This is a genomic window from Sorangiineae bacterium MSr11367, assembly GCA_037157805.1.
Lineage (GTDB): Bacteria > Myxococcota_A > Polyangia > Polyangiales > Polyangiaceae > Pendulispora > Pendulispora rubella.
In genome coordinates this window covers 7,032,248-7,089,918 of record CP089983.1, presented here as the reverse complement: position 1 = coordinate 7,089,918, position 57,671 = coordinate 7,032,248, and the positions used below count along the sequence as shown (strand labels likewise).

Genomic DNA, 57,671 nt, shown 5'->3' with positions numbered 1-57,671 from the left:
CGTCTTTCGATGTGTCGTTTCCGCTTGTTTTGCCGTCATCGGCTCCCGAGGCACAACCGGCGGCGACCGACAGCCCAAGGATGATTGCCAATATGCTCCGCGTCGGAGAAGTCTTCTTCATGAGTTTAACTCCCTTGATTGGGCGGCACATATCGTGGGCAAGCAGTCGAATACTGCTCTTGTAAATATCGGTTACCATTGCCGCATCGACCTCGATGTTGGCAGCACGCCGAACAACCAGGACCCGATGTGTGATGATTCCGCACGGCGTAGCATTGCGTCAGCCATACGACATTGAGGCCCGCTTGGCGCGTAATTTTACGGCGCGGCGTCGTGGGGGATATCGCTGCAGAAGCGCCGACGAACGAAGAGGTATCCATCCGGAAACATTACGCGGATGAATCACCTATCCATGAGGTGAGGCCGCGCAAACCCGCGATGTGGTAGCTCCAGAATGCCTCGACGGCGTCGCGCATGGCGACGGGATCCGCGTGCTGTTCGAGGATGGCGGCGAGGAGCCGGCGCGTGTTCTCGAAAATGCGCGACAGCACGAAGCGATCGCCCGGGCGGATCTTCACGCCGGGGTGGAGTCCGCGGATCTCCGTGAGGGTGTAGGTCGTCAGCTGCTCGACGAAACGCTCGCCGAATCCGGCGTAGGGTGTGCCGGCGGCGCGATCGAGCAGGATGACCACCGCCAGGCGGTTTTCCAGCCAAAATTTCAGCATGTCACCGCCCAAGTCGTCGGTGGGGATGCGCGTGCCGCGGGCCAGCGCGCGTACGCGCCGCTCCATGAGTTGCTCGAACCGCCGTGCCAGCTCGGGGGTGATCACCGCGTCGAAGAGTTCTTCCTTGGAGGCGTAATAGCGATAGAGGCTGGCCGTGCCCAGGCCTGCGCGTTCGGCGATGGCGCTCATGGTCGCCCGCTCGTAGCCATGGGCCGCCATGACCTCGCGTGCCGACTCGAGAATGCGCGCGCGGATCTCGTTTTTGAGGACTTGCGGCATCAGCTCGCGAGGAGTTTCGCACACGAGAAGGGCGCATGGCGAGCGGCCCACGGGCGTGCTTCCTCGAGCTCGTAGGCGAGTGCCATCAGCGTTGCATCTTCGCCCCGTGCGGCGGCGAAGTGTGCGCCGACCGGAATGTCGCCGTCGGTGAAATGCAGGGGCACCGACATCGCGGGGCATCCGACGACGTTGTGAATCGGCGTGTAGCCAATGGCCTCGCGCATGCGGCGCATGAGTTCCTCGCCGGGGACGAACGACGAGAAGTGTCCGAGGCGCCACGGGAGCACGGCCAAGGTGGGCGTGAGCACCACGTCGTAGCGCGCGGTGGCCTCGACGTAGGTGCGCTCCGCCGCCGCCACGGTCGCCCGAGCCTTCGCAAGTGCCTCGGGGCCGCCGCGAAGAGCGTTCTCCGCGACCCACCAGGCGAAGGGCTCCAGCTCGTCGCGTCGAACCGGCTGCCCGCGCAACCGTTCCACGGTCTGCACGACGTCCGCGATCATGGCGCCCCCGATCAGGAAAAAGGCGTCCCCGAGTGCGGCGCCATCGATAGCCGGCGGCGTGGCTTCCTCCACATGGTGTCCAAGCTCGTCCACGAGCGCCACTGCGCGATCGTGGGCGTGACGCACGTCCGGATCGGGCTCGCCGTGGCAGAGCGTGCGTGTCCACGCACCGATGCGAAGCCGCCGCCGTGAAGGCCCTCGCACGAAGCCCACTGCGCCGGCGTTCTCCTCGACGAGGGATAGGAAGAGCGCACTATCCCGCACCGAGCGGGTCACGCAATGGTTCAGAACGAAATCCGTGAAGTCCGACGACGCATACCCCGACGCGACTGGCCGACCGCGGCTCGGCATGAAGCCAAAGAGCCCGCACATGGAGGCGGGGCCGCGAATGGAACCGCCGCCATCGCTGGCGTGTGCAATCGGGACGAGGCCCGCTGCCACGGCTGCGACGGCGCCGCCCGACGATCCGCCGGCCGAACGCGCGAGATCCCACGGATTGTGGGTCACGCCTTCGAGCATGGTCTCGGTGCTGCCGAGGAGCCCGAACTCCGACGTGGCGCTCTTGCCAATGGTGACCAGCCCGGCGGCATCGAGACGCGCCGAAAACGGTGTGGAGAACGGCGCGGTGTTTTGCGCCATGAGCCGCGAACCCAGCGACCAGCGCAAACCAGGGTAGGGGATGACGTCTTTCACCAGGAAGGGCACGCCACGAAACGGTCCCGCCCCGGGCGATTGCGCGCGGGCGCGATCCTTATCGAGGATGGGGATCGCGTTCAGAAGCGGCTCGAGCGCGGAAATGCGCGCCTCGCACGCGTCGAGCAGTTCCACGGCGGTCAGCTCGTCGCGCGCCACCAGCTCCGCTTGGGCCGTGGCGTCGAGCTGCGCGAGAAATGCCAAATCCTGAACGGTGCTCATACGCGAATCATTTATTCGCGTTTCGAAAATCGTCAAGTGTTGCCGTTCGGATTTATCCTACCGACGGCGGGCGCTGCGACGGAGGGAGCGAACGATGGACATTCCGCTGATCGAACAAATCAAGATCCAAGCCCGGGTGTTGGTGCCCCTCGTCAAAGCGCTGCAAGCCGAGCTGGGGGAGGAGCGTGCGAATGCCCTCGTCCGCGGGGCGTTGGGCGCGCACTATCGCAAACTGGGTGAGCGATGGTGGCGCGCGCAGGCGGGCCATGACCTCGGCGAGAAAGTGGCGTCGTGCTTCGAGGCCTTCGCGGCCGGGGACGCCTTGGACTACGAGGTACTTCAGCAAAGTCCCGACGCCTTCGACGTGAATGTCACGAAATGCCGCTACGCCCGATTTTACGAAGAAATCGGCGTTCCGGAGCTGGGCTTCCTCCTGGTGTGCAGCGCCGACTTTCCCATGGCCGAAGGCTTCGGCGCCGACGTCCGATTGACGCGCACGCAGACCATCATGCAGGGGGCCAGCCACTGCGACTTTCGCTATTCGTCGAAGAAGACGTGATACGTTCAGTCGACCGCTACCCTAGCGCGCGTGCGAGGGTGATCACCGCGTTCTGGAGCTGGTGCTCGGTGAATGCGGCGAATCCCAGGACGAGGCCGCGCAGATCGCGGCGGCGAAGGGCGTAGCGATCGAGGGCCCACACGTCGAGCCCGTGCTCGAGGGCGAGCGCCTCGGCCTGTTGCGACGTTCGGCCGTCGAGCAGGTACGCGGGCGTGCTGAGTCCCGCGTGGATTTCCGGCACGCGCAGCAGTCCGTCGAGATGCCGGGCGATGGCGGCTTCGATCGCGCCGCGCCGCGCGGCGTAGAGCTCGCGCATCCGGCGCAGATGCCGCGCGAAGTGGCCCTCGTCGAGAAAGGCCCGGAGGGTCGCCTGCAACAACGACGGGGGGTACAAATCGGTTTGATAGCGCAGCGCGAGAATGCGATCGTGCCACCGATCGGGCACGACCATGTAGCCGCAACGCAGCGAGGGAAAGAGGACCTTGTTGAACGTGCCAATTAGAAAAACCGTGTCGGCCCCCGCAAGACCGGCGAGCGCCGGTAGCGGCCGGCCGCGGTAGCGAAACTCGCTGTCGTAGTCATCTTCGACGAGTGCGATATGGTGTTGCCGCGCCCACGCGATCAACTCGAGGCGTCGCTCCAGCGAGAGTGCGACGCCGAGGTAGAATTGGTGAGCGGGTGTGAGGTAGACGGCCCGCGGTTGCGGGCACCGCCGGCGTCCGTCGGCCGGATCGAGTCCGCGATCGTCGACGCGCACGGGGACGATGCGCGCGCCCGCATTGCGGAAAGCATCGACCCCCGCCCGATAGCCGGGGTCCTCCATCCAGACTCCATCGCCGGGGCGGATCACGGTGCGCGCTACGAGATCGAGCGCCTGCTGCGCGCCCGACACGATGACGATCTGCTCGGCGCGGCAGGTGACGCCGCGCGCCGTGCCGAGGTAGGCCGCGATGGACTCACGCAGTGCGCGCGAGCCCGCGGGATCCCCGCGCGACAGCTCTCGGGCCGGTAGATTGCGCGCGCTCCGGGCGCTGAGGCGCGCCCATACCGCCATGGGAAATTCCGACACCGCGGGTTCGATCGGGCAGAAGGGCCGCGCCCGCAAGCGTTTCGGCGGCGGCGGGCGCGCCGGCTCCTCGGCACCGTGCCGAGGCACGACTTGGTAGTCCTCGAAGACGCGCTCATTGACGACGGTGCCCGAGCCGCGGCGGCTGACCAGGTATCCCTCGTCGTGCAGTCGGTCGTACGCGGCGACGACGACACCGCGCGAGAGCTCGTAGCGCGCGGCGAGATCGCGCGTGGCGGGCACCCGGCCGCCCCGGCGCAATCGTCCGTCGAGGATCGCGTCACGGAGGCCGCCGTAGACCCATTCCGCGAGCGTCTCCGAGCGGGCGCGTGGCGGTAAGGCGAGCAAGATCTCCGGTGCGCGGCGCGGCATGTAAGTGGACCTGTCGATGTTGCCATAACTGGCGCTATTCACTGTACCGGAAAAAGAAGGACCATCCGGGCATGTGGGAACGACCGACGGATCGATGGCTTCGCGTGGCACCGCCACTCGCCGCGCTGGCATACCCCGCGCTGGTGTGGACCGGACCGGCGCTTTGGCCGCCGCTCCTTTTTCTGGCGTTGATCTCCCCGGCCATTGCGCTACGGAGCTCGATGCAGCTCGGGTCCCACGCGCCGAGCACCGCCCGCGCGATTGCGCTGTTCGCCGTCGCCGGGCCGGCGCTCTTCAGTTTTCTCGGCGGGCTGCTCGATTTTCAGCGTGCGCTCCCATTGTCGAGCGTCGGCGTCTGGATCCCGTTGTGGCTCGTCCTCGCCGCCCTCGCGTGGCGTGCGCCCCGGCCCACGGCCGAGCCCCCGTCATCGTGCCCGCCACCGGGCCGTCTGGCGAAGGCACATGGCGTCGTCGCACTGCCCATCGTCGCGTTTGCCCTCGCGCATCTCGTGAACCACGTGAGCGGCATCGCGGGCGGTGAGGTTCACCTCGCGCTCATGCACGCCCTACGCAGCGTCTACCGGCATCGCCTCCTCGAGCCCGTGCTCCTCGGCTGCGTACTCACGCAGTCGCTCACGGGCCTCGTGCTCGTGGCCCGTCGCCTGTCTCGGTGCGCCTCGCCGCTCGAGACGCTGCAGAGTGCCGCGGGCGTCTACCTGGCCATATTCTTCGCGTCGCACCTCCGCGCCGTGCTGCGCGCCCGCGGCCGTGGCGTCGACACCAATTGGCACTGGCTCATCGACAGCGACGTATTCCACGACCCCTGGGGCGCGCGTTTGGCTCCCTATTATGTGCTCGCCATTCTTGCGCTGGCGGTCCATCTCGCGTGCGCCGTGCGGGTGGTCGCGATGGGCCACGGCGCCCGTCCGCGCAGCTGGACCTGGCTGATTGCTGCGTCCATCGGCCTCGCCGCGATGGCGGCGGCCCTCGTCATGATTGGGCTCGCCCGCGGAGGCTGATGGCCAACATGGCATACCAGCCGAGGACGGGGCCCGCTCCCGCGCCCATGATGGGGACCGGGAAATTCCCTGCGAAGGTCATCGCAATCTCACCGAACCCATAGATCCCGAAGGCCAAGCCGAGCCATCGATTTTCGGCATCGGCATGCCCCAGAGCGCGCACGATGGGCAGAAAGAGCAACCCAAGGGCAACGACCGCCGCGCCCGCGATCAGCGGCCCATCCGAGACGGCAAGCACGAGGATCCGCTCCACGTGATCGACCGGCAGCAGCGGATCGGCCCGCATCCAAGCGCCCCACACCAGGGCCGCTGCGGCGATCGCGGAAAGGGGAGATCGTCGAACCGTGAGCGCGACGATGGCCGCGCCCAATGCGGTTGCCTGCCCGGCATCGGGCTGCACGACATGCAGGCCCAAAAATGCCAATAGCATGCCCGAGCCCCATGCCGGCGACCGGTCACGTGCCGCTCCGAGAACCCATGGCGACAAGGCCATGGACGCGTTGAGCCATAGGGGGCCCACTCGGATCCACCGATGCACGCCCTCGAGCCCGCTCGAGACGAGCGTCGACCCTACGAGCAAGCATGCGGCGATGGAGGCCCATACGAGGATTCGTCGCTGACGCCGTGCCGTCTGCCCGGCGAAGGCGACGCTCGCGATCGCGCCGAGAACCATCGCGAAAACATTCGGCACGAAGGCCGTCAGCGACGCTCCGTGGTGCACGGCTACCGCAGCACCAAGCGCCACCGCGGGAGCCGGCACCCATAGATATGCATATCGAAGTGCGTGTGTGGCTGTCTTGTCTGCCGCGCCTCGAAGGTTTACCGATTCATGCAAGGGGAGCTCCTCTCATTGCAAGTATCGGCCGGCGTTGATGGCCATTGCGCGAAAAAGTGCCGGGCAGGTTCACCCGCCGGGCCGTCACATCGGCGGGGGTTTGCTCCCGCGCCAGCCCGGTTGTTCGTCGAGGGAGGCCATCCATCGGCGAACGTTGGTGAACTCCCCGATGGGGAACCGCGCGTGTTCGGCGAAGGTGAGGGTCGAGCCGAGGCAGAAGTCGGCGAGGGTCAGCTGGTCGCCGCAGACGAAGCGCTTGCCTTTGAGCGCGTTGTCCAGCACCGCGGCGTGGCGTTTCAGGTTGGCCTCCTCTTCGGCGCAGCGAACCTCGTCCGAGGCGCCGATGTTGAGGAGCTGTTTGACGATGCGCTGAAAGATGAGCACCCGCCCGGCCGCGCCGAAGTGCGCAAGCTCCCAGGCCTGCCACTTCATGATCTCGTAGCGCAGATTCGACTTGGGCCAGAGATCGTTGTCCTTCTTGCTGGCGAGGTAGCACTGGATGGCATTGCTCTCCCAGAGCGTTAGATCTCCGTCGACGAGCGCAGGAATTTTCCCGTTCGGGTTGATCGCCAGAAAGCCAGGCTCGCGGTTTTCACCCTTGCGGATGTCGACCAGTTTCACATTGAGGTCGATCCCGAGCTGTTTGGCCACGGCGTCGACCTTGCGACAGTTTGGAGACAGGGGGTTCGTGTAGAAGTCCATGCTTCGAAGCTAAGGTTCGGCCCTTCATTCATCAAACGGATTTGTCTTATAATCATTATTCAGATGGCCAATGTCAGCCTCGCCGGCGTGGACCTGAACCTGCTCGTGGCCCTGGACGCGCTTCTGTCCGAGCGAAGCGTGACGCGTGCCGCACAGCGGATGGGCCTCAGCCAACCCGCGATGAGCAACGCGCTCGCGCGCCTTCGCGATCTCCTCGAGGATCCCGTGCTTGTCCGGACCGGCCACGGAATGGAGCCCACCGCACGCGCCCTGGACCTGGCCGCGCCCGTGCATCGTCTCCTGATGGACGCGCGCCAAGTGCTCGCGCAGACGCAGGCGTTCGACCCGGCGACCACCCGCCACCGATTTCGCATCGAGAGCACCGCCGATTTCGAGCTCTCGCTCCTGCCCGACCTCGCGCCCCGCGTGGCGACGATCGCGCCAAACGTCGAGCTGCTGGTCACGCGTGCGAGCCGTGACACGGAAGAGGAGCTTCGCACCGGTCGCATTGACCTGTTCGTCGGTCTCTGGTCGAAGATTCCGTCCCACCTCCACTCGTATCTCCTGCGGCACGACGGCTTTGCCTGCATTGCGCGTCGCGGTCATCCAAGAACGCGGCGCCGACTGACCTTGCGCGCATTCGGCGAGCTGGCTCACGTGGTGGTCACGCCGGACGCGTGGCCGGGCGGCATCGCGGATACGGTGCACGCCGACCGCGGCCTCGGGCAGCACGTGCTAGTTCGAACACCGGATTACCTCGTTGCGGCGAAGATCGTGGCCCGCTCGAACGCCATCGCGACCCTTCCGCGCGGCATCGCCCACGCGCTCGCCGAGCTCTTGCCGCTCGACGTCTTCCGCGCGCCGCTCGACGTTGCCGACGTGTCCATCTCGATGGTCTGGCACCCGCGCACGCACCAGCAAGACGGACACCGATGGTTGCGCAGCCTCATCATGGATGCATGCGCCGCCAGCGAATGGTGATCCCTCAGGTCTCCTTCTTCTTCCTCGTGCGCTTCGCGATCCTGGCCGCGCGCTCGGCCTCGATGCGGTCGTAGAAGGAACGCTGCTCGAGCGCGTCCGCCGCTCCTTCCAGGGCGCGAAACAACGAACCATCGAGCTCCGCATCCAGCGCATCGGCCGCGGCCGCGATGGCCTCCCAATAAGGCTGGAGCTCGGCCATCACCAGTTTTCCCTTCGGGCTCAATTCGACATTTCGCTCCCGCGCATCTTCTCCCGGCGTCACCGTCACCAGCCCCGCCTTGCGCATCTCGGTGATGGTCTGACTCAACGCCGAATGCGTCAGCCCCGATTGCAGCGCGATCGCGCGAATCGTGCACGCCTCCTCGCGCGAGAGCGCCTGAAACACGGGATAGTAACGGGCTCGGAAATCGAGCCCCGCATTCCCATAAACGCGCTCCACGTCTCCATCGAGTAGCGCCACGAGCCGTCGCAGCATCGTTCCGAGTCCAGATCGCATGTCGGATGTATTCCGACAGATGTATTAGCCCTGTTGTATTGCGTCAAGGCCGCGATTTTTGAAAATGCGCAACCTGCACGGGGATCGGGCCGATGGAAAGCGAGCACTCGAATCTAGCCATGCGTTTCCAGGAGAATCCTTCATGAAGAAAATGAGCATCGTCGTTCTCGCGGCCGCGATCAGCACCATCGCCTTTGGCATGCAGACGGTCGCCCGAGCAGGCGCCAAGGCGACGGATGGGAACGTGACCATCGTCGCGGTCGAAGGGGGGCATCACGAGGCGAGCGGTGTATTCAGCCGCACCCGCAGTTCGGCGGACACGCGCAGCCGCATGATTCTCACCGTCCGCGACTACGTCGGGGAAGGCGCGAGCATGCAGTTCGATGCCTACGATGCGAATGGCAACCATGCCTTCTGCACCGCAACCGATGCGCGATTCGTCGAGATGGCGAAGACGATCCATACGGACGACTTCATTCGTGTGCGTTGGTTCGATAGCGGCAACGTCTGCGATGGAATCACGGTCACCTCCGACTCGGCGTATCCGTCCATGCAGCCATAGTCGAATCGGCGACCGCCGCTCGAAAGCCCGGCCGTGCGATGGCGTACGGCCGGGGATTGCTGCCGGTCGCGAGCGCCGCGTGCCGTTTTCTCCCAAGCTTTCGCGGTGGTGCTAGCGTGGGTGCATGCACGCGGATCCCGATGGCACGGCGGCCAATCTCGATGAGGCGGCTTCCATCTTTGCCGGGGTCCGGCGTCGGCTGTTCGGGCTCGCCTACCGCATGTTGGGCAGCAAGGCCGAAGCCGAAGATGTCGTGCAGGAGGTCTGGCTCCGATGGCAGACGTACGACGATCGCGGCTCCGTGCTCGATCCCGCGGCGTTTCTCGTGACCACGGCCGTGCGATTGGCCATCAACGCCGTGCAGTCGGCGCGCGCCCGGCGTGAAACGTATATTGGCCCATGGCTTCCCGAGCCCGTGGATACGCGTGCGGATCCCGAGCTGGGCGCGGTGCGCGGGGAAGCGTTGGAGCTTGCGGTGTTGTTTCTGCTGGAGAAGCTCTCGGCCACGGAACGTGCCGCGTACGTGCTGCGGGAAGCGTTCGACTACGCGTACGCACAGATTGCCGACATTCTCGAAATCAACGAAGCCAACGCGCGCCAACTCGTCACCCGTGCGCGAACCCATTTGGCCTCGGAGCGGCGCACGCCGGCGAGCCCGTCCGAGCAACGACGCTTCTTGGACGCGTTCATCCGGGCGGCCCAAGCCGGGGACCGCTCGGCCTTGGAAGCGCTCTTCGTGGCCGACGTCGCGAACTACTCCGACGGCGGAGGCGTGCTGGGGGTTGCCCGCGTTCCCGTGGTGGGCCGAGCACGTGTTGCGAAGTTCATCGCGTCCTTCGCGCACAAGTTCTGGATCGGCGTCTCGTTCACGTGGACCGAGGCGAACGGTAGGCCCTCGATTCTGCTCTCGCGCGACGGCCTTGTCTTCGGGCTCGTGACGGTCGAGGCCTCGGAGCAGGGAATCGAGCAGCTGATGTGGGTGATGAACCCGGTGAAGCTCGAGGATGTGGGATCGGCCTTGGTTTCTCCGAACGCTGACCCCGCCTGAGACTTTTTTTTCCAACGACCTGTCACGAAACGGTGGGCTGCCCGGTCCTCGTTGCAACACCGGGTGGCGGCGACGCCACGCGAACCACGGAAGGTCGTTCCCATGAAAATCGTAGTCATTGGCGGTACGGGGCTCATCGGCTCGAAGCTCGTACGTAACCTCACCGCGGCGGGGCACGAGGCGCTTGCCGCGTCGCCCAATACAGGGGTCAACACGGTCACCGGCGTGGGCGTGCGGGAGGCTCTTGCGGGCGCGTCGGTTCTCGTCGACGTTTCCAATTCGCCGTCCTTCGAGGACGCCGCGGTTCTGGACTTCTTCTCCAAGGCGACGCGAAACCTGGTCAGTGCAGCGGCGGCCACGGGCATCAAGCACTACGTGGCCTTGTCGGTGGTCGGCTCCGAACGCATGCCGGACAGCGGCTATCTCCGCGCGAAGGTCGCCCAGGAGCTGCTCATCAAAGCCAGCTCCATCCCGTACACGATCGTCCGGGCCACCCAATTCTTCGAATTCGTGAAGGCCATTGCGGACTCCGCAACGGTAGATGGCAAAGTTCGTTTGCCGAAGGCCCTCATTCAGCCCCTCTCGTCCGACAACGTCGCCTACGCGCTGACCGAAGCCACGCTCGATAAGCCCGCGAACGGCATCATCGAGATAGCCGGCCCCGAGACATTCCCCATGGTCGAACTCATTCGCCAAGGTTTGAGCGCGTCCAAGGATCCGCGCCCGGTGATTTCGGACGACGACGCGCGCTATTACGGCGCCCTTCTCAGCGAGCGCTCGCTCTTGCCCGGAGGCGCGGCGCACCTGGGGACCACCCGTTACGCAGACTGGCTTCGACAATCGACGCTTTAGTAAATCTGATGAGGAGATACGCCGTGATCAAAAGAGTTCTCTTCGCGATGGCCCTCGCCGTCGCGCTCATTCCCGATGCACCGGCCGGTGCCGCCGAAGGCAAAGACAAAGTAACCTTGGTCTTCGACCACGTGCTTCCCAACGTCCCTGGCAAAAGCATGAAGAGCTTTCTCGTCGAGTACCCGCCGGGCGGCTCTTCCCCCGGGCACTCGCACGCCAGCTCCGCGTTCATCTACGCAACGGTGTTGCAGGGCGCGATTCGAAGCCAGGTCAATAACGGTCCGGTGAAGACCTACCGTGCCGGCGAAAGCTTCGCGGAAATGCCGGGCGATCACCATGGCGTCAGCGAAAACGCGAGCGCGACCGAGCCCGCGCGCTTGCTGGCCGTGTTCGTCGTGGACACCGCCGAGAAGAATTTGACGACGAACGACAAGAAGTAGCGCTCGATACCATGCTGGGGTGCGCGGCGTGGTCGCGGTCGCATCCCAGCGAAGTTCGACCCACTACGAAATGGAAGGCATTGCCTCGCGGAGGCCCTATAACCGGGCGCAGGAGGCCTCCATGTCATCGAGTCGTGTGACCCGACGCCATTTCGTGCAGTTTGCATCCGGAATCGCGCTTTCCGGATGCGCAGGGCAGGGGAGCGATGCACGCGCCGCGGACCGAGCGCCCGGTTCGAAGGCGGGTGGCAGCTTGGACGACGGAATCATCTTCGATGGAAGTGGTGGCATCGGTCGATACGAATGGAACCCGCCGCTGACGGCCTCCGAGATTCAAGATGGACTGCGCTCGGGTCTGACGTGCGTGAGCATTACCGTCGACGATGTGACGAATAGCGAGCACGCCTTCGATCACACCATGGAAATGATCTCGGTGCGCCTTCGAGAGATTGCCGCCCATCCGGAGTCGCTCATGTTGGTGCGCAACGCGGCCGATTTGCGGGCGGCCAAGGCGACGAAGCGCGTCGGCTTCATTTTCGCATTCCAGGGCGCCACCGCGTTGGGGCCTGCGCTGGAGCACTTCGATACGATGCACGGCCTCGGCGTTCGCGTGATGCAGCTCACGTACAATACGCGCAATCTCCTCGGAGACGGCTGCCTCGAACCCGGCAATGCGGGGCTCAGCACGCTCGGGCGACGCGCCGTCGAGCGAATGAACGCGAGCCGAGTCCTCGTCGACGTGAGCCACTGCGGCCAGCGCACGACCGCCGAGGCCATCGAGCTCTCGAAGCAGCCGGTGGCCATCACCCATACGGGCTGCTCCGCCGTGGTCAATCATCCACGCAACAAGCGGGACGAAGAGCTCAAACGATGCGCCGACAAAGGCGGTGTCGCGGGAATCTATTTCATGCCGTTTCTGCGTGCGCAGGGACAACAAATGGCCGCCGACGTCATCGCGCACCTCGAGCACGCCATCAACGTATGCGGCGAAGAGCACGTCGGCATCGGCTCCGACGGCACGGTCTCCACGGTGGACATCAAAGATCCCGCCTACGTGGCGGAGTTTCGCAAAGAGGTCGAGGAGCGGCGAAAAAAGGGAATCTCGGCGCCCGGCGAAGCCCCCGACGTCTTTCCGCTGTGCCCTGATTTGAATACGCCGCAAAAGTTCCAAATCCTGCGCGACAAACTTCGCGCGCGCGGTCATAGCCAGGCGCGTCTGAACAAGATCATGGGCGGCAACTTCGCCCGCCTCTTTGCCGACGTGTGTGGGTAAAGCAACGACTCTCAATCCGCCCCATCGATGATCCTTTGGATCTGGGCTGCCACGCGGCCCTTGGTGCTCGCGTCCGAGCGTCCCGAAAGTGGTCGTAGCGGTAGCATGAACCGGTAGAACCACACCCCGGTGACCAGGGACAAAATCAATGCGGCGCGCTGTTCGGCGTTCTTTCCGCCGATCAACTTCATCATCGGGTGAAGCATGCGGGCGTGCGCGAGGCGACGGGCTACGGGATTGGCCGAAGGGTCCACCGACGCGAGCAGCATCATGGCCGTCAGGTCGACGACTTGCTGCTCCGAGAACAAGTGCGCGACGATCGCCTCGCCGAGCTCCCGTCGCTCCGTGCTCGCAAAGGCCTGCCCGAGGTCGAAGGCATCTGCAAGCGCCTCCTCGAACAACTTCTCCTTGGACCCGAAGTAGCGCACCACCAGCGCACCGGTGATACCCGCCTCCGCGGCGATGTCACGAATGTTGGCCCCGCCATATCCATATTTGGAGAACGCGACCTTTGCGGCCTCCATGATTTTCGCACGCGTACGCGCGCGATCGCGCGATCGCTCGTCCGTTGGTTTGAGGGATCGCGACGCCATGCAAGTAAACGCACGTTGACATCTGGTCCGCCGTGCGTCAAGTAAGCGTCTGTTTACTAACTGGAGCCACGCATGAAAATCTCTCGACCGATCGCTGGATGGGTGATCGCGGCCCTGGGGGCGTTTGCGCTCGTCATGGGCATCTATGGCCTCATCGACCAGGAAGGCCAAGCTCGCATGATGGGTTTCGCGCCGGTCGCGGCCCGCTTGCCCGGCGATTACACGGCGACGCTGCTCGCCATCACGTCTCTTGCAACCATCAATACGGCAGTACTCTACCTACTCGGCGCAGCCAGGAAATGGTCGGGGTTCTTCCATTGGACCGTCGGGGCTCGCTCGTTCATGGGGCTCGGTCTCCTCGCTCTCGCCTTGAGCGGCAAAGCCCCAAGCTCGTTCATCGGCGCTGCGTCTTGGGAATGGGCCGGCGCGGTGATCATCGGCGCGACCAGCTGGTGGGATCGCCGATCCCTCGCGCATGCCGCAGCGTAAGGCCGCCATCGTTCCGACGGCGGCCACCAGCCCGAGCATCACCGGCGCCATCTTCGAGCGTTGCGACATGCTCGACCCATAACGCTCGGCTCACGCGACTACTTCACCAGATTGCGGGGCCAGCCGGCGGGGACGCCCACCGCACCGCCGTCGACGAAGAGCTCCGTGCCTTGGACGAACGAGGAGTCCGAGGAGGCGAGAAAGAGCACGGCTTTTGCGAGTTCCTCCGCCTCTCCCATGCGCCCGAGGGGCACCATGCTCGCGAGGAACGGCTCGAGAGCGCGCGCTCCCTCTTCCCCGCGTCCCCGCGCCCAAATGGGTGTGCGGATCGGGCCCGGGACCACCACGTTCACGCGGATGTTGCGCGGGCTCAATTCGGCGGCCATGGATCGCGCCATCGAAACCACGGCTCCTTTGCTGGCGGCATAGGCTGCATACCCTGGGCTGCCCAGCGACGCGATGACCGAACCATTGAGGATGATGGACGCGCCGTCGCGCAAAAGCGGCAATGCCGATTGAACGGTGAAAAAGACCGCGGTCACGTTGATCGCGAGGACGGACTCGAACAGCTTCTGATCCGTCGAACCCACCGGGGTGTTGCCGCTGATGCCGGCGTTGGCGAAGACGATGTCGAGCTGTCCGAATCGATCGCGCAGGCTGGCCACCAGCTGCTCGCGGGCGGCCGGATCGGCGACGTCGGCCCTGAACGCGACCGCATTGGGCCCGAGTTCCTTGACGGCCGCGTCGAGCGATGCTTGGTCGCGCCCGGTGATGGCCACCTTGGCGCCCTCTTGAATGAACAGGCGTGCCGTGGCCAGCCCGATTCCGCTGTTTCCGCCCGTGATGAGCGCCGTCTTTCCTTCGAGCTTTCGCTGAGTCGACATGGTGTCTCTCCCTGCTGAACTGGTTTAATGTTGAAACCACGGTTACTATGGGGTCGAGGTTTCATGATGCAACCAGATTTCGTGCATGAGGTCGGCTTGCACGGTGCAAGTGGCTCTAAAGATCGAGCCATGGGAGCTGTACACCCGGAGCGAGGTCATGAAGCGCCGTAGCCTGCAGGACAACGACTGCCCCATCGCCCGATCGCTGGACACGATTGGCGACTGGTGGTCCCTGCTCATCGTGCGCGACGCGTTGATCGGCAAACGCCGCTTCAGTGATTTTCAAAAGAGCCTAGGCCTCGCGAAGAACATCCTCGCCGCGCGACTGCGCAAGCTCGTGGCCGACGGGGTCTTGGAGCTCGCGCCCGCGTCGGATGGAAGCGCCTACCAGGAATACGTGCTCACCGACAAAGGGCGCGATTTGATGATCGTCCTCGTGGCCTTGCGCCAGTGGGGCGAGCATCACCTGTTCCCCCCGGGCGAGTGCGACAACATCCTGGTCGACATCGACCGCGGCGAAAAGGTCGCGCCACTTCGCGTCCTCGCGAAAGACGGCCGTGCGCTCACCCCATCCGATGTCCGGGTCTCCACCCGCAGTGACGCATCCCGCGGCCGCCGCACCCGCTCCTGAACGCGTTTTCCTTGCCCGCCGCCTCCCTTGTGAATTCTTGGGCCGCGCGATAAGGGAACGCGCAGCATGTCCTCTGCCATTCGCCGCCCGCCTTTCATCATTTCGGCCGCCGACGTTCCCGAAGAGACCCATCGCTATCCCCGGAGCGACGAGCCCATGGCACCGTCGCGCGCCATGGGACGTGCGGCAGGGCTGCTCAAGATCGGGCTGCACCTTCAACGGGTTCCGCCGGGCTATCGCATCTCGTGGCCTCATGCGGAGTCGCAAGAAGAAGAATTCGTCTACGTGCTCCAGGGCGAGGTCGACGCCTGGATCGATGGCGATCTTCATCGCATGCGCGCAGGCGATCTCGCGGCCTTTCCGTCGGGGACGGGAATTTGCCACACGTTCCTCAACGACGGCCCCGCCGAAGCGACGCTCCTCGTCGGCGGCGAGGCGAGCAAATCCGACAATCGCATCCTCTATCCGCTGCATCCGCAGCGGAGGGACGACATGCCGTGGAGCCACTGGTGGGATGCTGCTCCGGCGCGAGCGCAGGGGCCCCACGATGGAAAGCCGAACGCGCTGCGTGCGAAGGAGAATTCGTCCGAATAGTGGCGAAAGAACGGTGGATGGCGCGCCCCGTCCGTTGGGCCACGCAACGGTGTTTTTCGCCGTCGACACCACGAGTCCGCGGCGCGGTAGCTGGACGCGCCGCCCGATGTCATTGCTCGAAGCAGTAAATGCGCACGTTGGTGCGATCGCAATATTGCGTATACCGGGAAGTCCAGTTTGCGAGCAGTGAGGTAAGCCCCACGGTTGCAGGGTCGCCCACCCTGCTCGCGGTGGTGAATCCACTGCAATGGTCGCCGGAGGCGGCGCCCGATACCGTCGTACCGGTCCATACTTCGGCCTCGTTCACGAAAATGCCTTTTTCGTCGCGATCGATTCCGTGGTCCAACGCGCCATCGGTGAGATCGTTCCAATTGTTCGCAATGAGCGTTCCGTCGAGTAGCCGATAGGGAACGGTTGCCCGTGTGAAACGAACGGCCGGTGAGTTGGCCTGGTCGGAGAGCCATGCCCGCCAGATACCGCCTAGTTTCATCGCGTCTGCAAGATTCTGGCACGTCGTGTCGGCGCCGTTCGGTCCTCCGAGGGCTGCATTCGACTGGGTGCTCGAGAGGAAAACGCGGCGTGTGGCATCGCACGCATTGGCCACGCATACCGTTTGCGGTGGGCAGGCGGCGCACGATCCTGCGTCACGGCTGCTCGATGCGTCTTCGCGCGCATCGCCGCCGCTGTCGGCGATGGGATTCGTCGTACCGGTGTCGGCGAGCGGCTCGGCGGTCGATCCATCCGGTGCCATGAAAAATCCGGCTTCGTCGAGCCCGCACCCTGCTGCAATGCAGCAGCCGGCGGCGAACGAAAGCGTGGCCATGACGATGCGTTTCCGCATTCCAATACCTTCGCACACTCCCAGGTAGTGTCCAGTCTGGTATTCGGAATACGAGCGCGCAATACTTTCCGAGGCGGGGGCAGGGCATCCGCCCACATGGCCCCAGGAGCGAAGGGGAACGGCCGCCTCGAACTCGAAACGGTTTGTACCAATCGGTAAAGTGTGTAACGATTGGTACATGTCCGTTCTTCGCCCGCCGGTTCCTCCGTTTTCCCTCGAGACCGCCGTCCAGAAAGTCCGCCTGGCCGAAGACGCGTGGAACTCGAGAGATCCCGAGCGTGTCGCGCTCGCGTACACCGAAGATAGCCGCTGGCGGAATCGGTCCGAGTTCTTCACCGGCCGCCGCGCGATCGTGGAGTTCCTCGGCCGCAAATGGGCCAAGGAGCAGGAGTATCGCCTGGTGAAAGAGCTCTGGGCCTTCCACGGCGACCGCATTTCCGTACGCTTTCAGTACGAGTGGCGAGACGATTCGGAAAACTGGTTTCGAGCCCACGGCAACGAACAATGGGAGTTCGACTCGAACGGTTTGATGCGCCGCCGCGAGGCGAGCATCAACGACGTTCCCCTTCGCGCGGCCGACCGCAAATTCACCTGGCCCCTCGGCCCGCGCCCGGTGGATTTTCCGGGCCTTACCGAACTAGGCCTCTGAGCATCGATCGGCCTGCGATATGCCGAGAATGGTCCGAGAGCGCCACGACGTCATTCCGGCATTGGCCGAGGTGTTTCGCGAGCACGGCTTCGAGGGCGCGAGCCTCTCGCTCATCAGCGAGCGGACGGGGCTCGGAAAAGGGAGCCTGTATCATTTCTTTCCGGGGGGAAAAGACGAGATGGCCGCCGCCGTTCTCGCCGACGTCGGCGCATGGTTCGAAAGCAACGTGTTCGAACCGTTGTGTCGCGAAGACGATCCGCGAAAGGGCATGGGGCACATGCTCACGGCCGTGGAAGCGTATTTCCAATCGGGAATGCGCATTTGCCTCGTCGGGGCGTTTGCTCTGGGCGATGCGCGGGATCGCTTCGTCGAGAGCATCCACGGTTACTTCGCCGCCTGGCGCGACGCGCTCGGGCAGGCCCTGGTCCGAGCGGGCCTCGAGCGAAAGGAGGCGAGGGAGCGCGCCGAGGAAATCGTCGGCGCCATTCAAGGGGCCATCGTCCTGGCCCGCGCGCTCGACGATCCGGCGTCGTTTCGCCGGACCCTGCGTCGAATCCGGGCGATGGTGATGCGTTAGGGTCTGGCGATTTCGCGCAACTTCACCGAATCGCTGTCGAAAAGGCCTGTTTGCGGGGCTCGCGGAACGGTAAAATTCGTACCGGGGTTGAAGATCTTTCCAAGGGGTTCGTCCGAAGAAAGAGGAGAGGCGGGAACACGACCCTCTCGGCTTTCAATCAACGCTTCAAATGCGACTGGACGACGAAACCATCATGTCTTGGAATGGATTCTCTCGGAAAAATAGCAAGCTGATCTGTGTGGCCACCCTGGTGGCCCTGGCGAACCTCACGGGGTGCAGCGACGATTCCAACCCCAGCGATGGCCATGCCGCGACGGATGCGGTCGCGACGCCAGAATTCGACGTGGCCGGCGGCACCTTCTCGTCGGCGCAGAAAGTGGCCATTCGAACCGCGACAGCGGGCGCGAGCATTCACTATACGCTGGACGGCAGCACACCGAATTCGACGTCTCCTGTTTACGATTCACCGATTGCCATTGCGAAGAGCACGACCCTCAAAGCGGTGGCTCGAAGGGTAGGCGCGGAGGATTCTCGAGTTCAATCGGCGACGTACGTCATCGAAGTACCCTCCGACACCGCGCTGCCGGTGCAGTTCGAGCCCAACGCGGGCCAGTACGCGAACGACGTTTCCGTTTCGCTGACCAGCGGCACCGCCGGGGCAGCGGTTTGCTACTCCCTCGATTCGTCTGGGCCTGCATGCGATGCATCGGCCCGATGCGCCGCCGGATCGCTGGAATATACGCCCGGAACGACCGTGCATGTCACGGAGACGGGCAAACGGATTCGCGCCGTCGCGTGCAAGGGCGGCCTGCTCCCGTCTTCGGAGACGTATGCGGATTACACCCTCCGGGCGGCCGTGCCCGAGTTCCACCCCCTTTCGGAAACGTATGACGCTTCCCGTCCCATCGAGGTGACGACCGCCACGGCGGGGGCGAGCATTCGCTACGCCGTCGATGGCGCCACCCCGAATTGCACCGATTCCACCGTGGTACCCGATTCGGGCTGGATCCACGCCCACGCGGCAACGCATACGATGAGCGCCATTGCGTGCAAAGACAAATATGCCGCCAGCGAGGTGGTGACCGTTCGTGACACCGCGGCGTGCAAAGGTAACTTCACCGCCTCCACCTCGTCTCAGCTCGACGCGCTGTCCGGCTGCCGCGAAATCACCGGCAACCTCACCATCGAAGGTCGCGGGATCTGGAACCTCGCGGCGCTCGGATCCCTCGAGCGTGTCGGCGGATCGCTGACGGTGAGCTACACCCGCGAACTGGAGTCACTCGCCGGTCTGCAAAAGCTGGCCTCCGTCGGCGGCGATTTGGCGATCCAAGGCAACTACCGTCTCGGCAGCGTTGCCGCGCTCGAGTCCTTGTACGCGGTGGGTGGCGCGTTGAGGGTCGAATACAATGCCGTCACCAACTTGGTGGGCCCGAACAAGCTGATGAGGGTCGGCGCCTTACTGATCGAGGAACCTTTTCTGACGAGCGTCACGGGGTTCTCGGCGCTGGAGGAGATCCAGGGGTACTTCGTCCTATCGCGAACCGCGTTGACGGCGTTCGATGGATTCCCCGCGCTGACCAGCATTCGCGGGAATGCCATCTTCCGTGGCAATCCCGTTCTGCAGAGTGTGACCGGCTTCGCCCATGTGCACGAGCTGTCCGGACTCGATATCGCCAATAGCCCATCGCTTTCGCGATTCGCGGCGTTCCCGAACGCCAAGGCCGTCCGCGGCGATGTGTACATCTCGGACAGCCCCAAACTCGCCCAGCTCGATCTCAAGGGGATCGAGGTCGTCGACGGTCGCGTCTCCATTGGCGCCGTCGATGGGGACGGTCTTCCCGCATTGGCCTCGCTCGACGGGTTCAGCGGGTTGACCGCGATTGGAAGACTGGACCTTCGCGGCAAGCTTGGATTCGCCGACTTGAAGGGCCTGGGCCGACTGACCCGGATCAACGGCGGTCTTTGGGTCGACCGCACCTCGGCGGAGTTCGTGAGCTTGGTGGGCCTCGACACGCTCAGCTCCGTGGGAGGCATCAGTCTCTACGGGAGCGAAGGTCTTCGAAATCTGCGCGGTCTCGAGAAGGTCGAAACGCTCAACGGCGGTTCCATCGACGTCTACAAATGCCATGCGATGACCGAGATTGGCGGTTTGAACGGAATTCGCGAGGTCGATTTCCTGCTCATCGCCCGCAATGAAAAGTTGACCCACCTGGATGGGTTCCATGGCCTGCAATCGGCGGACGACATTCGCTTCATCGAGAATGTCGCGATGACCAAGCTCGATGGGCTCGACGCGCTCGTGCACGCAGGGCAAGAGCTGCACTTCGAAGGCAATTCCCTCACGTCGCTCGCCGGGCTCGACGCGCTCACCACCATCGATGGTACGCTTCGATTCGATGGGGAACGCGCCCTCGAAGACATCGTAGGATTCGACGCGCTGAACAAACTCGGGAAGCTCGTCATCCGGAACAACCTTGCGCTTTCGCCGTGCCGTGCGGAACGGTTCGCCGCAAAATTGGCCGCCCAAGGCTACACCAATCTCCCCGTGGTCTACGAAAACCACGGCACGGGGACCTGCAACTAACGCCCCTCTCGGATCGCCGTCGAAACGGACGCCGTCGCCTGGTCGATGAGATCGGTGACGGCGTCTTCGTCGTCCATGGATATCGAGAGGTGCGGGGCCAAGGGGCCGTCGAGGAGGAGCATCGCTGCGCCGTGCACGACGGAGCAGGCCAGGAAGCACGCTTCGCGGACGCGCTGCGCCACGCGCGCGCGGGTCGGCGGCATCGTCGCCTGGACGGCTTGCTGCAAAATCGAGAATGCGCGCTCGCCGACGTCGGCGAGCCGCGTCCGCGACTCCTTCGAGAAGCCGCGGCCGAACATGACGCGGTAGTGCCCGGGCCGCCGCAGGGCGAAGCGCACGTACGCTCGACCGAGATCGCGAAGCCAAAGCTCGGCGGAGCGGACCTGAGCAACGCTGGCGAGATCGTGCGCGAGCTCCTCGAAGCCCTGCGCGGCGAGTCCTGCGAGCAGCGCATCCTTGTCGGGAAAGTGGTTCGTGGGCGCCGCATGCGAGACGCCGAGCCGCCGGGATAGCTCGCGCAACGTGAGGGCGGCGACGCCGTCCGTTTCGACGAGCTTGGCCGCTTCGGCCAGAAGCGCATTCCGGAGATCGCCATGATGGTACGGGCGTGCAACGCGAGCCACGGGCGCAAGCTATCGAGAGGTGTGTATGTAGTCAATGACAAGATTGTTGAAACGATTCGCGAAGAGCACAAGCATGTGACCACGACAACGTTTCCGAAGAGCCGCGTGCTCGGTCGACGTCGGCATTGGGGTCGTTCTATCGTGGATCGCCAAAAGGAGAATCGATCGCGATGGAGAACAAGAACCTATCGGGGCCGGAGGCGCTTTTTCAGATGCTTCAGGCGCATCACGTCACCGCCGTCCTCACGACGGCGATCGAGCTGGGCCTGTTCGCGGCCATTCACGAGGGCGCGCGCGATGCGGCCGCCATCGCCGCCAAGATCCGGTGTCCGGAAAGGACGACGCGGGTCGTTGCCGAGGCTCTCGCGGTGCTCGGCCTCCTGAGCAAGGAGGGGGGAACGTATTCCCTCGCGCCCGTCGCCGCCGAGCACCTCGTTCCCAGCAAGCCGCAATACCTCGGCGGCATCGCCAGCGTCATGGGCAGCGACCACCTATGGCGTGCCATGGCGCAGCTCAAAGACTCCGTGAAGGCGGGGGGCAGCGTTCTTTTGGAGCACGCGGAGACCCCGCAGCTTCCGTTCTGGGAGATCTTCGCCAAGAGCACCGTCGGCATGTCGGTTCCCGTCGCCATGGCAATTCAGGGGCTCATCGGCCCTTGGCTCGCATCTCGCTCCGCGCCGACGGCCCTCGATGTCGCCGCGGGCAGCGGCACCTACGCCTTTACCCTGGTGAAAGAGAATCCGACCCTGCGGGCGACGTTGCTCGATTGGCCCAATGTCTTGGTCGAGACGCGCCAGATGGCAGGCCGCCTCGGGGTCGACACGTCGCGCGTCCAGTACATCGAGGGGAACCTTTTCGAGGCTGCCTTCGGCGGACCGTACGACGTGATCGTCATGAGCCACATCTTCCATCACTTCGAACCTGTGGTCTGTCAGTCCTTGTTGAAGAAGGCTGCCGCGGCCCTCAAGCCCGATGGAAAAATCGTCATCAATGACTTCTTGATCGACGGCGACAACCCGGCTGCACGGATGTTCTCCATCACGATGCTGGGGACTACGAAAAAGGGCGAAGCATTTGCCAGCTCGGATTATGCGACATGGGCCAAAGGGGCAGGGCTCGGCGTGTTCAACGTGCACCCGGCGGGCGGCCTCCCGAGTTCCATCATGGTGCTCGCGCGAGGATGAACCGATGACTGTCGCCCGAGCACCGCTCGGGCGACAGCCGGCATGGGAACGGGTCAGCGGTCTTGGTGCAAACGCGACTCGACGAGTGGCTTCGCTCGAGCCTTTGGCGTGGTCACGAGATCCGATTCCGTGTAGTGCACGCGGTCGTAGCCGGCCGCCCAATAGTACCCATTGGCCGCGATCCGCTTCGGGCTGAAGCCGACGATGCCGCTCGGGAGGCCCAATTGCTCGGAGGTGCCCTGGGCCCACCCGTTTTCATCGGTGGGAATATCGAGGTACAAGCCGCCGCGTTTGGTGAAGTTGCCATGCACCTGGGCCACCGGCACCGGTGCACCGGTGGCCTTGTCGACCACCCGCACCCGCACCGCCGCGGTGCCGGGGGTCGAACCCGGGGTCAATTCGATCGCATCGACGATCATCGGACGGAGCTGCACCTCGGCCGCCGTCGTCTTGGCGGATACCGGCGGCGATGCGGGGCCTTCTTTGCCCGCGACGTCCACGGCCGACACTCGATAATAGTAACGGGTGGAGGGCAACAATCCGAAATCGGTCGCCCACGGATCCTTCGTCGCCCCGACGAGGTTGTCCTCGCACGGACGGAAGTTCGGGTCCTCGGAGCGATAGATGTTGTAAAAATTGACGTGGGTGTCGTCGTAGGCGCGACCCCAGGTCAAATCGACGGATTGGTAGTCGAACGGGCTAGCCTTTACGCGATCGCTCAAGGCCGACGGCGCCCGATAATCCTTCGGATACGGCGGGTAGCTGGGATCTTTGCTCCAATCCGAAGGCAGCTCGAGCAATGAGTCGAAATGGTGCATGACCACGCCCCCGAATCCGGGTTTGGGATTCGCGGTGGCATAAAGCTTCGTCAGCTCGCTTTCCATGTAGGCGCGGCCCATGTGGCTGTAGCTGATCCACCATGGGTCGGCGTCCGAGGATGAGATCGCGATCGTCTCGAGTGCGAGCGAGACCGATTTGGGTTTCCCGATCTTCTCGGCATATGCGATCTCTTCCTGACCGGTGATGTACATGCCCTCCGCCGAATCGCGGTACGCCATGACCGTCACGTAGTCGTTGAGGTCTTGCATATGCTGATCGAGCGTCTTCTCTTGCCCTTTCCAGGTCAGCGATGCACCGTCGAGCCAGAATGGAATGGCTGGCCCGAACGCATGCCCGGATCCCGCGGCGTCACGCCGCTGGATCAAGCGCGAGAGCACCGTGAGCCACTGCAATTGCGTGGGCGTGTCGTAGACGTTGCAGGTGTAGGGTTCGAGGTCGATGTTCAATCCGTCGAATCGCTCGCGTGGATTGGACGAAAGGTCGTAATTGAGCACCTTTTCGTATTCGCTCAGGGCATACCCCTGGTAGGGCGTGAACGCACCGAGGCAAAAGGGGCGGGCGGCGCTGATGATGAGGGCATACACGTCGAGGCCGGCGGTATGTGCCCAGGACACGAATTCGCGCACGCGAGGTCGGAAGTCCTCCAGCATATCTTCGCCGCTGTAACGATCGACGCTGAAGTAGATGGTCTTCACCTTGCCGCTCGCGGCGAGACTTTCCAGCGCCCGGCGTGAGCCAGGGTTGTGGATCATCGAATACGCAGCGCCCTCCCACACCCACATCGCGCGGTCCTGGGGCAGCGCGTGGCGCGGCTCGATGCTGCCGCTTCCGACTTGGACATAGGTGGTGAAGCTCTTACCGAGGTTGCCGCGCGCATCGACGGCGCGGGCTTCGATGCTGGCCGTCGCATCGCCGAGCGGGGTGGGATCCCATGGGTATTCGTAGCCCCCCGACACGCGCGATGCCGGACGCCAGGGGCCGCCGTTGATGCGCACGGATACCGACGCGATATCGTTTTTGGCGTTCACCTCGAGGCGGATGGGCGTGCGCGCTGTCACGGTCCCGCCATCCGCGGGGCTGGCTACGGTGACCTTGGGAACATTGGCTGCGGGATTGTCGACGCTCACCGTTCGCCATGGCTGCCAGCCAAGGGCGTCGATCGACAACTGGAACTCGCCATCGAGCTTGCTGGTATCGAGATCGTAGTACCACGTGCCGGACTCTTCGCCGTTGGTGACCGTATGAACGCGCTCGATGACCTTTCCAGCGATGCTAATTCCCAAGTTGTACGCATTGCTGTAGTGCCCGGAGACGCGGACAATGCCAACCGGGAGCTTCTCCCCCTCGACGGGCGAATCGATGGTGGCCGACGGCGCGAGCTTGGACGACACCGCCGCCTGCGGCTCCTCGTGGCCGGCGGGCCCGGCGTCGCTGCAGCCGGACACACAGGCGAGGAGCAGGGGGGCGCCAAGGGAAGAAAGAATGCTTCGTCGATTCATGCATGGACCCTTCGGTTGGGTGAAAAACGACACGAACGTGGCGGATCCCCAGGGACTCATACGAAAACGGAAGCCCTTCCATTTGCTCCCGCGACGTGAAAATCGCACAGCAGCCGAGCACGCCAGCACGTCGAAGGGCGCGTTCGTCGGGCACCGTGGGATCGCCGACTTCCCATTGCGTCGATCGTCGGATCGATGACCAAGTTGCCATATCGCTCCGGCGCACGATTGGCGTCGAGCATCCAATTGGACATGGACGTGGCGAGGGTCAGGACGAAATGTGGGATCTCGAAAGTGGTATTCGACGCTCAAATGAATTCCCGATTCCTGCGTAAGGAGAACTTCAGAGCGCACGGTGCGCTCGGGGGCCTCTTCGAGGGGCAGGAGACACTTATGACAATGGGTAGGAAAATTTTCGCTCTCATCATCGGGACGGTGTGCGCGGCCACGGTTGGTTGCGCGGCCGATCAAGGCGAAGAAGGTACGGAGAACGCCGTTTCCGAAGAATCCGCCATCGAAGGTGCCGTTGCCGAACAGGATAATGGTACCGCGCGGGAAGACGTCTCCTCGGCGGCTCCCGCGGTCGAGTCCGAGGACGCGACTGTGTCGACGTTGGGGGCAGCTCCCTCGTGCATCAAGAAGACCTTTTTGAGCAGCAACCAAATTCACCTCAGTAGCAATTGCAACTTCGATACAGGTGTGCGCGTCATCATCAACTGGGGACGTGACTCGGGCTGCATTCGAATCCCCGCGTACCGTACGGGCTATACCTACTCGTGGTGGCCCGGCTCGTTCGACAGACTGGACAGCTGCTGATCGCGGCGAACCTCGGAGGCGTCCCTCGCTTTTCGAGGAGTGGATGGCTCCGTGCGTTCGGATATCTCATCCGTATTCCGCGGTGGTGATGGTCGGTCTCGAAAATGGCCGAGAACGAGACTAGGATTCGTCACCACAAAGCGGTCCAACGGGAGAGAACACGTGACCACGAGCGAAGCCTTGAAATCAATTGCGGGTGGCGCCTCGGAGGTGCTCCGTGCGGTGGAAGCCTTGGTGCCGATGACGCGGGCCGAGTGCGCCGATATCGACGTGACGCGGGCCATCCCCGTCGCGGTGGTTCGAGCGCTCCAGGCGGCGGGGGTCCACCGGATGCTGGTCCCCAAGGACTTTGGCGGCGCCGAGATCGACCCCGTGACGTTTCTGCGCGTCGTGGAAGCCACCGCGTATGCCGATGGATCGGTGGGATGGTGCGTGGCCATCGGTGGCTGCTACGGCACCTTCGGTGGCATGCTGCCCGCGGAGGGCGCGCGCCGCATCTTCGGCGAGCCCGAGGCGATCGTGGCCGGCGCCTTCAGGCCCACGGGCGCTGCAATCCCGGTCGACGGCGGATTTCGCGTGACCGGTCGCTGGCCCCTTGCCAGCGGTTCCACACACGCGACGTGGTACCTCGGTGGCTGCACGATCGTACGCGACGGCAAGCCGGTGGTGGGCCCGACCGGAATTCCCCTCATGCGGGAAATGTTCTTTCCAGCCTCCGCCGTCAACGTGATCGACACATGGGAGTCTACCGGACTACGCGGGACCGCCAGTCACGACTACGCCGTGTCCGAGGTGTTCGTTCCGGCCTCGCTGACGGCGTGGTTCAGCGAGCCGCCGATCTGCGGCCGCCCGCTCTTCCGCATGCCCCCCATTGCGACCTTCGCCACGTTCCTCGGCGCGGTTCCCTTGGGCATTGCCCGCCATGCCCTGGAGGAATTCATCACGCTGGCCACCGGCAAGACATCCATGATGTCCACGTCGTCGTTGGCGGACAAGCCGGTAGCCCAGGACCGGCTCGGACGCGCCAAGGCCCTCATTCTTTCGGGGCGCCACTACCTCGTCGAGACCCTGCGCGAGCTGTGGGACAAGGTGCAGGCAGGGCACGCCCCGAGCATGTCCGAGCGGGGAGCCCTGTGGTTGGCGGCCACGCACGCCGCGCACACCGCCCTCGAGGCCATCGAGCTGCTCTACACCGCGGCGGGGGCGAGCAGCGTTTATCGAAGTTGTCCGCTGGATCGTTGCCTGCGCGATGCGCGTACCGCCGTGCAGCACCTCACGCTCCAAGAGATGAATTTCGAATTGGCCGGCCGCGATCTCCTCGGCCGCGCGCTCATCCCCAGCCCGTGGGCCACCGATTACCGCGGCGAGCCCTGAGCGCATGCGTCGAAGAGCGATATCCCATTCAGGGAATGGCGGCGAGTACACCGGAAAGAAACGCCGACGCGGCCTTACCGTGGCCCGGGACGTTGTAATTGCCCGCGGTCATGACCACCACCAGATCGCGTGACGGGATCACCCAGATGCGCTGGCCGCCATTGCCGCTGGCCAGGAACCAGGGGGTCGTCGGCGTTACGGTGCATCCTGGCGAGAGCCACCAGAAATAGCCATAGCGCTGGCCGCATTTCGGGTCCGCTTCCACTTGCGCGTGGGTGGCGACGGCGTCGGTGGCCCATGCAGCAGGGACCACTTGATGGTCGTTCCAACGGCCGCCATTCAGCATCATCTGGCCAATCTTGGCCATGTCGCGCGGGGTGAGCCTCAGGCCCGAGGCGGCATAGGGCACGCCCCGATCGTCTTTCAACCAGACCTGTTGGGTAACGCCCAGCGGCTCCCACAGTTTCTGCTGGGCATAGACCTCCATGGGCGTTTTGGTGGCCCGCTTCAGGATCTCGGCGGCGACCGCGACGTCGCCCCCGCTGTAGCGAAACTGCTCGCCCGGCGGGGTGACGATGGCTTGCTCCAAGACGTAGCGGTAGCGGTCCGGGGCCAGGTCCATCGCGATCTCGCTGTTGCGGGGATCGGTATAGGGCAGCGTGTCTTCGTCCCAGGCAAGGCCGGAGGTCATGGACAGCACGTCGCGCACGCGGATCTTCATCCGATCGGCGGTGCGCAAGTCGGTATACTCGGGAAAATAGTCGAGCACCGGGGCATCGAGGCTCTTGATGGCCCCTTCGGAAACGGCGATTCCGAACAGCAGCGAGACCACGCTCTTGCTCACCGAGCGCACGTCGTGCAGCGTCGTCGCATTGAAATTCACGGTCCCCAGCGGGCGGCCGCGCTCTTCGTCATTGCCGGTAAAATACCATTCAGCCAGAGTCTGGCCGTGTTGCATCACCAGCACGGAATGGACATTGGGAAACTCGCCGGCGCGAGTCCGCTGCTCCAGCGAGGATAAGGGCGACGGCGCCGCATTGTCGTGGGCGCACGCCACCCCTTGGGTCAAGAAAGCGAGCATCGTGGCAGCCTTGTACAAATGCTCGTACCGCGATGAGCGTCGAGTCGAATGGGCCATCGTCGAACATTGGAGCACACAAGATGGTCCACCGGGAGGGCCACTGCGCGCCAGGAATGCGCAAAAGGCGACTTCCCTTACGTCGAGCTGCTGACGGCCGTGGAACTCGCAGGCTCATCGAGTGAGCGACTCCGGATCAAGACGTGGAGAATGGGCGTGGTGGCGAACGTGGTCACCAGCGCCATGAGGATCATCATCGCGAAGAGCGTCGGCGAGATGACCCGCAGGTCGAGGCCCATGTTGAGCACGATGAGCTCCATGAGTCCGCGCGTGTTCATGAGGATTCCGAGGCTCGCGGCATCGCGCCATTCGAGCCCCGCGAGCCTTGCTGCGCCTGCGCTTCCACCGAATTTGCCCAGGCAGGCAACCACGATGATGACGCCGCAGAAGATCCAGTGGTCCATTCCGCTCAGCAGACCGATCTGGGTGCGCATACCCGTGAATGCGAAGTATGCCGGGAGCAGGAGCACGACGACCAGATCTTCGAGCTTCTGTTTCATGCTCTTGGCCAGCAACGACTCGTGCGGAATGATCGCGCCGAGCAAGAAGGCGCCGAACACCGGGTGGATGCCGATGAAATCCGTGGTGAGCGCGGAGAGCAGCAAGCCCCCGAAGACGAGCGCCGAGGTATTCTGGCCGAGTTCCTTGGTGAGCTCCATCCGGCGCACGGCGCGCTGCACGAAGGGGCGGATGGCGCCGAGCATGAATGCGATGTAGCCGATCGAAAGTCCGATGGTGAGCGCCGCCCCCGAAGGCTTGGCTTGCGCGACGCTCACGACGAAGGCCAGCAGGCACCACGCAGTGACGTCGTCGACGGCGGCGCAGCTGATTGCAATGACGCCGAGCCGTGTCTTGTGGATGCCTCGATCGGTCAGGATGCGCGCGAGCACCGGAAAGGCGGTGACCGACATCGACACGCCCATGAAGAGCGCGAAGACGCTGAAGGGCACGTCGGAGCTGGAGAGCTTCGGATAGAGCCAGAGCGCCAGGCCCGAGCCGAGGACGAAAGGTGCGATGATGGATGCGTGGGAAATCGCCAGTGTGGCATGCGACTTCTTGCGCAGGAGCGAGGTGTCGAGCTCGAGGCCGACGAGGAACATGAACAGGATCGCACCGACCTGCGCGATGACGCCGAGGTAGGGCGCGACCGTGGATGGCAGCAGGAACGCCGACGCAGAAGGTGCGATGCGGCCGAGCAGCGACGGCCCGAGCAGGATTCCAGCGAGGACTTCACCGATGACCGGCGGCTGGTGGAGATAGCGAAAGAGTGCACCGAGCCCCCGCGAGGCGATGATCACGACCAGCATCGCGAGGAGCACGTGGAGGATCGCATGCGAGCCCGCGCCGGCACCGCCTCCTCCGAAGATGGGGCCCTTGGGATCGGGCGCCGTGAGATCGGATCCGAACGAGCGAATTCCGAGGAACAATCCGATGGACGCGACGATCATCACCGCATAGACGATGATGGTCACGAGGCGTCCGGCGCGCAGTTGAGATCCGGGTGCGAGCTCCATGTTGTCATGTTGCATCGAACCTGATGCGTCGTCCAGCACGCCTCGACACGAAGATGGAGAGAGACACCATCCGTGCAACGCGCCGGATGTCGCGGGGACGGCGTCCGCGCCCCACTCTCGTCATAGCATCATAGCGCGCTGTCGCGATTAGCTCGGATGGGGCGCGCTTTGATTGGCATTCGGGCCTCGCCCCAGAATGGCGTGAAGGGCGAGAAGCAGGATACCGCCGACAATGAGGATGTCCGCGACATTGAAGACGGGCCAATGTTTCAGATGAATGAAGTCGACGACGAAGCCGCGGGCGAAACGATCGGCAATGTTGCCGACTGCGCCCGCCGCGACGAGGGCATAGCCCAAGCCCTCCGACGCGGCCGCGTGACGTCTTCGCCACCAAGACGCCAATGTTCCGAGCAGGACGACGCTGGCCACGACGCTCAGAACCGTGGCCTTGTGCGGAATGGAAACATCGCGCAAGAGTGAAAACGCCGTGTCGTGATTCTCGGTGTAACGCAGGTCGAGGACCCCGGAAATGAGCTCGATGATGCGACCCTCCTGAAGCTCGCGCTGCGCGAGCGACTTCGTGGCGTGGTCGCACCCGACGAGGGCGCCCGCAAAGAGCAACGATAGGGCGCAGCGAACGAACAGGAGCAACCGGGACCGCATGGTGGATGAACCCGCAACGCCCCCCGTTTGTTCCCGGGGACGTTGCGCCAGCTCAGCGTGGAATGAGCGCGGAGGTCATGCTGGATCGCAGGATCGCCATCGCGCGCATCCCGGAGCTGCGTCGAGGCATCCGTTGCGCGGTGACACCCGTGGCACGGCCTCTGCTGAAAGGCATTGGCCTCGATTGCCATTCATCATGGAGGTTCAAATGTCTCGACACCGAAAAGGGTCGCTCTTAATCATGGCTGCGTTTGCCATTACCGCGAGCGCTGTGCCTACTCCGGCGCGCGCGGATCACTATACCCGGAGCAGTTGCAACGCAGGCTACAAGGACCCCATCAACTTCTACTGGGACGATCGGTTCGATATCCGAAACGTTACCCGAGTTCATGCAGGGACCGACCGTTGTGGAGGCCATCTTGCGAGTGGCACCAACAATTGCGGTTCATCGCAGACGTACGACTATTTGCGATGCGGCAACAGCTGGGCAAAACTCTGCACCAGCCGTTCGAACCATCGACGGTACCACTCTCGTCTTTTCGATCAGCAATTCAAGTTCGTTCCCTCGCACCAAGACCAGGGCTGCAGCTGCATCAATCCGCGAACATGCCTCAAGGATGGCGCGCGCTTCAATCCTGGTCGTGACTTCGAACACTATTGGGTAATCATCAATTGTCGCAGCGGGAGCAAGTACTATTGGGGCAATACGCTATCCATTTCTCAGGGTTGTGGGGTAGGCCGTCAGGCTAGCGACGGTTGGGTATGGATCGTCAATTGAGAGGGGACCAGCGATGAAACGAACAGTCTATGCGACGACACTGGCAGCATTGGCCGCTTTGATCGCGTGCGGGGTTCAGTCGAGCGGTCCCTCGGAGGCCACCCACGCCGCGTCGACGGCGCAGGCGTGGACGCACTATTCGGCCCCGGTCACCGAGGACGGTCACCAGGCCATGATCGAATACTGGGTACGCGGTACCGACGTGGTGCGACGGTACTGGGAAGAGGGGACCTTGCGCTACGACGAACGTTGCGAAGGAAGACGGCTGACCGTGCACGAGATTCTGCCATCCGGATACGATGACAAGCCTCCGTTTACGTACAGGGAAGTTTCCGATAGGGAGGACGCGGAGTCGTGTTTCGCCGCGGCGACCTACGACGAGCTGAAGTTCCTACATGCGCCCAGCACTCTCCCGCAAGCTGAAAGCACGACCACGAGCGATGGGCGGGCCGCACTACGATGGGTCGGGCCGACCGGCCATGAGTTCATCGTGGACGCCCAGACCTCCCTTCCGATTCGAAGCGACTACGGTACGGAAGACGACACCGTGATTACGGTCGCCTTCGGCGCATTCAGCATGACGACCGAGGCAACGAATCCCCCGGCACCTCGAGTCGAATGGGCCGGATTCCAGGAGACACTCGATGTGCCGGTGGACGAAGCAGGGCAACGGCAAGGGCTCACCGAGGTTCCTTCTTCCATCGAGGGGCTCCCACTGAGCCACTCGTCGTCGTTTCGGACGCAGAACCTCGAGCAGCCAACGTATTATCTCATCTGGGGCGACGACAGCCGAAACGTCCAAATGGTGACCACCGTGGCCACGCTCCCGGAGGAGTTCCTGGGGTACTCGGCCGACGGCACGGAGTACAACGCGCAGGATGGCGCGAAACATGTCAAAATCGGGACCGTTGGCGGTGACGCGGCGCTGCTTCGCGCAGCCTTGAAAGCGCTCCGTCCATCGGCGTTGGACGACCAGAGGGTGCACTAACGAAAAAGGGCCGTCGCGCATCGCGCGGCGGCCCATCGCTCGAATTCGACGTCCGCTAAAATCTAGTCTCGGTCTTGCGGCAGATTGTTTTGAACTCCCGCCGCGGCAGGACGCGACGAGCTACCGGCACGGTAGAGCAGATCTTGCCACACGATGGGCGAACGCGTGGAGAATGCGCTCTTGAACGAGGTCACGACCGCACCGTCGCGTGTGAGCTGAAAGCTCGGGCGATCGTTGGCGGCCAGCGGTGCGTCGAAGAACTGCGGGCCGGCGGCGACATCGGCCTTCTTGTCGGCGCCCCCCGAGGTGATCTGAATGGTTCCGGGGGACTTGAGCATGCCGAGCACGAACACCCGATCCACCAGCGCAACGTCATTCTTCGATTTGGTGGCCACGGGTTGCTTGGCCGTGTCCCGAGCCGCCGTGCTCTTGTGCATACGGTGCGCGTAATAGAGCACGTCGCGTAGGATGGTCGGCTTCTTGCGCGTCTTGAACCACGTCGCATAGTACGCCGTCAAATCGTAAAACGCATATTGCGTGGCGGAATTGGGGCGCAGTGCGTGCCCTTCGGCGTGGTCGTTCCAGGTGAGCACCTGGACCATTTTCACACCGGAGTTGATGGCCGCCGTCCACGTGTTGGCTTGCGTCTTGAAGCCGGCCGTCTCGGTGGTGATGGACAGGTAGGGCCGATTGTCGGTATGGCTCACCGGCGGTGAATAGGGAACGCCATTCGCATCGCCCCAGTCTTTCAGCGTCTTGATCCCCGAGGCCGGATCGTTGGTGTAGGGAACGTTGTCCCAGCGCGAGTACATCGCCCCCTTCATGAACGGCTTCATCGCATTGCGGTTGGCTTCCGTGGGGGAAAGCAAGGAGCCCCAAAGGACCGCCTTGATGCCATGGACCTTTTCGAGCTGGTCGAAGAACTCGTCGTAGAAGGAAGCCGGCAGTGCCTCCGGTCGGAAGCTGCCAACGACGTATTTGCCACCGATCTTGCGCCACGACGCTCGGTTCTTGAACTTCGCGATATGGTCCGCCCGGCCCCGAGGATCCCGATCGGCGGTGCTCTTGCCCGAGAGAATATGGCTATCGATGTTGGGAATGACGTAGAACGGTGCGTTCGGGTTCGCCGCGGTGAACTCGTCGGCGGCATCGAAGAGATCGACCAGCTTTTGCCAGCGCCGGTCGCTGGGCGGGAACCAAAAGTTGAACAAGAATCCGTCGATGCCGACGGCGGCGGCCGTGGTGATGTCCGCTCGCATATCGGCCTTGCCGTAGCCATCCGGCCCGGGCACCGCCAAAATGGGGATCGGCTGATCGCGGAGGCGCCCGCCGAACTCCGCATAGGTTCCCGTCGGCGTCAGCCACTCTTTGTAGTGATTCTTGTAATTGCCGCTTCCCAGATTGTCGTAATAACGCAACGGGTAATCGTGCCAGTGGGCGAATACTTTGTATTCGCTTTTGGCCAATTCGGTCCGCGCGGGCATGTCGAAGGGCAAAACGCTGGCGGCAAACTCCGCCGTGTCCGCGGCGACCGTCGCGCCGGGCTCCGAGGCTTCCGAGTCCGAATCCGTGTCCTGTGCGTTCCCGGTAGGCGATCCGCGGTCGGTGTCGCCAGGCGTGGGTCCTGGCTCCGATGGCGACTCCTCCTCCGATTGAGCGCACGCCGCCACGGTCAATGCACTTGCGAGAACGAGACCTACGAGACCGAATGTCGGTCGAATGATCCAGAATGATTTCAAAGTAGTGGTGCTCCCTTCGATACGGCCCACGTGCGAGCCGCGTGCCGCGCAAAGGCCTAAGGTAAGCGGTGTCACCATTCGAGAAATCGCGCAACGTGCGCGCGCTACCCTTCGAATGGGATTATCCAGATCCCGGACAATCGACCGTGAAAGGCGAATTCCTGCACCACCCCGTCCTTTTCAAGGGTGGTGACGCCATATTCATTCATACCGTGTTGCGCGATAAAAGCAACCATACGTCTACGAGGCTGCTTCTAATGGAAGCATTACCATACTCTATTGGATTTGCACGGGGGTTCTCTTCGCGGCCGTCGTGAAGGAGCCCTTATGGCAGTCGAACCGCGGCTATTGGCGGAAGTTCGCACACGAACTCCGGCGGGTTCATTTCGCGCACCTCGGCGAGATTGAGCTTGCTCCGGTCGAATTTGTCCAAATGCAAATTGGAGAACGCCGACGCGGCGCTCCCCAGGTTGTTTTCGATGCAGATCCGCTGCGGATTGGGCCCCGCGGCACCTTGCGGCAGGATGCCATCGTACAGCATGTCGGGGACGCGGTTGTTCTCGGGGAATTTCCCGAGGGTCAGAAGGGCGCCAAGATCCTTGCTGATGTCGGGCGCGGTGCCGCCCTCGGTGAAGGTGTTGTCGTGGACGTGAATTTTGCTCGGCCACTGGTACGGCGCATAATTCGGATCGGTGGTTTGCTCGACGACCAGAAAACTAAGGATCGACATGTGCGCAGTGTTATTCTTGTCGAAGGTATTCTGAAAGACCTCGACGTTGGTGCTGGCCAGTACGGCCACCCCGGTCCCTCCCGGCACGTGCCGCACGAGCGCGGAGGGCGCGAAATTGGTCTCGTTGTTTTGGCGAACGACGTTCTTGAAAACGCGGATGTCGTGCCCGCCGACTTGCTCCAGATGCGGGACATCGAAAACGAGGATTCCGGCGGCATTGTCGTGTGCATCGTTGTCGTGAACGTCGGCGTTGAAGCAGTTTTCGAGCTCGATTCCTGCGACGTTGCCGTGCGCTTCGTTGCCTTGCACGACGATGTTCTTCGATTGCCCTACGTAAATGCCGGCGTCCGAGGCACCGATGACCAGGCTCTTCTCGATCAGCACATGTGTCGACTGAACCGGATAAAGGCCATAGCCACCATGCTTGGCCTTGTCCTCCGAGGACCAGTACGTCTTCAAATCGCGAAAGGTCACGTTGGTGCCCTGCAGCACCTTGATGCCGTTACCCGGCGGGTCCTTCACGGCAAAGCCCTCGATGCGCAGGTTTTGAACGTATTGGGCATAGACGCTGTCGTTGCTCGCCACCGTCAGCCCGGCGAAATCGAGCACGGTGGTTTCGCGGCCCGAGCCGAGCAGGGCGATGTCGCTCACGTTGGACGGCAGCGCGATTTGGTTCGAAAACGTGAAATGGCCAGGTCCGAATTTGACACTTTCGCCCGAGCGGACGGTCGCAATTCGATTTTGAATCTCCAGTTCGCTGGTTCCGCTCGAAAAGAACGTGCACTTGGTGGCGGCGGTGCATGAGGGGTCTGCCGGCGGAGCTTGCGAATCGTCGCTGCTGCAGCTGGGCAAGGAGACGCCAATGGCGAGGAGCGCGAGCGTCGTGCTGCGGAAGAGCCCTAGTCTCATTGCGGCGGAGTATACCCTCGTGGGATGACCCGTGCGAGTGTCACGGTTGCAAACGGCACACACCACAAGGCATACCAGCCGAATTGCACCACGGCGTCGATGCCCAGTTCAAAGGAGCAAAGGAGGACCGTCAGCAAGACCGGTGTCAGGAGCACATAGGTGGCTTGCGCGAAGAGGCGCTCGGCATCGCCGCGGAGAATACGCCACGATGCGAGGACCGAATGAGCGCAGGAGATGCCCGCGATGAGCCACGATGCACGAGGTACCTCGGAGATGAGATTCACCTTCTCGAAGATGTGCGAGGGGCCGAACGTGCCCGAGGCCCATGGAAGGAAAGGCGCCGTCACCGCAATGAATCCAATGGCCATGCCCGCGGAAACGAGCCACGCGGTGCGCATCCCGCGAATTCGCACCAACGTTGCGAATACGAGGGGGACAATCAATAGATAGGTGAACCGACTCGAGAGCATGACGCCGAACAGTGCGCCGAGTGCGAACACCCGGCCTAGGCTCGACGGGCGTCGAGCCTGCAGCACCAGCCACATGCACCCGGTTGCGATGGCGACGCTGCTTGCCAGCAGATCCCCCGCTGTGACGATTTCGTGCACGACCCCAGGGGCAAGCAGCAGCATGCCGAACAATCCGAGCGCCGCGGGCCACGAAGATGACAGCGTTACGGAGAGCGTCGCATAGTAAAGTCCGAGCCAGGCGATGTTCTGCAAGCCCGACGCGCCCACGAGCACGAACGGCAATGCCAGAATGAGCTCCCCGGGCAGGGGGCTGATCGGGTGTCCGGTGCTCAAGACAATCTCGTAAGGTCGTCCCGACCGGACCAAAGCAAGAGCCGCCTGCTCCAACGCTTCGTCGCGGTCGCTGCCTGCCCCATCGTGCTTGGCGGTCCATAGCTCGAGCATGGGGTGCACGACGAGGACGAGAACCGTGAGCACAAGCAGCACCGTCGCGACGCATTGGTGAACGCGCCGATCGCTCGGCCGCGGCGCCGCTGGGGACAGGAGCTTGCGTCGTGCGCACGCCAACACGCCGGCGGCGCACGCGCCGTAGAGCAAGAGTCCCCAGCTGGGGAGATAGGCCATCAACTTGGCGAAGGAGGCGAATGAAACGGTGGCGAGAGCAAGCCCGATCTCGTTTCGCGTGCTGGTCGCCGTCCGCAGCATCACCCCGTCGCCAGTCCATCATGGACGCGGCGACACGGCCAGGGGCTTACGCGACGACAGCGTAAGCACGCACCGGAAATGTACCAAATTGCGCAATGCGCGGCGGTGCTGCATGAAAGCGAAAGCCCGTGGGGGGCAGTTTCTCGAGTCCCGTGAGGTGTTCGACAATCGGAATCGCCGCGCGCAATAGCCCCGTATGGGCGGGGCGGAGGCCATCGCCCACGTCGTCGATGTTGACGGAATCGATTCCAACCAGGGCGGCTCCATGCTCGACGAGCCATTGGGTCGCTGCCTCGGTGAGAAAAGGGGCGTCGACGCCGTATGCGGGAGTTCCCCAATGCTGGCTCCATCCCGTGTGGAGGAGCACGGCGCGCCCGCGGACCTCGTACGGCAGAAGCTGAGCGATGTCGATGGCGCGTTGCCCGGATCCGGCGGTCCGCACGAGTACGCCTTCGAGATCGGCGAAGTGCTCGAGCGACGAGGTCGCGAGATCGGCGCCATCGTCGAAGCGATGGAACGGAGTATCCACGTACGTGCCGGTGTTGGCCACCATCGAGATGCGCCCAATGTGAAAGCGCACCCCCGGCGCGTATGCCTTTTCGCTGGCCTCGCGGCTGAGATGATCGCCAATCTCGGGCCCCGGCAAGCCGGGATACGTCGTCATGCCGTGGGCGATGACATGACTCAGCTCGATCAGACGGCGCCGGTCGGCCGCGGGAGGGTCGACGGTCCGTGAGCCACGATGCGCCTCCTCGAGAATGGTGAGCTGACGAATGTCGATGGTGCCCGCCATGAGCAAGCCGAGGCTCTTGACCAAGAGGCGCCCGACCTCGGCCTCCGTCACGTCGGCATGCGGTACGTCGATTCGAAAGCCATTCCCGGAGAGATCCCCTCCATTGGTGAAGGTGATATGAAAATCGAACGCTGCGCGATATTCGGCCATCCTCACACTGTGGGGCGGCACGGCTTTCAGGAAAAGCTAGAATATCTGAAGCATCGTGAAAGTATTTCTTACATGACGCTCACGTCGACGATGGCGAGCGTGTGCCAGCACGCATCGTCGTCATGGCCGTCCATTCCGCGACGAGTTCCGCGCGCAGCTCTTGGGCGATCGCGTCCACGGAGCGCCCCAGTGCGTCGTCGAAGGCCGAGAGCAGGGCCTCGCGCATTTCGCGCGCCGAAGGCCAGCGTGCGGCGGCGTCGAAGGCCAGCGCGCGATCGACGACCTGCGCGATCTTCGGAGAAATGCCGGGCACCACCTCGGCGAGGGAGCGCGCCGGTGTCGTGGCGGTGGCGACGAGTTGCGCTTGGGCGTTGTCGGCGACGTGAACGAGCTCGCCCGAGAGCAAGGTGAAGATCGTGGCGCCGGCGGCCCAGCAGTCGCTGTGCGGCCCGATCGCACCGCGGCGGCCGAGTGCCTGCTCCGGCGGCATGAAGGCGGGGGAGCCGATCACGTTGCCGGTCATGGTGATGCTTCCATCGCCGTCGAGCCGGCGTGCGATGCCAAAATCGAGCACGCGGATGTCGCCGGTCGACGTGATGAACAGATTTTCCGGCTTGATGTCGCGGTGGACGATGCCGGCCGCGTGGGCATGGGCCAGTACGTCGAGCGCATCCCTCATGATCACGGCCACTTCGTGCGCGGGTAGACGCTTTTGCGCGCGTTCCCACCTGGCGCGCACCGTCTCGCCTTCGAGCAGCGGCATGACCAAGAAGGGGTGACCGTTCGAGTCCGTGTCGTGGGCCAGCACGGGGACGGCCCCCGGATGCCGCACGTCGTTGGCGAGGGCCGCCTCGCGATGGAAAAGATGGAGAGCTACCGCATCGTCGCGAAATCGTTCGTGCAGAAACTTGATGGCCACACGACGGCCGTCGGGATGCGACGCCGCATAGACGGTGCCCATCCCGCCGACGCCGAGGATGCGAGCGATGCGATAGCCGTGCACCTCGCGCCCCAAGCGCGATAAAGCGCTTTCCGGGAGCCGCGCAGGCGAGGGGGGCCGGCGCGCATCGAGGGATCCGTGCACCAAAGCTTCACGCGCTTCGCGCGATCGCTGCTCGAGTCGGGGGAAGCCGGCACGCTGGCAAAGCTGGATCGCGTGCTCGAAATGGGTGGCGGCGCGCTCCGGCTGATCGAGGGCCGCCGCCAGGGCACCGAGCTCGTGGGAGACGGGGCCAACGGTGACCGACGGAACCGGCCATCCCGTCATGCACCCCTCGAAGGAAAGGAGCAACCGGTAGAGGAGCTCCATCCGGTTTCGATCGCGCAGCTGAACGAACCGCGGTGCCATGAAGGCGAGCATGTGCCCCAGCATCGGACGCGCGCGTTCGAGGTCCAGGGGATCGATCCACGCGCGATGCTCCTCGCGCAGCCGCGGGTCGGCGATCGCGGCTTTGTCCCGGAACATCCGCCACCATTGAATCGCGGGCACGCCAAGGACGTTCCACGTCGCCAACGACGGATGGGCGGCTTCCACGGCTTCCAGCGCTTTCATCGCCGCGACTTCCCCGGCCGCGTCGCCGTGAAGGTCCGCGCGGACGATGCGATTGGCCTCGATCGCTGCAAGCCATGCCGGATTGTCGCAGCGTTCACTGAGCTCACGCACATCGCGCTCGGCGCTCGCGATGTCTTCGGCACGGTCGGTCATCGTGGCCAAGGAAAGGCGCCCGCCGGCGGCCAACAAGTGGTGCTGTGGCACGTGGGTCTCGTTGGCGAGCTGCTGCTGGATGGCCAGCTCGACCTCGATCATCTCCCGTTCGCCGCGCTGGAATGCGAGCCGGCACAGTCGGTAATGCGCATGAAACTCGAGAGGTTTGTCTCCGAGATCGCTTGCGAGTGCGCCGATTTCCCGATCGATGGCGGTAAGCTCGGAGCTATCGTCCGCCGCTCCGAACGTACCCCGTGCGGTGGAGAGCACGGAGAGCCAGACGCGACGATCCTCGAAGGAACGCGCGAGCGCCATGGCCTCGTGGGCGAGTTTCAGCGGCCGTTCGCGGTACAACGTCGGCGTCATCGCGGTCGCGAGACGCGCCATGATCTGCGCGTGCAGCGCGTCCTTTTCCGGATTGAGCCGCAACGCCGACTCGAGCAGCTCGACCAGCCGCGCATCGACCCGCGCGCCTTGGCTCTCGAAGCCGTAGGCCAAGGCGGCCTGCGCATAGATGCGCGGCTCCCCCGCGCGCTCCGCCATGGCAGCTGCGCGCTCGCAGAGCTCCTTGCCCATCGGGGATTGCCCCACGCGGATGTGCGACACACCGAGGCGCCAGAGAAGATCGGCACGCCGCGCATCGTCGCGGCTCTGGCCGTGGTCCAGCGCGGTCAGCGCGCGATCGAAGTGCCTCGCCGCATCGTCGAATGCGCAGAGGCTCGTGGCGTGATGTCCCGCTTTGGTCGCAAAATCCGCGGCCTCGAGCCAAGATCCGAGCGGCGCGCTTTCGAATTTATGATGCGCCAATTCGGCGAGGCGAGCATCGAGATCGGCCCCGTGCATCTGCTCGAGCGCGTGTGCGGCGCTGGCATGCCAACGCGCGCGCTCCACGGGGGAGAGCGCCTGATACAGGGCCTCGCGGATCAGCACGTGCGCAAATCGCACGGGCTGGGTCGACCTCGAGTCGGCCCCGAGCACGCCGGCTGCGAGCCCGTCGTTGACGGCGACGAGGATCTCCTCGGCCGGCCTTCCGCACACGAGCTGCAACGTGGCCACCGACGACTCGCGGCCCAACACGGCCGCCGCATCGAGCACGCGCCGGCTCTCGGGCGAGAGGCGCTGCAGCATCTCGTGCACGGTCTCGCGGATGCTGTCCGGTAGCGCGAAGCCCGTGGGCAGCGAGGCTCCACCGCGCGCCGCGAGGAGCTGGGCCAGCGCATCGACGAAGAGAGGGTTGCCCTCCGTGGCCGCAAACACCGCCGCGGCCAGCTCGGACGTTGGCTCTGCGCCAAGCGCCTCGCTCAAGCATTGCGCGACACTCGCGGCATCGAGGCGGCCCAAAGGACGAAGGGCGCCTTCACGTGCCAGGCGGTTCAACAGCGCCGACACCTTGGGGAGGCGACGCGCCTCGAGCTCGCGGTAGGTCCCAACGACGAGCACGCGAAGCCGTCGAAGGTCCCGCGCCACAGCCAAGAGAAGCTCGAGCGAGGTGACATCGGCGGCGTGCAGATCGTCGAACGCCAGGACCAACGGGCCGTCTGCGGCCAAACGCTGCAGCAGCGCGACGATGGCCGAACCGACCCGCAGCGGCTGGAGCTCCGCTTCCCCGCCGTTCCCCGCTCCGATCGCCGTCAAGAACGGCGTAAGATCGGCGCCGCGCGGATGGCTCGCGGCGAAGTCCGCCCCCGCGGGGGTCTGCAGACAGGCTTGCAGCACTTGTGTCCATGGCCAACAAGGAGGCGCACCTTCCACCTCCCAGGCCCGGCCCCATGCGACGATGGCGCCACGTTCCTCGGCCGATCGAGCGATCTCTTCGGTGAGGCGTGTTTTGCCGATGCCAGCCTCACCCGAGAGCAGAAAAACGCTGCCCTGACCCGCGAGGGCACGGCCGAGTGCAGCCTCGAGATCCCCAAGCTCGCGGGAGCGGCCAAAGAGCGCGTGAAATGCCATCCGAAGCTACAAGAATCGATGAAATCTCGCCTCTTCGCAACGGCGAGTCTCACGAGCCCGAGCCGGTGTCCCGCTGTGGTCACGCGATGCTCACGGGACACCCATTTCGGACAAGGTGAATGCATAGGCATCGGCCTCGTCTTCGACCCAGCGCTTGATGGCGTCGGCTCCCCTGTGTCCTGCATTTCGTTGCGTGCTCAGAAGGACCGGCCCTCCGGAGGACGCGGACTGCAGGGCTGCCACGAACTTTCGCGCGTGCATGGGATCCACACGGTCGTCGCTGTCCGCGGACAATGCCAGGACCGACGGGTACGCCGCGCCAGGCTGCACGTGGTGATACGGCGAATAAGCGAACAGCGCCGCGAACTGCGAAGGAACCGCCGCCGAGCCATACTCGGGTATCCAGGTCTGGCCGGAACCACTTCCCGGATAACGGATCATGTCGGTGAGCGGCACGAGCGGCAAGCCGACCCGGAAGAGATCGGGGCGCTGTGTGATGGGCATGAATGCGCGTGCCATCTTTGAACGAAAAATATAGTCGCGACGTCGCGAACGCGTTCTTTACGGCTCGCCGCAATACGGACCGTGGTTCGTGCATCTTCCCTCGCCACAAACACGCTCGCACGCTTTGCGTGCGTAGTCCCGGGAAGAAGGACGGCCGGCACAATAGTCGTAAAACTCAGGGTTTCCGTCGCAGGTATACCACCCTTCGCAGGCGCACGTAGGAAGCGCATTTCGAAGCTCGTTGGCCGACAACGGCGCAGCGTTCCGTTCTTCTTGTTCGTTAGGATCGGGATCCGAGGAACAACCGGAAACGACGAACAGACAGCCAAGGACCATCGACGTTACGATATTCTTTAGCCAAGCATTCATTTGAGGCCTCACTTTCACGAGTTTGATCGAAAAGGATCGCATGCAAGAGCAACGTGTTGCCGAGTGTGTATGCAATGAAATGCATGCTAAGGACTTGAATGACGTATTCAACTGTAGATTGTGAAATGTTTTTGAATTAATTTAGTTTCAAATTGACGCAATCAATGATGAGGGTGACCGATAGCGCCATAGGTACCGGGCACGCGCCGTCCTGATACGGAGCTCAAGCTTTCGATCATTCTGAAGCGGGCATCGGTTGGGTCGCGAGCGCTTCATGGCCCATCACGGTAACGAGACTGTCACGAAGCGCCTCGCGGTAGAGTCGATGAAACCGACCCAGCCGGTCGTCGTTGGCCATCACTGAACAAGCATGTGGCAACATTGGGTGGCGGCAAGGTAATTGCCTATTTCCGCATTCGAGCTCGATTGGCAAATTGGAGGCCACGCCCAGCGAAGTCGAATTTGACCCACGTCATGCGGCTCGCTCTCTGCGCGCGCACTCGGCCTCGCGTGAGGTAAAGTGCCATAAAGGGAAGGGGGCTCCATAATGAGCAATCTGCAACGATTCGGGAAGGTCAGCACCTACGAGCTCGAAGACGATTCCGCAGCCGTATACGGGCTCGAAGCCACCAATGGAAATGCGGCGCTCGCGATTTCGACCGGACCTTCGCGGCAGCTCGCCTCGTTGGACGTCGCCACCGCCCACGATCAGTCGGTTTATTACTACAGGCAAGCGGCGGATATTTTGGCCGATATCTCCTCGTGGGCCTACTCCGATTGCCAGATCCTCATCGACGAGCTCCGTCATCGAGGCATCGTCGGCCCCGGGACGACGTGCAAGCAAGTGTCGGTGGCGAACCACCCGATGCTCGTCGTCTCGACGGCCTTCTTCATTCGCAGCGGCAACGTGGGGGTCATTGCGTTTCGCGGGACGGAGCCGGCGAACGCGATCAACTTTCTGACCGACGCCAACTGCAGAATGGTCGACTTTCTCGCGATGGGCCATGTCCATGGCGGCTTCGTACGAAACGTGCGCGCGGTATGGTCCGAGCTGGCCGATGACGTGCAGAAGGCCATCGACGACCCATCCGAGTCGAAACGCCTCAAGGCCCTCTACATCACGGGGCACAGCTTGGGTGGAGCCATGGCCATCGTGGCCGCAGCCCTCATCTTCGGTCGGCCCATCTACGTGAAGTGGCGCCCGCTCGTGCGCGGGATCTATACGTATGGGCAACCGATGGTGGGCGACAAAGAGTTTGCCAAGACGTGCTCGCGATTCGACAAGATGGTGTTTCGCCACGTCTATGGAAACGATCTCGTGACGCGACTACCATCGGTCATTCTGGGGAACTTCGAGCATTTCGGTTACGAGTTTCACGGTGGCGAGGATGGCTGGACGCCGCGGAGCAAGTTGTCGCAACAGGTCGTGTCGGCCGCAGTGAGCATCCCCGTCGGACTCGCGGCATGGGTCTTCGAGCAAATCCCGGTGTTGCACAGGGTGCGTCTGCCGTATTCCGTGGGCGACCATTCCCCGGTCAGCTACCTGCAAGCATTCCGCGAGGCGCGAAACTAAAGAGCAAATTCCACGGCCGAACGAGGTAATCGTTTTTTCGCTTCCTCGAGGACGCGTCGGTTCACGACGTTTCTCGTGAGGAAGCGCAGGCGAAGATCCGCGTCGGGAATGTTCTCTGCGCGGATCCGTATCCGCTCGACGGCGCCCTCCAGAGCTTGCGCGGCCGCGGAGGTCTCGGCGGCCGCATGGGCGTCGAAGGCCGTCAGCCAAAGTCGTACCTCCATGAAGCCGCAGCCATGTGCATGCTCCGCGATGGCGGCGTCCACGTGCTCGCAAGCTTCGGCCGCTCGCCCGCTGCGCAGCAGCACATTCGTCAGCACCACCTTGGCATGGGCCCTGTAAATGGCGAATCCGGTGATCAGGCCGAGCCCGAGGCGGGCGTGTTTTTCGGCGGATTCGAGTTCCTCGTGCAAAAGAAGAATCTCCGCCAGAATGGCGTGCGACAGCCCTTGAAGGCTCCTGTCGCCCGGCTGGTCCAAGAAGGCGCGAAGGAGCCGTTCGGCCTCCTCGATGGAGGCATCGCCACCCTTGTCGAGGAGCAGCATGGCCAGATAGGGCGTGGCACTCGAGATGAGCCACGCTTCCCGAGAGCGATGCCCCTCGGCCAAGGCGGCTCGCAATTTTTGCTCGCCCGCGTCGACGTTGCCTAGGTGCGCAAGCGAGATGCCTCGGTAGATGCGCGCAAACGCCACGAGCCGGTGGTGGCCGCACGTTTCGAACATGCCTTCGGCATCGGTGGCCGCCCTGGATGCGTCCCAAGGCTCGGGCCGAAGGTACCAGGCGGATTCCGCATGGGCGAGCCTCCACAGACCCTTTCCAAAGAGACTCGTGATGGGCGCAATGTGAGCGTCCATCTTCGCAAGTTGCCATTCGGCCCGGGAGCGTGCCCCCGCGCGCGCGAAGTACCCCGCCGCGAGCCACGTGGCTTCCATCCGCGCCACCGCGCTCTTCGAATCGCACTCCGCGGCCCAAAGCTCTTCTCCCCAACGTGACACTTCGTTCGGGCGCACGAGGATCCCCGCCACCATGAGCATCATCCCCGCGGCCATGTACCACTCCTTGCTACCGCGGTGGAGAAGGAAGAGCGCCCGAACGAGGAGCGGATGCACGTGGTCGAACTCGCAATCCAGAGCGTGTGCCCGCGCACGCACCGTGAGCAGTGTCCCCAGGAGTTCGCCGTCCGCCCCGCACGCGATGGCGCGCTCGGTCAGGGGGACGACGGCGTGGACATCGCTCTGATCGAAGGCATCGAGCGCCGCCTTCGTGTAGAACGCCGCGGCCCGCGCCATCATGTCGCCGAGGGCGAAATGCTCGGCGAGGACACGCGGATTGCGTTCGCCCATCGATTCGAGAAAGGCCGCCGCGGCGCGATGCCCGGCGATGCGATCCGCGTCGGTCAGCATGCTGTACGTGGCCTCGCGCACGAGCTCGTGGCGGAACGCGTACTGGACATCCCCGAGGAATCGTCCACCAGCCTCGCGCAACACGAGCTCCTGGTTGACCAGGATGTGAAGCCAATCGTCCACGCTCGCAGGGGAATCCTGTTCGCCGAGGAGCGCGAGCACGCCCCCGCGCCAAAAGGTGCTGCCGAAAACACTGGCCGCGCGCAGCACCCGCCGCAGCTCCGGCTCGAGGCGTTTGAGGCGCGCTTGGAGCATGGCCAGCACCGTGGCCGGCATGGCCGTGGACTCGCCCCCCGCCACGAAGCGAATCAATTCCTCCAGAAAGAGCGCATTGCCCGCAGCCTGGTCGACGATCCGTGCCACGACGGCGGGCGCGATCTCTGGGCCGAGGACCCGTGCCACGAGCTGCGCGCTCGCTTTCTTCGTGAGGCCATCGAGCCGAAAGTCTTGCCGTTTGCGCTCCGACCAGAGCTTCGGGAAAATTTCCTCGACCTCGGGTCGGGCCAAGGCCAAAACCATGATGGGCTTGTCGCGGCACTCGCGCAACACCGCGTCGATGGCACGCACCGTGAGGACGTCACCCCATTGCAGGTCTTCGAGAACCAGCAGAACGGGGTGCGCATGGCTTTCGGCGCGGAAGAACGAGACCAACGCCGCGCTGACCTGACTGAACATGGAGTGCGGCTCGCTCCGCGCATCGCGAAGCCGGGGGCTGCTCTCCGACGGAAATGGAATTCCGCAAAGCTCACCGAGAAATTCGCTGACGAATTGCACGTCGTTGGCCGGCACGTGGCGTCGGACGCGTTCGCGAAGTTTGTGCTGCTGCGCCGACGGCTCCTCTCCATCATGGACGTCGACGAGCCCGCGGATGGCGTCCCACAGAAGGCCGTACGGCGCACCGGCGCGCGTGGGATCGCTGTGCCCGACCAAGATCGTGAGGCTCGCCTCCCCATCGGGCGCGACTTGCCGCAGAAATTCGCGGCGCAATCTGGATTTGCCAATCCCGGGCGGGGCGATGAGCATCGCGAGCCGGGCCACCGGCTCTTCGCAGCACTCCGAAAGCAGCATGCGAAGCAGGGCGAGCTCCCGGTCGCGCCCCACACACGGCGTCGGCCGGCCCAGCAGGGGCCGCGCTTCGTCGGTGAGGAACTCCGCTTCCACCTCGCGGAACCCAGAGGCCGCTCGGCCCACTTGAAAACACGCATCGAGGAGCTGCGCCGTGACCTCGTCGAGCCACACGCCACTCGATGACGGCGGCGGCTCCAACCGCGCGAGGGTTCGAAGGAACGAGCCCGCCCGGTCGATGGCTTCCCCGCTCGGCAGATGCGCACCCACGACGCCTCGTCCGGTCGTCACCGCCACCCGGAACGAGGGTTCGACTTCGCGGGTGAAGAGCGCGCAACGCGCGGCCTGCACCGCTTGCTCGGTGGCCGTCATCCGCTCCGTTTGCGCGAGAATGGCAATCATCGACCCGTCGAGGAGCAGCTCGACGCGCGCCCCATAACGCCCACGCACGGCATCGGCGAGGGCCGCGCGGGGGGACGGCTCCGTGGGCTCTTCCTCACCCACCGTCAGGGAACGGAGGCGCGTGTTCTCGTCGATGGATACGACGACGCTCACGAGCTGCTGTTCCTCGCTCAAAGGGCGTGACGGCGGTGCGAACGAACGTCGCGTGCTCGGAGGCCCCGCGGGCGCAGGCACGTCCGAGAGCGGCCCGAGCGCGAGGAGCTCTTGCAGGAGTGCACTCGCATCCTTCGGCCGCTCCTCGGGGTCCTTGGCGAGCATCCGTGCGAGCAGATCGTCCACGTCTTCCGGCATCGTCGGCCGCAGGGTGCGCAGGCGCGGTGCTTCCTGAAGGAGGATGCTCGCCAGGATGAGCGAGGTGTGACTTCCCGCGAAGGGCATTCGCCCGGTCAGGCACTCGAACATCACGCACCCGAGCGTGAACACGTCGGCGCTCGGACCGACATTTCGATCGCCGCGCGCTTGCTCCGGCGCCATGTACAAGGGGGTTCCCACGGCCAGACCGTGTGCGGTGAGCTCGGAGGAAACCAGCCGCGCCACGCCGAAGTCGAGGAGCGAGACCTTGTCCAGGTGGCCGCCGACCAGGAAGATATTCTCCGGCTTGAGATCGCGGTGCACGATCCCATGCCGATGCGCGGCGGAAAGCGCATCGGCGACCCGTCGAAACACGGTCACCGTTTCCGGAAGGGTGAGACCTTGCCGGGCCAGGCGGTGGTCCAGGTCTTCACCTTCGAGCCACTCCATCACGAGGTAAGGCTCCCCCTGCGGCGTGGTTCCATGGTCGATGTACGAAACGATCCCCGGATGACGCAGTTGCGAGAGGACATCGGCCTCGCGCGTGAATCGCTCGTGGAGATGTCGCACGTACGCCGTGGACGAGAGCACCTTGAGCGCGACCGTGGATCCATCGCGCTGCTGATCGCGCGCGCGGTACACGACGCCCATGCCGCCGGTCCCCGCGAGCTCTTCGATGATGAACCGTCCTGCGAAGACGGTCTTGAGTTCCATGGCAACCTCGAGTCGGTAAGCCGTCCGCTATCGTTTAGATTCCTAGCAATTTTCGCGCTTCCTCGAAGACGCGTCGGTTGGTCGGATCCTCCGTCAGGAAGCGCTCGCGAACGCGCGCATCGGGGATCCCGTCGGCACGCGCGTGCACGTGTTCGACGGCGGCCTGCAAAATGCGCGGGGCCTCTGGGCTGCCCGCGGCCGCGTGCGCCTCGAACGCGGCCCATCGAAGGCGCACCTCGAAGGTGCCGCAGCCGCCGATCCCATCGACCCAGGCGATCGCGGTATCGGCGTGCGTGCAGGCTTCGGCATGGCGACCGCTGTGCCGGAGGACGTGGGTCAGCACGGCATCGGCATGGGGCCGGAGCACCACGAACTCCGAGATCATGTCCAGCGCGCGTCGCGCGAGCCGTTCGGCGGGCTCGAGCTCGCCGCGCCCGAGGTGAATCTCGGCCAAGAGGCTTTGGGCATGGCCCTGCATGCTGGGATCGCCCGGGCCTTCCAAGAACGCGCGAAGGATGCTCCAAGCTTCGTCGATCGACGCGGGATCCCCTTTCTCGATGAGGGCCAGCGCGAGGTACGGCACCGCCACCGAGAGGAGCCACGGTTCGCGTTTGCGGCGCGCCACCTCGAAGGCGGCGCGCAGCTTCGGCTCGCCCGCGTCGAAGCTGCCGAGATGAACGAGGGCGTGGCCTCGAAAGACCCGCACGAACGCCAGAAGGCGCAGAAATTCCGCCTGCTCGAGCAGCGCTTCGGCGCGCGCGCCCGCCATCGAGGCCGCCCAGGGATTCGGTTGAGAGCACAAGTCGTCGACCACGTGCGCGAGCTCCCACCAGGCTCTCCCATGGGGCTCTTCGAGGGAATCGATCCACGCATCCGCGTGCGCGAGGTAGGGCGCGATCTTCGCATGTTGTCCGGACCAAACCAGCTTCATGACCAACGAGCACATGGCCCGCATGCGCATCGACGCCGCCTCGGGTTCGCAAGGCGCCGTCCGCAACTCGTCGCCCAGGTGCAGGGCTTCGTCCCAACGAAGGAGGGCGGTCGTCACCAAGATCAAGGTGCCGGCGGCGAGCCACCAGTCGTCGGTCCCAGGGCGGAGGAGCGACAGCGCTTCTTGAAGGCGCGCGCGGGCGCTCGGATGATCGTAGGCGAAGAAGTCCACACGTCCGCGCGCGGTCAGGAGCGCTCCGAGCACGGTTCCCGTCGCGCCGCCGGCGAGTCCCCGCTCGGAGAGGCGCCCCGCAGCCGCCAGCTCGTTGTAGTTGATGGCTTCGGTCGCCGCCCGCGCGTAGTACTCCGCCGCCCGCGCCGCGTCGCCACCGAGGGCGAAATGCTCCGCGAGAACGCCGGGATCGCGTTCGCCCATCGATTCGAGAAAGGCGGCGGCGGCGCGATGACCCGCCGCGCGATCCGAGTCGGTCAGTGTGCCGTGGGCGGCCTCCCGCAGCAGCACGTGCCGAAACGAATATTGCGTATCTCCGACGAACCGGCTGGTGACATTGCGCACGAGGAGCTCCTGATCGAGCAGCGTCTCGAGCCGGTGGTCGATGCTCGCCCCCGAATCGTGCTCGCCGAGCAGCGGAATGAGTCCGGCTCGCCAAAACGTCGCACCGTACACGCTGGCCGCGCGAAGCATCCGGCGCAGTTCGGGCTCGAGCCGCTGGAGCCGGGCCTGCAACATCGCAATCACGGTATCCGGCATGGCGCCCGACGTGTCTTGCGACACGAAACGAATCAGCTCCTCCAGAAAGAGCGCATTGCCACCCGCCTGCTCGACGATGCGCTCCACGACGTCGGGGGAGACCCGTGTGCCGAGGACCCGGGTGACCAGCTGCGTGCTCGCCTTTTTCGTCAGCCCGTCGAGCCGGAGATCCTCGCGTTTGCGTTCGGCCCAGAGCTTCGGATGGTGCGCTTCGACCTCGGGGCGCGCGAGGGCCAACACCATGACGGGCCGATCGCTGCACTCGCGCAGCATGTCGTCGACGAGGCGCACCGTGAGGCCGTCGCCCCAATGAAGGTCCTCGAGCACGAGCAGCACCGGGTGTGCGGCCGACTCCGCGCGCACGAAGGCGACGAAGGCCTCGCTCACCTGATCGGCCATGGTGCCCGACTGGGTGCGCGCGGTTCGAAGTTTCGGGCTGGTCTCCGACGGGAAGGGGATCCGACAGAGCTCCCCGAGGAACTCGGTGACGAACTGCGCCTCGCCCGCAGGCACGTGGCGCCGCACCCGCTCGCGGAGCCGGCTTCGTTGCGCGGTGAGCTCCCCGCCGTCGTGGACATCGATGAGCCTTCGCAAGGCATCCCAGAGCAAGCCGTACGGCGCACCCGCACGCGTCGGATCGCTTCGTCCGAGCCACACCTCGACGGTCCTCGCCGGATCCTGCTGCACGTGCCGGACGAATTCGCGGCGCAGGTGCGATTTGCCGATCCCCGGCGGCGCCAGCACCACCGCGAGGCGGGCGACGGAGTCCTCGCAGCATTCCGCCAGGAGCATCTGCAGCTGCGCGAGCTCCCGATGGCGACCGATGCACGGCGTCGGCTTTCCGAGCAGCAGCCGATTTTCCTCGGTCGTTCGCTCCGCCCGCAGCAGGCAAACCCCCGATTCCGTTCGGCTCGTTCGAAAGCGCGCATCGAGCAGTTGCGCCGTGATGTCGTCGACCCAGATGCCGCCCGTGGAAGGCGGTGCGGACGATTGCGAGCGGCGGACCAACTCGCTCGCGCGGTCCATGACCTCGCCGCCCGGCAGATGCTCGCCCACGATCCCCCGTCCCGTCGTGAGGACGATGCGCTGCAACGGAGACTCTTCGCGCAGAAAGAGGGCGCACCGCGCCGCTTGCACGGCTTGGTCGGTCGCCGTCATGCTTTCCGTCTGCGCGAGCGTCGCAATCATCGAGCCGTCCACCAGCTCTTCGACGCGCGCACCGAAGCGGCTGCGCAGCGCATCGGCGAGGGGCGGGTGAAACGCCTTGCCCTCGGCGGGCGCGGGCGCGAGCGACAAGATGATGCTCACGAGTTGTTGCTCGTTCGACAAGGGGACGGCCGGCGCGGAGGCACGGTCGGGCGCAGGTTCGTCCGACGTGGGCGCGAGCTGGTTCAGCGCCTCGAGCAGCGCGCTCGCATCCTTGGGACGCTGCTGCGGATCCTTGGCAAGCATCCGCGCGAGCAGCATTTCCAGGTCCTTCGGCATCGACGGCCGCACCGAGCACAAGGCCGGGGCCTCATTGAGCAAGATGCCCGCCATGACGACTGTGGGATGCGATCCCTCGAAGAGCACCCGCCCGGTCAGGCATTGGAACATCACGCACCCGAGTGCGAACACGTCCGCACTCGGACCGATCGTTTCCCCGCGCGCCTGCTCCGGCGCCATGTACAGCGGCGTCCCCAATGCCAGTCCGCTCGACGTGAGTTCGGACGAAATCAGACGTGCCACGCCGAAGTCGAGGAGCGACACGCGCTCCGCCCGTCCGCCTCGAAGAAAGATATTCTCGGGCTTGAGGTCGCGGTGCACGATCCCGTGGCGGTGCGCGACCGAAAGGGCATCGACGATTCCGCGAAACAGGGTCACCGTCTCGACGAGCGATAGGCCGGCCCGATTGAGACGTTGGCGAAGGCTTTCCCCTTCGAGCCATTCCATGACCAGGAAGGCGTCTCCTTGCGGGGTGATCCCATGATCGATGTACGAAACGATTCCGGGATGCTGCAGCCTCGACAGCACGAACGCCTCGCGCGCGAATCGCTCATGAACGCGCAGCACGTGTCCGAGCCGGCGAAGCACCTTGAGTGCCACCGGCGCGTTGCCGCGCTTTTGGTCGCGTGCGCGGTAAACCACCGCCATTCCGCCCGTCCCCGCTACGTCTTCCACGAGGAAGCGTCCGGCGAAGATGGTCTTGAGCTCGAGCTTGTCCACGCTCATGGCATCCCGTCCACGGGATCCTAGGAGCCGTCGGTGGCTCCGGCGAACAAATCACGAACGGGTGGTGGATATGACCGTTTGGATGGCGTGCCCAATTCACTTTATTGTTGGGCTCGTGTCCAATCAACCGCCAGGACGCGAGGAGCGCCGTGCGGGTTCGGGGGGGGGATTGTCCCCTCGGATCGTTGGCGGCCCTCGCGTCCTCGCGGGGGATTGGATTCCTGGATTTCGCTCGCCAAGGGCCAGACGGACCCCTCCCAAAACCCCTTCGGTCCTTGCGAGCGAAAATCCAGTGACGAGACGCGCTCGACGCGTCAGCGAGAATAAGCGGGCTCGCCTCGGACGAGCCCGCGGTCCGAATCGTTGGCTAGATCAGTGATCGCCGCCGGCGCATTCGACGCCCGCGCTCGCGCGCGAGAGCTTGATTTCGACGATGTCCAACAGGTTGATGACCACCGCGGCCGAATCGATGGATCCGCCCTCGGCCGATTGTGCATTGATGGTGATGTAGCCGAGGTTGAGACCCAAGAAATCCTTGAGGTCGTAAACCGTCGAGTTCGGGACCGCCGTCATGTCGACGATCGGCTTGCCGTTGAACGTCAGGCCGGTGACCGTGGTCTTGGCCGACGTGACCGGTCCGCCCTTCGTGCACGATGCGTCCGCATCTTGCTGAATGACGTCGTAGCGAATCATCAGTTTGAGCAGGTCGGGCGCGTTCTTGCCGACAAGATCGTCGATCAGATCGGACAGGCCGAGGCTCTGGAGGAGCTTCGACAGGTCGATCACGATGCCACCGCCGCCCGGTTGAAAGAGGTCCGCCAGCAAGGAGCCCTCGGGGGCTGCCTCGAACACGGTGCCGTTGACGCTCGCGGAGGCGGCGTGCGAGCCGCTGTCCGTGCCCTTGGCCGACGCGTTGAGGTTGGCATACTGAGCGAGGTTGTCCGCGTTTACGCCGGTCAGCGTCCACGACTTCGGCGTTCCCGCCGCATCGAGGGCGCCAGTGTCCGCGACGTTGAGACCGCCGTAATTGCCAAGTCCGAATGGCTTGGCGTCGACGGACAAAGCCACCGCACGACCCGAGTGGGACTTGGCCTTGGCCTGGGCCGGTGCGGCCGTCCCATGATCGCCCATGAGCGGATCGCTCGAAGAAGTGCCGCTGTCACCCGAAGCGCAACCGAGCGCCCCGAACGATGCCGCGAGAAGTGCAATAGCTCCTGCACGAAACCAATTTGATCGAATCATGTTGTCCTCCCCTGACGTCCAAACCGCGTCTTTTGCGGGCCAACGTCTTATCTGGTCTGATGATCAGTGCGCAAATGGTGAGGCACTAAATGTGCGTGCAGGTAACTTTAATTTTTGAAGACGTCCGCCGAGCCCGTCGACGATTCTTCGCAGTCCAAATTTCAATATCACCCAATTAACGATTTTGAACGATTCACGATCAGCGATTGGGACGCGGACACGGATTATCTACTTGTGGATAGCCCTATGAATCAATTGCCGTTCGATCGTTTGTTATGTTGCCTGGGCAACTTTTGCCTTTCGATTGACGCGCGCAAACGCGCTTGAGTCATCCACTTGGGCGCATAATTTGCGGATTTCGAATGCTCTCCGGAAGTTTGGGTCTGACATCAGAGGGGAGGGGGGAACTGCGGCACCATGGACAGGACGGAACTCACGCCCGGGACGGTCTTTGCGGACCGCTTCATCGTCGAGCGTGTGGCCGGCAAAGGAGGTATGGGTGTCGTCTACCGGGCGCGCGATCGGAAACGCAATGGCGCAACCGTGGCGCTCAAGGTGCTTCTCCCTTTTGCGCATCGCCGCCATTTTCACGAGCGATTTAGTCGCGAGGCGTACATGCTCTCGGAGCTTCGGCATCCGGGGATCGTTTCGTATGTCGATCATGGCATTGCCGCGGGCGGGCGCGCATTTCTCGCGATGGAGTGGCTCGATGGGGAAGATCTCGACGAGCGCCTCGACCGCTGCGGTCTGACGCTGCTCGAGACGGTGAATATGTTTCGCGGTGTCGCCGACGCGCTTTCGGCCGCGCACCGGCGAGGGTTCGTGCATCGCGACCTGAAACCGGAGAACATTTTTCTCCGTTACGGGCACCCTGCACTCCCCACGCTGCTCGATTTCGGGGTGGCGCGGCTCATGGCGTCCGAGCTGACAGGCACGGGGCTCGCCGTGGGAACTCCATTTTATATGGCCCCGGAGCAGGCGCGCGGCGACCGAAACATTGGGCCAAGTGCCGATGTGTTTGCGCTGGGCTGCTTGATGTACGCATGCCTGACCGGCCTGACGCCTCTTGCCGCCGGTCAGACCACGGTGGTACTCCCCGACATGCTTCTCGACGATTTCGTGAATTTGCGTGCGGTCCGACCGGACATACCCGAAAAACTGGACCTGCTGATCCAGCGCATGCTCGCCAAGGAGCCTGCGCAGCGGCCCAAGGATGCCGGCGCACTGCTGCAGGAACTGAATGCGCTCGGGCCCCTTCCAGGGGAGCACGCGCAGGGGGCGAACGTACGGGAGGCGTGCGCCACCTCGCTTCTTTCCGAGGAAACCGAGGCGATGCAACTCGTCAGCGTCATCTTGGTGGTCGAAGACCGCGCGGTGGCGAGCGGGCATCCGTGCGAGGAGCCAAGCCCCAGTGAAAAGCTGCGGGCCCTCGGCGATACGCTTCGAGACCGCTTCGACGCGCGCCTGGAGATCCTGCCCGGCGGTTCGCTGCGCGTGACCTCGGCACAAACGGAGCGTACGACGGTGACCGATCAGTCCGTGCAGGCCGCCCGTTGCGCGCTCTTCTTGCGGGGGCGTTTTGCCTCACGGCGCATCGTGATCACGACGGGGCCCGCCGTCGTCGCGGGGCAGCATATGCCCACCGGAGAAGCGGATTCCAACGATTGGCCCGGCATTTACCTCGATGCCATGACCGCGCATTTGCTCGACGCCCGATTTCAAATGAGGCCGGAGCCCTCTGGATTCTTCATGTTGGACTCCGAGCTGGCCATTGACGACGCGCGGCTACTTCTCGGAAAGCCTACCCGTTGCATGGGGCGTGAGCGCGAGCTGGCGCAGCTGCAGCGCCTTCTCGACGAGTGCTGCGCCAACTCGGTCGCGCGTCTCGGCCTGGTGATCGGGCAACCGGGCGTGGGGAAATCGCGTTTGCGCCACGAGTTCGTGCGCTCCGTGCGGCGGGGGCCATCCGCGGACGTCTGGATTGGACGGAGCGATCCCACGCGCGCGAGTACGCCCTATGGTCTCATTGCCGACGCGCTGCGGCGCCTCGTCGACGTGCACGATGACGAGGAGTTGGCCGTGCAGCAAGGCAAGCTGGCCGAGCGTGTGCGGCAGCACGTGCCGCCGGGCGAAGCTCGATTCGTGAGCGAATTTCTGGGCGAGCTTTGCGGGATTCCATTCCCTTCGACCATGAGCCCGAAGCTATTGGATGCGCGATTGGATCGGCGCACCATGGTCACGCACGTCACGGCGGCCTTTTTGGCATTTCTACGCGCGGAATGTGCTGCCCATCCGGTGCTGCTCGTTCTCGAAGATCTGCATTGGGGTGATGAACTCACCGTGCGGGTGATCGACGCATTGCTCCGCGACTGCCATGACCAGCCGCTGATGGTTCTCGCCCTCGCGAGGCCCGAGGTCGCAGATCTCTATCCAAAGCTTTGGAGCGAGTGCCGTGGGCGCCAGGAGTTGCAGCTCGATGGGCTGGATGCGCAGGCGAGCGCGCAGCTCGTCCTCCAAGCCCTCGGTGCGAGCGCCGCGCCGGCGGTGGTCACGCGAATCGTCGAGCAGGCCGCGGGCAATGTGCTCTTTTTGGAAGAGTTGATCCGCTTCGTCGCGGAGAATCGAACCGACGACTTGCCCGACACGGTCGTGGCGATATTGCAAGCACGGTTGCAGCACCTGGAGCCCGAGCTGCAGCGGGTGCTCCGTGCTGCCAGCGTTTACGGTGGCACGTTCTGGCGTGGCGGCGTTCTCGCCCTGATGCGGCAACATATGCCCTCGGGCCGCATCGACAAACATCTGGAAGAACTGACGCGTCGCGAGCTCATCACGAAGAACGGTTCGAGCCGGCTTCTCGGCGATAGCGAATACACATTTCGTCATTCGCTGGTGCGTGAGGCGGCGCACGGCTTGCTCACCGACCGCGGCCGGAAGGCCGGCCATCGCGCGGCGGCCGAGTTTCTTCAAGCGACCGGCGAGCACGATCCGAACGTTCTGGCGGAGCATTACGCACTTGGCGGGGAGCTGGACCGAGCGACGGTGTTTTACGCGCGTGCGGCCGCGGAGGCGCTCGACCATGCGAACCTTCGGGAGGTCTCGCGGCTCGCCGAACAGGGCATTGCGTGTGGCGCAAAGGGCGAGCTCCGTGGAAGCTTGCGCGGTGTGCAAGCGCGCGCGCTCATGATGGATTGCGACTATTTGAAGGGGTATGCGCTCGTATCCGAGGCGCTTCCCTTGCTCCACCGCGGCAGCGTCGATTGGTGCAATGCGGTGGGAACGATGGTGGTGGCGATGTTGTCGTCGCTCAATCGCTACGACGAGGCGCTCGAATGGGGCGAAGTTCTGCGTACGACCGATCCCGAACCCGATGCGATCGGGGCGTATGTGGAATCGCTGCGCAGTCTGTCCGGTATGTTGACCTTGCTGTCGCGTCGCGAGGAGGTGAAAACCTACTTGGCCCGGATGGACACCATCGTCGAAACGAGCCACCGGCTCCCGGTCCGGGGGTCGTGGGAGTTCTCGCACGCGCATGCGGGGTGGTACCTCTCGCGCGATCCCTGGTCGGCATCGATGGCCGCCGCTCGGGCCGAGGCTTTGTTCGAAATGGTCAATCACCGGCGCCATCTCACGAGGGCGCGGATCTACCGAGGCATATCGCTGGCGCATTTGGGGAATATCGATGCCGGTGAAGAGAAGCTGAGAACCGCTCGGGCCGAGGCCTTGCGGGATGGCGACAAGTTCACCGACGGAATTGCCACACTGCAATTGGCCATGGCCCTGGCCGACAAGGAAGATGGCGGCGCGCTGCACGATCAGGAAGAAGCGGAGCAGCTGCTTCGAAGCTATTTGGAGCACCCGGGCGACGACAACTTGGAGGCGTTCGGGAACGCCATCCTCGGGCAAATTTTTCTCGACCGAGGTGCGCTCGATCTGGCGGAGTGCCACCTCGGGCAGGCGCTCGATGGGCTCATCGACTTCGTCGCGCTCCGGCCATACGCCGATGCCACCCGGGTGAAGATCTTGCTGCGCCGCGGCCGGGTCGTCGAAGCGCGCGAGCACGCGAACGCGGCGCTGATCCGGCTCGATCGACTCGGGGGCGGCGGCTTCGCCGAGGTGCGATTGAAGCTGGCCGCCTTCGAGGCTTATGCCGCCGCCGGAGATCCCTCGGCGGAGCGAATCCTCGAGGGCATCATCGACCAGATCGGGATCCGCGCCGACGCCATCGGCGATTCGGACGCGCGAATGCGCTACCTCACGACGAACCCCATCAACCGCCGCGCACTCGAGATGGCCCACGCCATCAACCACCGTCGCGCGAGCTCGGGCTCCAGCTCGCGCGACGGCGTCTTGGCGTGGCTCGAGAATCGGTAGGCTACGGGCGGAACACCATGGTTCGGGCTTCGCTCATGTTGCCCGCCTTGTCGTAAGCGCGCGCGGTGATGGCGTGCCACACGCGCGGTCGTGCGGTGGAAAGTCCCCAATTGAACGAATAGGGGGCTGCCGTGAGGGTGGCCGCGGGGGTTTCGGCGCTATCCACGTAGAACTCCACGCGCGCAATGCCCGACGCATCGGAAACCGATGCCTTCACGGTGGTATCCTGCGTGATGATGGAGTTGGGCAGCGGATAGGAAAGGCTGACCGCCGGGGCCACTGTGTCGCTGGAGCCCGGCGCCTTCATAAGCCAGACGATGCTCTCGCCCGGCGCGAACGTCACGGTGTCAGCGTCGCGATCCGTGATCACCTCGGTGCGGAGGGAGCCTCCGAGCAATCGATACCGAACGATGGAGGCTCCGCCCGGGTAGCGGTACGGGGCGAGGTTCACTCGCTGGGTCGAGGGCACCTCCGAGCCATTGATGGCCAGGAGCGTGCGGCCGCCATTTCCTTCGCGCGCGCCCGTGACGATGGACGGACCGAGATGAATCGCGTTGATTTGCGGCGAGAGGAAATACCCTTCGAGCTGCTTGACCAAGTTGAACGCCGCCGCAATCCCGAACCAGCGATCGGTGCCCACCGGATCGAGCGAGGTGACGCCATTGGCGTATTGCACGGTGGGAGGGCTGGCGCCGTTTTGATACGATCCGATCCCCTCCGGCGCATTGGC

The 57,671-nt window shown here is 64.2% G+C and carries 45 protein-coding genes (2 of these 45 running past the window's edge); 20 read left to right on the top strand and 25 right to left on the bottom strand.

What is annotated here, in order from left to right; all coding sequences use genetic code 11:
* The 3 genes from LVJ94_27295 to LVJ94_27285 all read right to left on the bottom strand — a co-directional run.
* Nucleotides 1-121: the 5' end (the start) of a hypothetical protein gene (locus LVJ94_27295; protein WXB00617.1), read on the bottom strand. 1,382 nt of this gene lie to the left of the window's left edge; 121 of the gene's 1,503 nt are visible here — the first part of the coding sequence; its start codon is at nt 119-121; the stop codon falls past the left edge of the window.
* 268 nt (nt 122-389) lie between these two features.
* Complete coding sequence (locus LVJ94_27290) at nt 390-1,004, bottom strand: TetR/AcrR family transcriptional regulator (GenBank protein ID WXB00616.1); 615 nt, start codon at nt 1,002-1,004, stop codon at nt 390-392.
* Nucleotides 1,004-2,419 carry an amidase gene (locus LVJ94_27285; protein WXB00615.1) on the bottom strand — a complete coding sequence of 472 codons (1,416 nt, stop codon included), beginning with the start codon at nt 2,417-2,419 and terminating at the stop codon, nt 1,004-1,006. The genes LVJ94_27290 and LVJ94_27285 overlap by 1 nt, the downstream gene beginning before the upstream one ends.
* Before the next feature lie 94 nt (nt 2,420-2,513).
* On the opposite strand from LVJ94_27285, the gene LVJ94_27280 reads away from it, so the two are divergent.
* Nucleotides 2,514-2,978 carry an L-2-amino-thiazoline-4-carboxylic acid hydrolase gene (locus tag LVJ94_27280; GenBank protein WXB00614.1) on the top strand — a complete coding sequence of 155 codons (465 nt, stop codon included), beginning with the start codon at nt 2,514-2,516 and terminating at the stop codon, nt 2,976-2,978.
* Nucleotides 2,979-2,994: 16 nt separating this feature from the next.
* Here the strand turns inward: LVJ94_27280 and LVJ94_27275 are convergent, their stop codons facing one another.
* Nucleotides 2,995-4,416, bottom strand: coding sequence for a PLP-dependent aminotransferase family protein (locus LVJ94_27275; protein WXB00613.1), 1,422 nt, complete (start codon nt 4,414-4,416; stop codon nt 2,995-2,997).
* A 71-nt stretch (nt 4,417-4,487) separates the two neighbouring features.
* Between LVJ94_27275 and LVJ94_27270 the strand changes: the two genes are divergently transcribed.
* Complete coding sequence (locus LVJ94_27270; GenBank protein WXB00612.1) at nt 4,488-5,435, top strand: hypothetical protein; 948 nt, start codon at nt 4,488-4,490, stop codon at nt 5,433-5,435.
* Here the strand turns inward: LVJ94_27270 and LVJ94_27265 are convergent.
* Together LVJ94_27265 and LVJ94_27260 are read right to left on the bottom strand one after the other, a co-directional pair.
* A complete protein-coding gene (locus LVJ94_27265) occupies nt 5,407-6,156 on the bottom strand; it encodes a hypothetical protein (protein WXB00611.1) in 750 nt (249 codons plus the stop codon). The genes LVJ94_27270 and LVJ94_27265 overlap by 29 nt on opposite strands.
* A 198-nt stretch (nt 6,157-6,354) precedes the next feature.
* Entirely contained in the window at nt 6,355-6,972 is a 618-nt protein-coding gene (locus LVJ94_27260) for a glutathione S-transferase family protein (protein ID WXB00610.1), read from the bottom strand.
* 63 nt (nt 6,973-7,035) lie between these two features.
* Here LVJ94_27260 and LVJ94_27255 point away from each other — a divergent pair, with 63 nt between their 5' ends.
* Entirely contained in the window at nt 7,036-7,953 is a 918-nt protein-coding gene (locus LVJ94_27255) for a LysR family transcriptional regulator (protein WXB00609.1), read from the top strand.
* Nucleotides 7,954-7,957: 4 nt separating this feature from the next.
* Here the strand turns inward: LVJ94_27255 and LVJ94_27250 are convergent, their stop codons facing one another.
* Nucleotides 7,958-8,449 carry a MarR family transcriptional regulator gene (locus LVJ94_27250; protein ID WXB00608.1) on the bottom strand — a complete coding sequence of 164 codons (492 nt, stop codon included), beginning with the start codon at nt 8,447-8,449 and terminating at the stop codon, nt 7,958-7,960.
* 142 nt (nt 8,450-8,591) lie between these two features.
* Here LVJ94_27250 and LVJ94_27245 point away from each other — a divergent pair, with 142 nt between their 5' ends.
* From LVJ94_27245 to LVJ94_27225, 5 genes are all read left to right on the top strand, one after another.
* Nucleotides 8,592-9,011, top strand: coding sequence for a hypothetical protein (locus tag LVJ94_27245; protein WXB00607.1), 420 nt, complete (start codon nt 8,592-8,594; stop codon nt 9,009-9,011).
* A 124-nt stretch (nt 9,012-9,135) separates the two neighbouring features.
* Nucleotides 9,136-10,059 carry a sigma-70 family RNA polymerase sigma factor gene (locus LVJ94_27240; protein WXB00606.1) on the top strand — a complete coding sequence of 308 codons (924 nt, stop codon included), beginning with the start codon at nt 9,136-9,138 and terminating at the stop codon, nt 10,057-10,059.
* A 102-nt stretch (nt 10,060-10,161) separates the two neighbouring features.
* Nucleotides 10,162-10,911, top strand: coding sequence for an SDR family oxidoreductase (locus LVJ94_27235; GenBank protein ID WXB00605.1), 750 nt, complete (start codon nt 10,162-10,164; stop codon nt 10,909-10,911).
* A 23-nt stretch (nt 10,912-10,934) separates the two neighbouring features.
* Nucleotides 10,935-11,351: a cupin domain-containing protein gene (locus tag LVJ94_27230; GenBank protein ID WXB00604.1), complete on the top strand. Its 417-nt coding sequence runs from the start codon at nt 10,935-10,937 to the stop codon at nt 11,349-11,351.
* A 121-nt stretch (nt 11,352-11,472) separates the two neighbouring features.
* Entirely contained in the window at nt 11,473-12,624 is a 1,152-nt protein-coding gene (locus LVJ94_27225) for a dipeptidase (GenBank protein WXB00603.1), read from the top strand.
* Between the two features lie 11 nt (nt 12,625-12,635).
* Here the strand turns inward: LVJ94_27225 and LVJ94_27220 are convergent, their stop codons facing one another.
* Entirely contained in the window at nt 12,636-13,217 is a 582-nt protein-coding gene (locus LVJ94_27220) for a TetR family transcriptional regulator (GenBank protein WXB00602.1), read from the bottom strand.
* A gap of 72 nt (nt 13,218-13,289) precedes the next feature.
* Here LVJ94_27220 and LVJ94_27215 point away from each other — a divergent pair, with 72 nt between their 5' ends.
* Complete coding sequence (locus LVJ94_27215; protein WXB00601.1) at nt 13,290-13,706, top strand: hypothetical protein; 417 nt, start codon at nt 13,290-13,292, stop codon at nt 13,704-13,706.
* Nucleotides 13,707-13,804: 98 nt separating this feature from the next.
* Here the strand turns inward: LVJ94_27215 and LVJ94_27210 are convergent, their stop codons facing one another.
* The gene (locus LVJ94_27210; protein WXB00600.1) at nt 13,805-14,590 is read right to left on the bottom strand and encodes a glucose 1-dehydrogenase; all 786 of its coding nucleotides are present in this window, start codon (nt 14,588-14,590) and stop codon (nt 13,805-13,807) included.
* Between the two features lie 157 nt (nt 14,591-14,747).
* On the opposite strand from LVJ94_27210, the gene LVJ94_27205 reads away from it, so the two are divergent.
* Nucleotides 14,748-15,221 (top strand): helix-turn-helix transcriptional regulator, encoded by a 474-nt coding sequence (locus LVJ94_27205; GenBank protein ID WXB00599.1) that lies wholly within the window; start codon nt 14,748-14,750, stop codon nt 15,219-15,221.
* 66 nt (nt 15,222-15,287) lie between these two features.
* Nucleotides 15,288-15,815, top strand: a complete 528-nt coding sequence (locus LVJ94_27200; GenBank protein ID WXB00598.1) for a cupin domain-containing protein — start codon at nt 15,288-15,290, stop codon at nt 15,813-15,815.
* Nucleotides 15,816-15,924: 109 nt separating this feature from the next.
* Here the strand turns inward: LVJ94_27200 and LVJ94_27195 are convergent, their stop codons facing one another.
* The gene (locus tag LVJ94_27195) at nt 15,925-16,656 is read right to left on the bottom strand and encodes a DUF1554 domain-containing protein (protein ID WXB00597.1); all 732 of its coding nucleotides are present in this window, start codon (nt 16,654-16,656) and stop codon (nt 15,925-15,927) included.
* 178 nt (nt 16,657-16,834) lie between these two features.
* Here LVJ94_27195 and LVJ94_27190 point away from each other — a divergent pair, with 178 nt between their 5' ends.
* The 3 genes from LVJ94_27190 (at nt 16,835) to LVJ94_27180 (ending at nt 20,466) form a co-directional block, all read left to right on the top strand.
* A complete protein-coding gene (locus LVJ94_27190) occupies nt 16,835-17,305 on the top strand; it encodes a nuclear transport factor 2 family protein (protein ID WXB00596.1) in 471 nt (156 codons plus the stop codon).
* A gap of 28 nt (nt 17,306-17,333) precedes the next feature.
* The gene (locus LVJ94_27185) at nt 17,334-17,882 is read left to right on the top strand and encodes a TetR/AcrR family transcriptional regulator (protein ID WXB00595.1); all 549 of its coding nucleotides are present in this window, start codon (nt 17,334-17,336) and stop codon (nt 17,880-17,882) included.
* 193 nt (nt 17,883-18,075) lie between these two features.
* On the top strand, nt 18,076-20,466 hold the full coding sequence (locus LVJ94_27180; GenBank protein WXB00594.1) for a chitobiase/beta-hexosaminidase C-terminal domain-containing protein: 2,391 nt from the start codon (nt 18,076-18,078) through the stop codon (nt 20,464-20,466).
* Here LVJ94_27180 and LVJ94_27175 read toward each other — a convergent pair.
* Nucleotides 20,463-21,089: a TetR/AcrR family transcriptional regulator gene (locus tag LVJ94_27175; protein WXB00593.1), complete on the bottom strand. Its 627-nt coding sequence runs from the start codon at nt 21,087-21,089 to the stop codon at nt 20,463-20,465. The two genes, LVJ94_27180 and LVJ94_27175, sit on opposite strands and share 4 nt — an antisense overlap.
* A 170-nt stretch (nt 21,090-21,259) precedes the next feature.
* Here LVJ94_27175 and LVJ94_27170 point away from each other — a divergent pair, with 170 nt between their 5' ends.
* Nucleotides 21,260-22,273: a class I SAM-dependent methyltransferase gene (locus LVJ94_27170; GenBank protein ID WXB00592.1), complete on the top strand. Its 1,014-nt coding sequence runs from the start codon at nt 21,260-21,262 to the stop codon at nt 22,271-22,273.
* A 53-nt stretch (nt 22,274-22,326) separates the two neighbouring features.
* On the opposite strand, the gene LVJ94_27165 is transcribed toward LVJ94_27170, so the two are convergent.
* Complete coding sequence (locus LVJ94_27165; protein WXB00591.1) at nt 22,327-24,612, bottom strand: Ig-like domain-containing protein; 2,286 nt, start codon at nt 24,610-24,612, stop codon at nt 22,327-22,329.
* Nucleotides 24,613-25,011: 399 nt separating this feature from the next.
* On the opposite strand from LVJ94_27165, the gene LVJ94_27160 reads away from it, so the two are divergent.
* The gene (locus tag LVJ94_27160; protein WXB00590.1) at nt 25,012-25,428 is read left to right on the top strand and encodes a hypothetical protein; all 417 of its coding nucleotides are present in this window, start codon (nt 25,012-25,014) and stop codon (nt 25,426-25,428) included.
* 162 nt (nt 25,429-25,590) lie between these two features.
* Nucleotides 25,591-26,802: an acyl-CoA dehydrogenase family protein gene (locus LVJ94_27155; GenBank protein ID WXB00589.1), complete on the top strand. Its 1,212-nt coding sequence runs from the start codon at nt 25,591-25,593 to the stop codon at nt 26,800-26,802.
* A 28-nt stretch (nt 26,803-26,830) separates the two neighbouring features.
* Here the strand turns inward: LVJ94_27155 and LVJ94_27150 are convergent, their stop codons facing one another.
* From LVJ94_27150 to lspA, 3 genes are all read right to left on the bottom strand, one after another.
* Nucleotides 26,831-27,883: a beta-lactamase family protein gene (locus LVJ94_27150; protein ID WXB00588.1), complete on the bottom strand. Its 1,053-nt coding sequence runs from the start codon at nt 27,881-27,883 to the stop codon at nt 26,831-26,833.
* A gap of 134 nt (nt 27,884-28,017) precedes the next feature.
* Nucleotides 28,018-29,454 (bottom strand): cation:proton antiporter, encoded by a 1,437-nt coding sequence (locus tag LVJ94_27145; GenBank protein ID WXB00587.1) that lies wholly within the window; start codon nt 29,452-29,454, stop codon nt 28,018-28,020.
* A gap of 147 nt (nt 29,455-29,601) precedes the next feature.
* Complete coding sequence (gene lspA, locus LVJ94_27140) at nt 29,602-30,117, bottom strand: signal peptidase II (protein ID WXB00586.1); 516 nt, start codon at nt 30,115-30,117, stop codon at nt 29,602-29,604.
* Between the two features lie 791 nt (nt 30,118-30,908).
* On the opposite strand from lspA, the gene LVJ94_27135 reads away from it, so the two are divergent.
* The gene (locus tag LVJ94_27135; protein ID WXB00585.1) at nt 30,909-31,883 is read left to right on the top strand and encodes a hypothetical protein; all 975 of its coding nucleotides are present in this window, start codon (nt 30,909-30,911) and stop codon (nt 31,881-31,883) included.
* Nucleotides 31,884-31,945: 62 nt separating this feature from the next.
* On the opposite strand, the gene LVJ94_27130 is transcribed toward LVJ94_27135, so the two are convergent.
* From LVJ94_27130 to LVJ94_27105, 6 genes are all read right to left on the bottom strand, one after another.
* Entirely contained in the window at nt 31,946-33,553 is a 1,608-nt protein-coding gene (locus LVJ94_27130; GenBank protein ID WXB00584.1) for a hypothetical protein, read from the bottom strand.
* A gap of 394 nt (nt 33,554-33,947) precedes the next feature.
* The gene (locus LVJ94_27125) at nt 33,948-35,261 is read right to left on the bottom strand and encodes a right-handed parallel beta-helix repeat-containing protein (protein ID WXB00583.1); all 1,314 of its coding nucleotides are present in this window, start codon (nt 35,259-35,261) and stop codon (nt 33,948-33,950) included.
* Complete coding sequence (locus LVJ94_27120) at nt 35,258-36,439, bottom strand: hypothetical protein (GenBank protein ID WXB00582.1); 1,182 nt, start codon at nt 36,437-36,439, stop codon at nt 35,258-35,260. Before LVJ94_27120 ends, LVJ94_27125 begins: the two co-directional genes overlap by 4 nt.
* 43 nt (nt 36,440-36,482) lie before the next feature.
* A complete protein-coding gene (locus LVJ94_27115) occupies nt 36,483-37,379 on the bottom strand; it encodes a cyclase family protein (protein WXB00581.1) in 897 nt (298 codons plus the stop codon).
* Between the two features lie 79 nt (nt 37,380-37,458).
* On the bottom strand, nt 37,459-41,034 hold the full coding sequence (locus tag LVJ94_27110) for an AAA family ATPase (GenBank protein ID WXB00580.1): 3,576 nt from the start codon (nt 41,032-41,034) through the stop codon (nt 37,459-37,461).
* A 90-nt stretch (nt 41,035-41,124) separates the two neighbouring features.
* Nucleotides 41,125-41,538: a prolyl oligopeptidase family serine peptidase gene (locus LVJ94_27105; GenBank protein ID WXB00579.1), complete on the bottom strand. Its 414-nt coding sequence runs from the start codon at nt 41,536-41,538 to the stop codon at nt 41,125-41,127.
* A gap of 916 nt (nt 41,539-42,454) precedes the next feature.
* Between LVJ94_27105 and LVJ94_27100 the strand changes: the two genes are divergently transcribed.
* Nucleotides 42,455-43,480, top strand: a complete 1,026-nt coding sequence (locus LVJ94_27100; GenBank protein WXB00578.1) for a lipase family protein — start codon at nt 42,455-42,457, stop codon at nt 43,478-43,480.
* Here the strand turns inward: LVJ94_27100 and LVJ94_27095 are convergent.
* From LVJ94_27095 to LVJ94_27085, 3 genes are all read right to left on the bottom strand, one after another.
* Complete coding sequence (locus tag LVJ94_27095; protein WXB00577.1) at nt 43,477-47,415, bottom strand: protein kinase; 3,939 nt, start codon at nt 47,413-47,415, stop codon at nt 43,477-43,479. The two genes, LVJ94_27100 and LVJ94_27095, sit on opposite strands and share 4 nt — an antisense overlap.
* A gap of 34 nt (nt 47,416-47,449) precedes the next feature.
* On the bottom strand, nt 47,450-51,328 hold the full coding sequence (locus LVJ94_27090; protein ID WXB00576.1) for a protein kinase: 3,879 nt from the start codon (nt 51,326-51,328) through the stop codon (nt 47,450-47,452).
* Between the two features lie 372 nt (nt 51,329-51,700).
* Complete coding sequence (locus tag LVJ94_27085) at nt 51,701-52,570, bottom strand: hypothetical protein (protein WXB00575.1); 870 nt, start codon at nt 52,568-52,570, stop codon at nt 51,701-51,703.
* A gap of 417 nt (nt 52,571-52,987) precedes the next feature.
* Between LVJ94_27085 and LVJ94_27080 the strand changes: the two genes are divergently transcribed.
* Nucleotides 52,988-56,941 carry a protein kinase gene (locus LVJ94_27080; GenBank protein ID WXB00574.1) on the top strand — a complete coding sequence of 1,318 codons (3,954 nt, stop codon included), beginning with the start codon at nt 52,988-52,990 and terminating at the stop codon, nt 56,939-56,941.
* Nucleotide 56,942: 1 nt separating this feature from the next.
* On the opposite strand, the gene LVJ94_27075 is transcribed toward LVJ94_27080, so the two are convergent.
* Nucleotides 56,943-57,671, bottom strand: partial view of an Ig-like domain-containing protein gene (locus tag LVJ94_27075; protein ID WXB00573.1) — the end only. Its footprint extends 2,949 nt past the window's final position; only the last 729 of its 3,678 coding nucleotides appear in the window; its start codon lies off the right edge, out of view — the gene reads right to left on this strand; the stop codon is at nt 56,943-56,945.

What these genes read in the sequence shown, in the direction of transcription:
- LVJ94_27290 (WXB00616.1), bottom strand. Translation starts at nt 1,004, where the DNA reads ATGCCGCAAGTCCTCAAAAACGAGATCCGCGCGCGCATTCTCGAGTCG.
- LVJ94_27285 (WXB00615.1), bottom strand. Translation starts at nt 2,419, where the DNA reads ATGAGCACCGTTCAGGATTTGGCATTTCTCGCGCAGCTCGACGCCACG.
- LVJ94_27280 (WXB00614.1), top strand. Translation starts at nt 2,514, where the DNA reads ATGGACATTCCGCTGATCGAACAAATCAAGATCCAAGCCCGGGTGTTG.
- LVJ94_27275 (WXB00613.1), bottom strand. Translation starts at nt 4,416, where the DNA reads ATGCCGCGCCGCGCACCGGAGATCTTGCTCGCCTTACCGCCACGCGCC.
- LVJ94_27270 (WXB00612.1), top strand. Translation starts at nt 4,488, where the DNA reads ATGTGGGAACGACCGACGGATCGATGGCTTCGCGTGGCACCGCCACTC.
- LVJ94_27260 (WXB00610.1), bottom strand. Translation starts at nt 6,972, where the DNA reads ATGGACTTCTACACGAACCCCCTGTCTCCAAACTGTCGCAAGGTCGAC.
- LVJ94_27255 (WXB00609.1), top strand. Translation starts at nt 7,036, where the DNA reads ATGGCCAATGTCAGCCTCGCCGGCGTGGACCTGAACCTGCTCGTGGCC.
- LVJ94_27250 (WXB00608.1), bottom strand. Translation starts at nt 8,449, where the DNA reads ATGCGATCTGGACTCGGAACGATGCTGCGACGGCTCGTGGCGCTACTC.
- LVJ94_27245 (WXB00607.1), top strand. Translation starts at nt 8,592, where the DNA reads ATGAAGAAAATGAGCATCGTCGTTCTCGCGGCCGCGATCAGCACCATC.
- LVJ94_27240 (WXB00606.1), top strand. Translation starts at nt 9,136, where the DNA reads ATGCACGCGGATCCCGATGGCACGGCGGCCAATCTCGATGAGGCGGCT.
- LVJ94_27235 (WXB00605.1), top strand. Translation starts at nt 10,162, where the DNA reads ATGAAAATCGTAGTCATTGGCGGTACGGGGCTCATCGGCTCGAAGCTC.
- LVJ94_27225 (WXB00603.1), top strand. Translation starts at nt 11,473, where the DNA reads ATGTCATCGAGTCGTGTGACCCGACGCCATTTCGTGCAGTTTGCATCC.
- LVJ94_27220 (WXB00602.1), bottom strand. Translation starts at nt 13,217, where the DNA reads ATGGCGTCGCGATCCCTCAAACCAACGGACGAGCGATCGCGCGATCGC.
- LVJ94_27215 (WXB00601.1), top strand. Translation starts at nt 13,290, where the DNA reads ATGAAAATCTCTCGACCGATCGCTGGATGGGTGATCGCGGCCCTGGGG.
- LVJ94_27210 (WXB00600.1), bottom strand. Translation starts at nt 14,590, where the DNA reads ATGTCGACTCAGCGAAAGCTCGAAGGAAAGACGGCGCTCATCACGGGC.
- LVJ94_27205 (WXB00599.1), top strand. Translation starts at nt 14,748, where the DNA reads ATGAAGCGCCGTAGCCTGCAGGACAACGACTGCCCCATCGCCCGATCG.
- LVJ94_27200 (WXB00598.1), top strand. Translation starts at nt 15,288, where the DNA reads ATGTCCTCTGCCATTCGCCGCCCGCCTTTCATCATTTCGGCCGCCGAC.
- LVJ94_27195 (WXB00597.1), bottom strand. Translation starts at nt 16,656, where the DNA reads ATGCGGAAACGCATCGTCATGGCCACGCTTTCGTTCGCCGCCGGCTGC.
- LVJ94_27190 (WXB00596.1), top strand. Translation starts at nt 16,835, where the DNA reads ATGTCCGTTCTTCGCCCGCCGGTTCCTCCGTTTTCCCTCGAGACCGCC.
- LVJ94_27185 (WXB00595.1), top strand. Translation starts at nt 17,334, where the DNA reads ATGGTCCGAGAGCGCCACGACGTCATTCCGGCATTGGCCGAGGTGTTT.
- LVJ94_27180 (WXB00594.1), top strand. Translation starts at nt 18,076, where the DNA reads ATGTCTTGGAATGGATTCTCTCGGAAAAATAGCAAGCTGATCTGTGTG.
- LVJ94_27170 (WXB00592.1), top strand. Translation starts at nt 21,260, where the DNA reads ATGGAGAACAAGAACCTATCGGGGCCGGAGGCGCTTTTTCAGATGCTT.
- LVJ94_27165 (WXB00591.1), bottom strand. Translation starts at nt 24,612, where the DNA reads ATGAATCGACGAAGCATTCTTTCTTCCCTTGGCGCCCCCCTGCTCCTC.
- LVJ94_27160 (WXB00590.1), top strand. Translation starts at nt 25,012, where the DNA reads ATGGGTAGGAAAATTTTCGCTCTCATCATCGGGACGGTGTGCGCGGCC.
- LVJ94_27150 (WXB00588.1), bottom strand. Translation starts at nt 27,883, where the DNA reads ATGCTCGCTTTCTTGACCCAAGGGGTGGCGTGCGCCCACGACAATGCG.
- LVJ94_27145 (WXB00587.1), bottom strand. Translation starts at nt 29,454, where the DNA reads ATGGAGCTCGCACCCGGATCTCAACTGCGCGCCGGACGCCTCGTGACC.
- lspA (WXB00586.1), bottom strand. Translation starts at nt 30,117, where the DNA reads ATGCGGTCCCGGTTGCTCCTGTTCGTTCGCTGCGCCCTATCGTTGCTC.
- LVJ94_27135 (WXB00585.1), top strand. Translation starts at nt 30,909, where the DNA reads ATGAAACGAACAGTCTATGCGACGACACTGGCAGCATTGGCCGCTTTG.
- LVJ94_27125 (WXB00583.1), bottom strand. Translation starts at nt 35,261, where the DNA reads ATGAGACTAGGGCTCTTCCGCAGCACGACGCTCGCGCTCCTCGCCATT.
- LVJ94_27115 (WXB00581.1), bottom strand. Translation starts at nt 37,379, where the DNA reads ATGGCCGAATATCGCGCAGCGTTCGATTTTCATATCACCTTCACCAAT.
- LVJ94_27110 (WXB00580.1), bottom strand. Translation starts at nt 41,034, where the DNA reads ATGGCATTTCACGCGCTCTTTGGCCGCTCCCGCGAGCTTGGGGATCTC.
- LVJ94_27105 (WXB00579.1), bottom strand. Translation starts at nt 41,538, where the DNA reads ATGCCCATCACACAGCGCCCCGATCTCTTCCGGGTCGGCTTGCCGCTC.
- LVJ94_27100 (WXB00578.1), top strand. Translation starts at nt 42,455, where the DNA reads ATGAGCAATCTGCAACGATTCGGGAAGGTCAGCACCTACGAGCTCGAA.
- LVJ94_27095 (WXB00577.1), bottom strand. Translation starts at nt 47,415, where the DNA reads ATGGAACTCAAGACCGTCTTCGCAGGACGGTTCATCATCGAAGAGCTC.
- LVJ94_27090 (WXB00576.1), bottom strand. Translation starts at nt 51,328, where the DNA reads ATGAGCGTGGACAAGCTCGAGCTCAAGACCATCTTCGCCGGACGCTTC.
- LVJ94_27085 (WXB00575.1), bottom strand. Translation starts at nt 52,570, where the DNA reads ATGATTCGATCAAATTGGTTTCGTGCAGGAGCTATTGCACTTCTCGCG.
- LVJ94_27080 (WXB00574.1), top strand. Translation starts at nt 52,988, where the DNA reads ATGGACAGGACGGAACTCACGCCCGGGACGGTCTTTGCGGACCGCTTC.